At 68.0% G+C, this 53,937-nt stretch carries 56 protein-coding genes, 1 tRNA gene and 1 pseudogene; 34 read left to right on the top strand and 24 right to left on the bottom strand.

Translation table 11 applies throughout. From position 1 onward, the window contains the following. The 6 genes and pseudogenes from ACE3N6_RS08840 to fliN form a co-directional block, all read left to right on the top strand. Positions 1-433 (top strand): annotated as a pseudogene (locus tag ACE3N6_RS08840) (flagellum-specific ATP synthase FliI); the annotation flags it as partial. 93 nt (positions 434-526) lie between these two features. Beyond that, entirely contained in the window at positions 527-976 is a 450-nt protein-coding gene (fliJ, locus tag ACE3N6_RS08835; RefSeq protein ID WP_374244864.1) for a flagellar export protein FliJ, read from the top strand. Positions 977-1,049: 73 nt separating this feature from the next. Further along, on the top strand, positions 1,050-2,165 hold the full coding sequence (locus ACE3N6_RS08830; protein ID WP_374244862.1) for a flagellar hook-length control protein FliK: 1,116 nt from the start codon (positions 1,050-1,052) through the stop codon (positions 2,163-2,165). Between the two features lie 94 nt (positions 2,166-2,259). Beyond that, a complete protein-coding gene (gene fliL / locus ACE3N6_RS08825; protein ID WP_374244860.1) occupies positions 2,260-2,829 on the top strand; it encodes a flagellar basal body-associated protein FliL in 570 nt (189 codons plus the stop codon). A 15-nt stretch (positions 2,830-2,844) separates the two neighbouring features. Beyond that, positions 2,845-3,843 carry a flagellar motor switch protein FliM gene (gene fliM / locus ACE3N6_RS08820; RefSeq protein WP_374244858.1) on the top strand — a complete coding sequence of 333 codons (999 nt, stop codon included), beginning with the start codon at positions 2,845-2,847 and terminating at the stop codon, positions 3,841-3,843. 3 nt (positions 3,844-3,846) lie between these two features. Beyond that, entirely contained in the window at positions 3,847-4,305 is a 459-nt protein-coding gene (gene fliN / locus ACE3N6_RS08815) for a flagellar motor switch protein FliN (protein WP_374244856.1), read from the top strand. Positions 4,306-4,372: 67 nt separating this feature from the next. On the opposite strand, the gene ACE3N6_RS08810 is transcribed toward fliN, so the two are convergent. Continuing rightward, on the bottom strand, positions 4,373-4,576 hold the full coding sequence (locus ACE3N6_RS08810; RefSeq protein WP_374244854.1) for a hypothetical protein: 204 nt from the start codon (positions 4,574-4,576) through the stop codon (positions 4,373-4,375). A gap of 228 nt (positions 4,577-4,804) precedes the next feature. On the opposite strand from ACE3N6_RS08810, the gene fliO reads away from it, so the two are divergent. The 7 genes from fliO to ACE3N6_RS08775 are packed head-to-tail and all read left to right on the top strand — an operon-like array spanning position 4,805 to position 13,351. After that, on the top strand, positions 4,805-5,218 hold the full coding sequence (gene fliO / locus ACE3N6_RS08805) for a flagellar biosynthetic protein FliO (RefSeq protein WP_374244852.1): 414 nt from the start codon (positions 4,805-4,807) through the stop codon (positions 5,216-5,218). Beyond that, the gene (gene fliP, locus ACE3N6_RS08800; RefSeq protein ID WP_374244850.1) at positions 5,215-5,958 is read left to right on the top strand and encodes a flagellar type III secretion system pore protein FliP; all 744 of its coding nucleotides are present in this window, start codon (positions 5,215-5,217) and stop codon (positions 5,956-5,958) included. Before fliO ends, fliP begins: the two co-directional genes overlap by 4 nt. Positions 5,959-5,977: 19 nt before the next feature. After that, positions 5,978-6,247: a flagellar biosynthesis protein FliQ gene (gene fliQ, locus ACE3N6_RS08795; protein WP_153162450.1), complete on the top strand. Its 270-nt coding sequence runs from the start codon at positions 5,978-5,980 to the stop codon at positions 6,245-6,247. Between the two features lie 5 nt (positions 6,248-6,252). Next, positions 6,253-7,035, top strand: coding sequence for a flagellar biosynthetic protein FliR (gene fliR / locus ACE3N6_RS08790; RefSeq protein WP_374244847.1), 783 nt, complete (start codon positions 6,253-6,255; stop codon positions 7,033-7,035). 6 nt (positions 7,036-7,041) lie between these two features. After that, the gene (locus ACE3N6_RS08785; protein ID WP_374244845.1) at positions 7,042-9,138 is read left to right on the top strand and encodes a PAS domain S-box protein; all 2,097 of its coding nucleotides are present in this window, start codon (positions 7,042-7,044) and stop codon (positions 9,136-9,138) included. A gap of 38 nt (positions 9,139-9,176) precedes the next feature. Beyond that, positions 9,177-10,217: an HD domain-containing phosphohydrolase gene (locus ACE3N6_RS08780; RefSeq protein WP_374244843.1), complete on the top strand. Its 1,041-nt coding sequence runs from the start codon at positions 9,177-9,179 to the stop codon at positions 10,215-10,217. Beyond that, positions 10,214-13,351, top strand: a complete 3,138-nt coding sequence (locus tag ACE3N6_RS08775; protein WP_374244841.1) for a response regulator — start codon at positions 10,214-10,216, stop codon at positions 13,349-13,351. The genes ACE3N6_RS08780 and ACE3N6_RS08775 overlap by 4 nt, the downstream gene beginning before the upstream one ends. A gap of 31 nt (positions 13,352-13,382) precedes the next feature. Here ACE3N6_RS08775 and gloA read toward each other — a convergent pair whose 3' ends face one another. The 6 genes from gloA to glyQ are packed head-to-tail and all read right to left on the bottom strand — an operon-like array spanning position 13,383 to position 18,818. Further along, the gene (gene gloA / locus ACE3N6_RS08770) at positions 13,383-13,769 is read right to left on the bottom strand and encodes a lactoylglutathione lyase (RefSeq protein ID WP_374244839.1); all 387 of its coding nucleotides are present in this window, start codon (positions 13,767-13,769) and stop codon (positions 13,383-13,385) included. A gap of 16 nt (positions 13,770-13,785) precedes the next feature. Next, on the bottom strand, positions 13,786-14,508 hold the full coding sequence (locus tag ACE3N6_RS08765) for a M48 family metallopeptidase (RefSeq protein WP_374244837.1): 723 nt from the start codon (positions 14,506-14,508) through the stop codon (positions 13,786-13,788). Next, positions 14,505-15,257, bottom strand: coding sequence for a lysophospholipid acyltransferase family protein (locus ACE3N6_RS08760; protein WP_374244835.1), 753 nt, complete (start codon positions 15,255-15,257; stop codon positions 14,505-14,507). The genes ACE3N6_RS08765 and ACE3N6_RS08760 overlap by 4 nt, the downstream gene beginning before the upstream one ends. Positions 15,258-15,271: 14 nt before the next feature. Then, positions 15,272-15,805, bottom strand: a complete 534-nt coding sequence (gene gmhB, locus ACE3N6_RS08755) for a D-glycero-beta-D-manno-heptose 1,7-bisphosphate 7-phosphatase (protein ID WP_374244833.1) — start codon at positions 15,803-15,805, stop codon at positions 15,272-15,274. Between the two features lie 20 nt (positions 15,806-15,825). Further along, the gene (gene glyS / locus ACE3N6_RS08750; RefSeq protein ID WP_374244831.1) at positions 15,826-17,910 is read right to left on the bottom strand and encodes a glycine--tRNA ligase subunit beta; all 2,085 of its coding nucleotides are present in this window, start codon (positions 17,908-17,910) and stop codon (positions 15,826-15,828) included. Next, positions 17,910-18,818 carry a glycine--tRNA ligase subunit alpha gene (glyQ, locus tag ACE3N6_RS08745; protein WP_374244829.1) on the bottom strand — a complete coding sequence of 303 codons (909 nt, stop codon included), beginning with the start codon at positions 18,816-18,818 and terminating at the stop codon, positions 17,910-17,912. Before glyQ ends, glyS begins: the two co-directional genes overlap by 1 nt. Before the next feature lie 388 nt (positions 18,819-19,206). Between glyQ and ACE3N6_RS08740 the strand changes: the two genes are divergently transcribed. Then, positions 19,207-20,718 carry a methyl-accepting chemotaxis protein gene (locus ACE3N6_RS08740; protein ID WP_374244827.1) on the top strand — a complete coding sequence of 504 codons (1,512 nt, stop codon included), beginning with the start codon at positions 19,207-19,209 and terminating at the stop codon, positions 20,716-20,718. Positions 20,719-20,734: 16 nt separating this feature from the next. Here ACE3N6_RS08740 and ACE3N6_RS08735 read toward each other — a convergent pair whose 3' ends face one another. The 8 genes from ACE3N6_RS08735 to miaB form a co-directional block, all read right to left on the bottom strand. After that, positions 20,735-23,416 (bottom strand): HAD-IC family P-type ATPase, encoded by a 2,682-nt coding sequence (locus ACE3N6_RS08735; protein ID WP_374244825.1) that lies wholly within the window; start codon positions 23,414-23,416, stop codon positions 20,735-20,737. A gap of 91 nt (positions 23,417-23,507) precedes the next feature. After that, on the bottom strand, positions 23,508-24,878 hold the full coding sequence (locus ACE3N6_RS08730; RefSeq protein ID WP_374244823.1) for a TrpB-like pyridoxal phosphate-dependent enzyme: 1,371 nt from the start codon (positions 24,876-24,878) through the stop codon (positions 23,508-23,510). A 55-nt stretch (positions 24,879-24,933) separates the two neighbouring features. Then, positions 24,934-25,332 carry a hypothetical protein gene (locus ACE3N6_RS08725; RefSeq protein WP_374244821.1) on the bottom strand — a complete coding sequence of 133 codons (399 nt, stop codon included), beginning with the start codon at positions 25,330-25,332 and terminating at the stop codon, positions 24,934-24,936. 77 nt (positions 25,333-25,409) lie between these two features. Next, positions 25,410-26,912, bottom strand: coding sequence for an apolipoprotein N-acyltransferase (lnt, locus tag ACE3N6_RS08720; protein ID WP_374244819.1), 1,503 nt, complete (start codon positions 26,910-26,912; stop codon positions 25,410-25,412). Next, positions 26,912-27,754 (bottom strand): HlyC/CorC family transporter, encoded by an 843-nt coding sequence (locus ACE3N6_RS08715; RefSeq protein ID WP_374244817.1) that lies wholly within the window; start codon positions 27,752-27,754, stop codon positions 26,912-26,914. Before ACE3N6_RS08715 ends, lnt begins: the two co-directional genes overlap by 1 nt. An 84-nt stretch (positions 27,755-27,838) precedes the next feature. Beyond that, the gene (gene ybeY, locus ACE3N6_RS08710; RefSeq protein ID WP_374244815.1) at positions 27,839-28,321 is read right to left on the bottom strand and encodes an rRNA maturation RNase YbeY; all 483 of its coding nucleotides are present in this window, start codon (positions 28,319-28,321) and stop codon (positions 27,839-27,841) included. Then, the gene (locus ACE3N6_RS08705; RefSeq protein WP_374244813.1) at positions 28,318-29,280 is read right to left on the bottom strand and encodes a PhoH family protein; all 963 of its coding nucleotides are present in this window, start codon (positions 29,278-29,280) and stop codon (positions 28,318-28,320) included. Before ACE3N6_RS08705 ends, ybeY begins: the two co-directional genes overlap by 4 nt. Before the next feature lie 69 nt (positions 29,281-29,349). Then, entirely contained in the window at positions 29,350-30,684 is a 1,335-nt protein-coding gene (gene miaB / locus ACE3N6_RS08700; RefSeq protein WP_374244811.1) for a tRNA (N6-isopentenyl adenosine(37)-C2)-methylthiotransferase MiaB, read from the bottom strand. A 49-nt stretch (positions 30,685-30,733) separates the two neighbouring features. Between miaB and ACE3N6_RS08695 the strand changes: the two genes are divergently transcribed. Then, positions 30,734-30,810: transfer RNA gene (locus tag ACE3N6_RS08695), tRNA-Met, on the top strand. 222 nt (positions 30,811-31,032) lie between these two features. Next, entirely contained in the window at positions 31,033-32,448 is a 1,416-nt protein-coding gene (locus ACE3N6_RS08690) for a TonB-dependent receptor (RefSeq protein ID WP_374244809.1), read from the top strand. 11 nt (positions 32,449-32,459) lie between these two features. On the opposite strand, the gene ACE3N6_RS08685 is transcribed toward ACE3N6_RS08690, so the two are convergent. Continuing rightward, the gene (locus tag ACE3N6_RS08685; protein ID WP_374244807.1) at positions 32,460-33,032 is read right to left on the bottom strand and encodes a hypothetical protein; all 573 of its coding nucleotides are present in this window, start codon (positions 33,030-33,032) and stop codon (positions 32,460-32,462) included. An 83-nt stretch (positions 33,033-33,115) separates the two neighbouring features. Beyond that, positions 33,116-34,456, bottom strand: a complete 1,341-nt coding sequence (locus ACE3N6_RS08680) for a (Fe-S)-binding protein (RefSeq protein ID WP_374244805.1) — start codon at positions 34,454-34,456, stop codon at positions 33,116-33,118. Between the two features lie 203 nt (positions 34,457-34,659). Between ACE3N6_RS08680 and nifB the strand changes: the two genes are divergently transcribed. From nifB to draG, 8 genes are all read left to right on the top strand, one after another. Next, positions 34,660-36,150, top strand: a complete 1,491-nt coding sequence (gene nifB, locus ACE3N6_RS08675) for a nitrogenase cofactor biosynthesis protein NifB (protein ID WP_374244803.1) — start codon at positions 34,660-34,662, stop codon at positions 36,148-36,150. 71 nt (positions 36,151-36,221) lie between these two features. Beyond that, entirely contained in the window at positions 36,222-36,500 is a 279-nt protein-coding gene (locus ACE3N6_RS08670) for a 4Fe-4S dicluster domain-containing protein (protein ID WP_284187027.1), read from the top strand. Further along, positions 36,500-36,973, top strand: a complete 474-nt coding sequence (locus ACE3N6_RS08665; protein WP_374244800.1) for an ArsC/Spx/MgsR family protein — start codon at positions 36,500-36,502, stop codon at positions 36,971-36,973. The genes ACE3N6_RS08670 and ACE3N6_RS08665 overlap by 1 nt, the downstream gene beginning before the upstream one ends. Then, on the top strand, positions 36,951-38,234 hold the full coding sequence (locus ACE3N6_RS08660) for an FprA family A-type flavoprotein (RefSeq protein WP_374244798.1): 1,284 nt from the start codon (positions 36,951-36,953) through the stop codon (positions 38,232-38,234). The genes ACE3N6_RS08665 and ACE3N6_RS08660 overlap by 23 nt, the downstream gene beginning before the upstream one ends. A gap of 30 nt (positions 38,235-38,264) precedes the next feature. Continuing rightward, the gene (locus tag ACE3N6_RS08655) at positions 38,265-38,552 is read left to right on the top strand and encodes a 2Fe-2S iron-sulfur cluster-binding protein (RefSeq protein ID WP_153163562.1); all 288 of its coding nucleotides are present in this window, start codon (positions 38,265-38,267) and stop codon (positions 38,550-38,552) included. Positions 38,553-38,616: 64 nt separating this feature from the next. Next, positions 38,617-38,979: a 2Fe-2S iron-sulfur cluster-binding protein gene (locus ACE3N6_RS08650; protein WP_374244796.1), complete on the top strand. Its 363-nt coding sequence runs from the start codon at positions 38,617-38,619 to the stop codon at positions 38,977-38,979. Between the two features lie 23 nt (positions 38,980-39,002). After that, positions 39,003-39,575: a nitrogen fixation protein NifQ gene (locus ACE3N6_RS08645; RefSeq protein ID WP_374244794.1), complete on the top strand. Its 573-nt coding sequence runs from the start codon at positions 39,003-39,005 to the stop codon at positions 39,573-39,575. Continuing rightward, a complete protein-coding gene (gene draG / locus ACE3N6_RS08640; RefSeq protein WP_374244792.1) occupies positions 39,554-40,468 on the top strand; it encodes an ADP-ribosyl-[dinitrogen reductase] hydrolase in 915 nt (304 codons plus the stop codon). The genes ACE3N6_RS08645 and draG overlap by 22 nt, the downstream gene beginning before the upstream one ends. Positions 40,469-40,941: 473 nt before the next feature. On the opposite strand, the gene ACE3N6_RS08635 is transcribed toward draG, so the two are convergent. Genes ACE3N6_RS08635 through ACE3N6_RS08625 form a run of 3 tightly spaced genes read right to left on the bottom strand, consistent with a single transcriptional unit; the run spans position 40,942 to position 42,752 of the window. Beyond that, positions 40,942-41,322 carry a bacteriohemerythrin gene (locus tag ACE3N6_RS08635; RefSeq protein WP_374244790.1) on the bottom strand — a complete coding sequence of 127 codons (381 nt, stop codon included), beginning with the start codon at positions 41,320-41,322 and terminating at the stop codon, positions 40,942-40,944. Then, the gene (locus tag ACE3N6_RS08630; protein ID WP_374244788.1) at positions 41,322-41,879 is read right to left on the bottom strand and encodes a hypothetical protein; all 558 of its coding nucleotides are present in this window, start codon (positions 41,877-41,879) and stop codon (positions 41,322-41,324) included. The genes ACE3N6_RS08635 and ACE3N6_RS08630 overlap by 1 nt, the downstream gene beginning before the upstream one ends. A 36-nt stretch (positions 41,880-41,915) precedes the next feature. Further along, the gene (locus ACE3N6_RS08625) at positions 41,916-42,752 is read right to left on the bottom strand and encodes an SIR2 family protein (protein WP_374244786.1); all 837 of its coding nucleotides are present in this window, start codon (positions 42,750-42,752) and stop codon (positions 41,916-41,918) included. 236 nt (positions 42,753-42,988) lie between these two features. On the opposite strand from ACE3N6_RS08625, the gene ACE3N6_RS08620 reads away from it, so the two are divergent. Further along, positions 42,989-43,333: a hypothetical protein gene (locus ACE3N6_RS08620; RefSeq protein ID WP_374244784.1), complete on the top strand. Its 345-nt coding sequence runs from the start codon at positions 42,989-42,991 to the stop codon at positions 43,331-43,333. Here the strand turns inward: ACE3N6_RS08620 and ACE3N6_RS08615 are convergent. Then, on the bottom strand, positions 43,330-44,181 hold the full coding sequence (locus tag ACE3N6_RS08615) for an NAD(+)--dinitrogen-reductase ADP-D-ribosyltransferase (protein WP_374244782.1): 852 nt from the start codon (positions 44,179-44,181) through the stop codon (positions 43,330-43,332). The genes ACE3N6_RS08620 and ACE3N6_RS08615 overlap by 4 nt on opposite strands. Positions 44,182-44,330: 149 nt before the next feature. Between ACE3N6_RS08615 and nifH the strand changes: the two genes are divergently transcribed. The 9 genes from nifH (at position 44,331) to ACE3N6_RS08570 (ending at position 51,807) form a co-directional block, all read left to right on the top strand. Next, on the top strand, positions 44,331-45,224 hold the full coding sequence (gene nifH, locus ACE3N6_RS08610; protein WP_374244780.1) for a nitrogenase iron protein: 894 nt from the start codon (positions 44,331-44,333) through the stop codon (positions 45,222-45,224). An 87-nt stretch (positions 45,225-45,311) separates the two neighbouring features. Continuing rightward, the gene (nifD, locus tag ACE3N6_RS08605) at positions 45,312-46,784 is read left to right on the top strand and encodes a nitrogenase molybdenum-iron protein alpha chain (protein ID WP_374244778.1); all 1,473 of its coding nucleotides are present in this window, start codon (positions 45,312-45,314) and stop codon (positions 46,782-46,784) included. Positions 46,785-46,926: 142 nt separating this feature from the next. Continuing rightward, a complete protein-coding gene (gene nifK / locus ACE3N6_RS08600) occupies positions 46,927-48,495 on the top strand; it encodes a nitrogenase molybdenum-iron protein subunit beta (protein ID WP_374244776.1) in 1,569 nt (522 codons plus the stop codon). A 55-nt stretch (positions 48,496-48,550) separates the two neighbouring features. Next, positions 48,551-48,778: a putative nitrogen fixation protein NifT gene (gene nifT / locus ACE3N6_RS08595; RefSeq protein WP_374244774.1), complete on the top strand. Its 228-nt coding sequence runs from the start codon at positions 48,551-48,553 to the stop codon at positions 48,776-48,778. Between the two features lie 12 nt (positions 48,779-48,790). Continuing rightward, positions 48,791-48,982, top strand: coding sequence for a 4Fe-4S binding protein (locus ACE3N6_RS08590; RefSeq protein ID WP_153163574.1), 192 nt, complete (start codon positions 48,791-48,793; stop codon positions 48,980-48,982). 100 nt (positions 48,983-49,082) lie between these two features. Beyond that, the gene (locus tag ACE3N6_RS08585; RefSeq protein WP_374244772.1) at positions 49,083-49,814 is read left to right on the top strand and encodes a dinitrogenase iron-molybdenum cofactor N-terminal domain-containing protein; all 732 of its coding nucleotides are present in this window, start codon (positions 49,083-49,085) and stop codon (positions 49,812-49,814) included. Then, complete coding sequence (locus tag ACE3N6_RS08580) at positions 49,811-50,074, top strand: DUF6129 family protein (RefSeq protein WP_374244771.1); 264 nt, start codon at positions 49,811-49,813, stop codon at positions 50,072-50,074. The genes ACE3N6_RS08585 and ACE3N6_RS08580 overlap by 4 nt, the downstream gene beginning before the upstream one ends. Next, a complete protein-coding gene (locus ACE3N6_RS08575; RefSeq protein ID WP_374244770.1) occupies positions 50,067-50,822 on the top strand; it encodes a 4Fe4S-binding leucine-rich repeat protein in 756 nt (251 codons plus the stop codon). Before ACE3N6_RS08580 ends, ACE3N6_RS08575 begins: the two co-directional genes overlap by 8 nt. Positions 50,823-50,838: 16 nt before the next feature. After that, the gene (locus ACE3N6_RS08570) at positions 50,839-51,807 is read left to right on the top strand and encodes a hypothetical protein (protein WP_374244769.1); all 969 of its coding nucleotides are present in this window, start codon (positions 50,839-50,841) and stop codon (positions 51,805-51,807) included. A gap of 21 nt (positions 51,808-51,828) precedes the next feature. Here the strand turns inward: ACE3N6_RS08570 and ACE3N6_RS08565 are convergent, their stop codons facing one another. From ACE3N6_RS08565 to ACE3N6_RS08555, 3 genes are read right to left on the bottom strand one after another with little or no spacing between them, the layout of a single operon-like run. After that, a complete protein-coding gene (locus ACE3N6_RS08565; RefSeq protein WP_374244768.1) occupies positions 51,829-52,878 on the bottom strand; it encodes a type I glyceraldehyde-3-phosphate dehydrogenase in 1,050 nt (349 codons plus the stop codon). Further along, the gene (locus ACE3N6_RS08560; protein ID WP_374244767.1) at positions 52,875-53,315 is read right to left on the bottom strand and encodes a DUF6691 family protein; all 441 of its coding nucleotides are present in this window, start codon (positions 53,313-53,315) and stop codon (positions 52,875-52,877) included. The genes ACE3N6_RS08565 and ACE3N6_RS08560 overlap by 4 nt, the downstream gene beginning before the upstream one ends. Further along, complete coding sequence (locus tag ACE3N6_RS08555; protein WP_374244766.1) at positions 53,312-53,752, bottom strand: YeeE/YedE family protein; 441 nt, start codon at positions 53,750-53,752, stop codon at positions 53,312-53,314. The genes ACE3N6_RS08560 and ACE3N6_RS08555 overlap by 4 nt, the downstream gene beginning before the upstream one ends. Between the last annotated feature and the right edge of the window lie 185 nt (positions 53,753-53,937).

Raw genomic sequence — 53,937 nt, 5'->3', positions numbered from 1 at the left:
CGGGCCGGACGGCGGCGGCTCGATCACCGCCTTCTACACCGTGCTGGCCGAAGGCGACGACCAGCAAGACCCGGTGGCCGACTCCGCCCGGGCGATCCTCGACGGCCACATCGTGCTGTCGCGCAACCTCGCCGATCAGGGCCACTACCCCGCCATCGACATCGAACAGTCGATCTCCCGCGCCATGCACAACCTGGTCAAGAGCCAGCACTTCGACATGGTGCGGCGCTTCAAGCAGCTGTTCTCCCGCTACCAGCGCTCCCGCGACCTGATCGCCGTGGGCGCCTACCACGCCGGCTCCGACCCGGTGCTCGACCAGGCGGTGGCCATGTACCCGCGGCTCGAAGCCTACCTGCAGCAGCGCATCGACGAGAGCGAGCCCTACGAATCCGCCGTCGAGAAGCTCCACGCCCTGTTCGGAGCCACGCCATGACCCACCCAGCCCCCCGCCGGCGCCCACAAGGCGATCTCACCCCGCCCCTAAAGATTCCCGTCCCCCGCCCGATAACGCCGGAGGAACGTGAAGATGACTGAGCGCTTCCCGCTGCAACCTCTGCTGGATCTGGCGAACAGCCGCATGGACGACGCCGCGCGCAAGCTGGGCGAACTCATCGCGAGCGAACACGCCGTGGAGGAGAAGCTCGCCCTGCTGGTGGACTATCGCAAGGAATACCAGGCCCGCTTCGTGGAAGCGGCCCGCAACGGCATCGGCCCCGACGCCTGGCGCAACTTCAGCGCCTTCCTCGGCAAGCTCGATGACGCGATCGCCCAGCAGCAGCGCCTCGTCTCCGACTCCCGGCAGCGCACCGAGCAAGGCCAGCAAGCCTGGGTGGACCAGCGCAACAAGGTGAAGGCCTTCGACACCCTGTCGCACCGCCACCACAGCGAGCAGGCCCGCAAGGAAGCCAAGCAGGAGCAGCGGCTCACCGACGAACACGCCGCCAAGCAATTCCGGGATCGCACCGACGAGGAGTGATCCGCCCGGGCGCCGCCCTGGCACGTGGCTTGCTGGATGACGTGGGTCTGCATCCTCACCAGGACTCAACATCATGCCCGGACCGGCCCTGAACCCGATCGCCACCTCCGCCCCTGTCGCCGCCGCCAAGAACGCCGGCAGCCCGCGCCCCGACGCCGCCGCCGAAGCCGGCGCGCCGGATGCGCCCGAGCAGGGCTTCGCCACCGAACTGAAACGTCAGATGCAGGGCGAGCGCACCCCCGACGAGGCCGCGAACGCCGACGCCCGGGCCACCGCCGCCAGCGACGAGGCGGCCCAGCCAGGCGACGACAGCCAGCCGGCCCAGCCCCCCGTGCCGCCCGATCTGGCAGCCCTGCTGGCTGCCACCGCCGCGGGTGCCGCACAGCCGGCCGGGCCCGCACGCGAGCCCCAGGCGCCCGAGCCGGCATCCGGCAGCGCTGCCATCGCGCCGTCGGCAAACCTGGGCATGGGCGACGCCAGCGGCAACATCACCCGCGGCCCGACCGATCCGGCCGCCGATGCGGCAAATCTTGCCGGCCGCCCTGCCGCCCAGGCCGGCGTCGACACCGAATCCGCCGGCAGCGGCAAGCCGCCGCTCCCCGAGCCCGGCGTCGGCGACGCCATCGGCGCCCGACCGGGCCGCGACACCGGCGCCGACGCGCTGGCCGCCGCCCCCACCAACAACTTCGCGGCGATCCACGCGGCGGCCCTGGCCAACCTGCGCGGCGAGAGCCCTCAGCCGGCCTCCAGCCCGGTGCCCCTGCACGTCGCCACCCCCGCCGGCACCCCCGGCTGGCCGGACGAGGTGGGCAACCGGGTGACGTGGATGGTCGGCCAGTCGGAGAGCCACGCCGAACTCACCCTCACCCCGCCCCAACTGGGCAAGGTGGAGGTGTCGATCACCGTCAGCGGCGAGCAGACCAGCGCCCAGATCGTCGCCGCCACGCCGGCCGCCCGCGAGCTGATCGAGCAAAGCCTGCCCCGCCTGCGGGAGGTGCTGGCGCAAAGCGGCATCAACCTGGGCCAGACCGACGTGGGCACCTCGGGCCAGCCCGGCGGCTCCGGCGAAGGGCGCCGGGGCGATCATCGCTTCAACCCCTCCCGCGGGGGTGGCGAAGCGGTCGTGGGCGGCAGCGCCAGCGGCCCCTGGCAGCGCCGCGCGGAAGGATTGGTGGATACGTTCGCCTGACAGGCCACAAATTGACGGGCGCTTCTGCCCCTTTTTCTGGCTTGGCCGGCGGACACGTTGGATAACAATGCACTGAGATAAGGAGAAATCCAGCATGTCGAAAGCACCGGCCAAGGCGGAAGCCGCCGAAGGGGAAGCCCCCGCCAAGGGAGGCAAGAAGAAGCTCATCATCATCATCGTTGCCGTCCTGATCCTGGCGATCGCGGGCGGCGCAGCCTTCATGCTGCTGGGCAAGAAGAAGCACGCCGAAGGCGAAGAGGAGGAAGAGCCGGCCCACCACGAGCCGCCCAAGGTCAAGGTCGACCCCTCCAAGCCGCCGGTCTTCGTGCAGCTCGAACAGTTCACCGTCAACCTCGCGCCGGAAGAGGGCGAGCACTTCCTGCAGGCCACGATGGTGCTGCGGGTGGCAGACCCCAAGGTCGGCGACTCCCTCAAGCTCTACATGCCCGAACTCAAGCACCGGGTCATCATGCTGCTCTCGTCCAAGAAGCCGTCCGACCTGGCCACCACCGAAGGCCGCGAGGAACTCGCCGACGAGATCAAGGAGGAGGCCAACGACGTGCTCGGCTACGCCCCCAACCCCAAGAAGAAGAACAAGCGCAGCCGCCCCGAGGACGACGGCCCGGTGCTGGCCGTGCTGTTCAACCAGTTCATCGTGCAGTAAGCGGGACACACCACCATGGCTCAGGACTTTCTCTCCCAGGAAGAGGTCGACGCCCTGCTCAAGGGCGTCACCGGGGAGTCCGACGAGCAGGTCGGGGGCGAGGAGAGCGGCGACGGCATCCGGCCGTACAACCTCGCCACCCAGGAACGTATCGTCCGTGGGCGCATGCCCACGATGGAACTCATCAACGAGCGCTTCGCCCGCTACCTGCGGATCGGGCTGTTCAACTACATGCACCGCAACGTGGAGGTCTCGGTCGGCCCGATCAAGGTGCAGAAGTTCAGCGAGTTCGTCCGCAACCTGGTGGTGCCCACCAACCTCAACCTGTTCACCGCCAAGCCCCTGCGCGGCACCGCGCTGATCGTGCTCGACCCCAACCTGGTGTTCCTGGTGGTGGACAACCTGTTCGGCGGCGACGGGCGCTTCCATACCCGCGTCGAGGGCCGCGACTTCACCCTCACCGAGCAGCGCATCATCCAGGGCCTGCTCAAGGTCACCTTCGACGAATACGCCAAGGCCTGGGCGCCGGTGCAGAAGCTGGAGTTCGAGTACGTCCGCTCGGAGATGAACCCCCAGTTCGCCAACATCGCCACCCCCGCCGAAGTGGTGGTGGCCTCGTCGTTCACGCTGGAGTTCGGCGGCTCCCAGGCAGAGATGCACTTCTGCTTCCCCTACTCGATGCTCGAGCCGATCCGCGAGACGCTCTACTCGACGATGCAGAGCGACCACATCACCCAGGACAACCGCTGGGTGAGCATGATGGGCAAGCAGCTGCAGAGCGCCGAAGTCACCCTGGTGGCCCGCCTGGGCACCGCCAAGGTCACCCTCGGCGACATCGTCAACATGAAGCCGGGCGACGTGATCCCCCTCAACATCCCCGAGACCGTGCAGGCCGAGGTGGACGGCATCCCCTTCGTGGAATGCCGCTACGGCGTGCAGCGCGGCCAGTACGCGCTCAAGATCGAACGCTTCCTCGCCCAGGAAGACGAAACCCCGGCCAGCGGCCAGGAGTAAGCCATGTCAGAAACCGATACCCCCGACGACAACCAGATCAGCGACGACGACTGGGCCGCCGCCATGCAGGAGCAGGCCGCCGCGGAGGGCCTCACCGACCCCGCGGAGCCCGCCCTCGGCGAGGAATCCCCCTTCCAGGCCAAGCCCGCCAGCCAGCTCTTCCCCGACTTCGGCCAGGCCGGCGCCAAGAGCGGCTCGATCAACGACTACGACATGATCCTGGACATCCCGGTGCAGCTCACCGTGGAGCTGGGACGCACCAAGATCGCCATCCGCAACCTGCTGCAGCTCGCCCACGGCTCGGTGGTCGAACTGGACGGCCTCGCCGGCGAGCCGATGGACGTGCTGGTCAACGGCACCCTGATCGCCCAGGGCGAGGTGGTGGTGGTGAACGACAAGTTCGGCATCCGCCTCACCGACATCATCACGCCCGCCGAACGCATTCGCAAACTGCGGGCCTGAGCGGCGCCGCAATACGATACAGCCCCGCGGCAAAATACCGCGGGGCTGTATCGCTTCAAGAGCTGGATCAGAGCACGCCGCTGCGCCCCCGGCCCAGCACCGAACTGGCCGGCCGGCGATCCGGCGCGTTGGCCCGGTGGAGCAGCCAGCGCTCCCCGAGAATCTTCAGCGCCCGCTGGCGCTTCTCCTCATAGCCGGACATGGCCGCGCCCAGCGCCCCCCCGTCTGCCACGCCAGCCGCGAGCTGGCTGTCACGATGCCACAGCAACATGATCGCACCTCCACTCTGTTGGGTCTGCCGTCTTCCCGAGCCACCCGGCCGCAACCGGGCGCTCCGTGCGTTTTGAGTATAGGCGCCCGAGGCAGTTCAGCAGGCAAAAGCCGAAAGCATGAAAAAGTGCCGTTTTGCCCGCCTTATCGCCCCATGGCCTGCCGTCGCCCGGCGCTATGCTCCCCCGCAGGCTCCCCCCGGAATGCCTCCGGATTCTCCCCCACCGCCATGCGACCTGTTCTGCCCACCGCCATGCTGCTGCTCTCCAGCCCCGCCCTGCCCGCCGACGGCAGCCCGGAGGTGGCGGGCAGCGTCGTGCAGATGCTGCTGGGGCTCGCCCTCATCGTCGGCCTCCTGATCGGCAGCCTGCACCTGCTCAAGCGCCTGGGCGCCGGCCAGGCCGGCAAGGCCGGGCTGGTGAAGGTGCGCGGCGCGGCGGCGGTCGGCCCGCGGGAGCGGGTGGTGCTGGTGGAGGTGGCCGACAAGGTGCTGGTGCTGGGCGTCGCCCCCGGCCGGGTCACCCCGCTCTGCACCCTCGACGCCCTCGACCTGCCCACCGCCGGCGACGCCCCGGCATCGGCCGCCGGCGGCGCCGACTTCCAGGCCTGGCTCAAACAGACGCTGGAGCGCCGCCCCCGATGAAAACCGCCTCCCCCCTCCGGCGTCTGGCGCCGCTGCTGCTGATGCTGCCCCTGCCGGTGCTGGCCCAGGCCATGCCGGCCCTCACCACGTCGCCCGCGGGCGGCGGCGGCACCCAGTACAGCCTGTCGATCCAGACCCTGCTGCTGCTCACCTCCCTGAGCTTCCTGCCGGCCGTCGTGCTGATGATGACCAGCTTCACCCGGATCATCATCGTGATGTCGCTGCTGCGCCACGCGATGGGCACCCAGACCTCGCCCCCCAACCAGGTGATCGTCGGGCTCTCGCTGTTCCTCACCTTCTTCATCATGGCGCCGGTGGCCGACAAGGTTTACACCGACGCCTGGCAGCCCCTGTCGGAAAACCGCATCACCTTCAACGAAGCCCTCGACCGCGCCACCGTGCCGGTCAAGGCCTTCATGCTCAAGCAGATCCGCGAACCCGACCTCAACCTCTTCTCCAAGCTCGCCAAGACGCCGCGCGTCGAAAAAGCCGAAGCGCTGCCGATGCGCGTGGTGATCCCCGCCTTCGTCACCTCCGAACTCAAGACCGCCTTCCAGATCGGCTTCATCGTCTTCATCCCCTTCCTCATCATCGACATGGTGGTCGCCTCGGTGCTGATGTCGATGGGGATGATGATGATGAGCCCGGCCATCGTCGCCCTGCCGTTCAAGATCATGCTCTTCGTGCTGGTGGATGGCTGGAACCTGCTGATCGGCTCGCTGGTGCAGAGCTTCGGATAGCCCCCGGAAGGAACCCGCCATGACGCCCACCACCGTCATCGACCTTGGCCGTCAGGCCCTCGAACTCACCCTGCTGGTGTCGGCGCCGCTGTTCATCGCCGCGCTGGTCACCGGCCTGGTCGTCTCCATCTTCCAGGCCGCCACCCAGATCAACGAGCAGACCCTGTCCTTCGTGCCCAAGCTCATCGCCACCTTCATCACCCTGGTGGTGGCCGGGCCGTGGATGATCACCATGATGACCGACTTCATCCGCCGCCTGTTCGAGAACATCCCCGCGATGATCGGGTAGCGCCCATGCTGTCGGTCACCAGCGCCCAGCTCGACGCCTGGCTCGCCCTGCTCGCCTTCCCGCTGGCCCGCATCCTCGGGCTGGTCGGCATGGCCCCGGTGTTCTCCAACAACGGCATCCCGCGGCGGATCAAGCTGGTGGTGGGGCTGGCGATCGCCATCGGCATCGCCCCGGCCCTGCCGCCCGCGCCGCCCATCTCGCTGGGCTCCTGGCAAGGGCTGCTCACCCTGGCCCTCGAAACCCTGATCGGCGTGGCGATGGGCCTCGTGCTGCGGGTGGTGTTCGCGGCCCTCGACGTGATGGGCGAGATCGTCAGCCTGCAGATGGGCCTGTCCTTCGCCACCTTCTTCGACCCCATCGCCGGCGGCCAGACGGGCGTGGTCGGCGAGTTCCTGATCCTCATGGCCACCCTCATCTTCCTGGCCCTCAACGGCCACCTGCTGATGGTCGACGCCCTCGCCCACAGCTTCGAATGGCTGCCCATCTCCGCCACCCCGCCCCACAAGGGCGGCTGGCTGCTGCTGGCGCGCTTTGGCGCCAGCGTGTTCTCCACCGGCCTGCTGATGGCGCTGCCCATCGTCACCGCGCTGCTCATCACCAACATCGCGCTCGGCATCCTCACCCGCGCCGCCCCCCAGCTCAACCTGTTCGCCATCGGCTTCCCGATCACCTTGACGGTCGGCTTCGGGGTGCTCATCCTTGCCCTCAATCACCTGGCCCCGCTGCTCCAGCACTTCTACGACGTCGGCTTCGGAACCATGGCCGACCTGGTCCGCGCCCTGCGCTGAAACGTCATGCCACCGCCTGCCACACCGCCCCTCGACCCCGCCCACGCCGGCTTCACCGCCCTCTTCCGCTTCCTGCCTGAAATGGTGGCCCTGTCCACCCTGGACGACGACCTGCTCGTCGACGTCAACGACAACTGGAGCGCCGCCCTCGGCTACAGCCGCGAGCAGAGCGTCGGCCACAGCTGCACCGATCTGGGCATCTGGCACAGCCCGGCCGACCGCGCCGCGATCCGCGCCGAACTGCTGGCCGGACGCGACGTGGTGGACCGCCCCGTGATGCTCGTCACCCAGGCCGGCGCGCCCCTCGAAACCCTGCTGCGCGCCCGCACCCTGCGCATCGACGGGCAAGCCTGCATGCTCACCGTGTGCCAGGACATCACCCCCCAGCGCCGCCTCGAGAAAGCCCGCCAGGACGCCGCCGAAGCCCAGCGCATCTCGGAGGTCATGTTCTCCACCGCCTTCCACTCCAGCCCCGAGGCGATCACCCTCAGCCGCCTCGCCGACGGCAAGGTGCTGGCGGTCAACCCGGCCTTCGTCGGCCTCACCGGCTGGCAGCCCGACGCCGCCCTCGGCCGCACCGCCCACGAGCTGGGCCTGTGGCCCTACCCCGAAGAGCGCGTCGCCATCGTCGAACTGCTGGGCGAGCACGCCGTGCTGCGCGACTTCCAGTGCACCCTGGGCACCGCCGGCGGCAGCCACCGGGACTGCCTGGTCAACGCCTCCACCGTGGACATCGCCGGCCAGACCTGCCTGATCTGCATCATCCGCGACGTGACCGACCAGAAGGCCGCCGTCGCCAGCCTGCACGACAGCCAGAACAAGTTCACCACCATCTTCACCTCCGCCCCCATCGCGCTGGCCCTCACCCGCATCCGCGACCGCAGCTACCTCGACGCCAACCCGGCCTGGGAGCGCCTCTTCGGCTGCAGCCGCGAGACCATCCTGTCCCGCACCAGCGGTGAGTTCGGCTGCTGGATCGACCCCCGGGACTACGACGCCCTCTACGCCACCTTCGCCAGCAGCGACGTGGTCGAGCAGCACGAAGTCCGGCTGCGCCCGCTCGACCGCCCGGGCGTCGCCAGCTGCCTGATCTCCGCCCGCCGCCTGCGGGTGGGCGACGAAGACTGCGCGCTGTGGTCGATGGTGGACATCTCCGAGCTGCGCCGCATCCAGGCCCACATCGAAGACCTCAACCAGGGCCTCGAACGGCGCGTCGCCAACCGCACCGCCGAACTCACCAAGGCCCTCGGCATCCTCCACCAGACCCAGGAAGAGCTGATCCGCAGCGAGAAGATGGCGGCGCTGGGCTCCCTCGTCGCCGGCATCGCCCACGAACTGAACACCCCCATCGGCAACAGCGTCACCGTGGCCACCACCCTCGCCGCCCGCACCGACGACCTCATTGCCGCCTACAGCGGCGGCAAGCTGCGCCGCGCCGAATTCGACCGCTTCACCCACGGCGCCCGCCAGGCCGTCGACCTGCTGATGCGCAGCCTGCTGCGGGCCGAAGAGCTGGTGCGCAGCTTCAAGCAGGTGGCGGTGGACCAAACCAGCGAACAACGCCGGCGCTTCGAACTGAACGAAGTGCTGCGGGAGATGGCGATCACCCTCAGCCCGATGTTCAAGAACGGCAACGTCACCCTCCAGGTCAATGAAGCCGGCCCCTTCACCCTGGACAGCTTCCCCGGCCCCCTCGGGCAGATCTTCACCAACCTCATCGCCAACGCCCTCCTGCACGCCTTCGACGGACGCCCCCGGGGCAGCATCGTCGTCACCCCGCGCATCCTCGACGGCGCCACCCTCCAGATCGAATTCGCCGACGACGGTCGCGGCATCCCCCTGGCCGATCAGCGGCGCATCTTCGACCCCTTCTTCACGACGCGCCTCGGGCGCGGCGGCACCGGTCTCGGATTGCATATCGTTTACAATCTCGTCACCCAGGTGCTGGGCGGGCGCATTACCGTGCACAGCTCGCCCGGCGCCGGAACGCGCTTCATCCTCACCCTGCCGCAGACCGCCCCCGCCCGAAGCGAGGACCGGATCGACACCGCCCCGGGCCCCATCCCGGCGCTCAATTTCGAGGACTTCGGGCCGATAATCTGAGGCCGGTCGCGGCTTGCGCCGGCCTTCCGGGAGTTTCCATGGCCATTGCCATCGTCGACGACACACCCCTCAACCTCACCCTGATTCAGGCCCTCGTCCGCAAGCTCACGCCGCCGGACACCGAGATCGTCACCTTCAGCTCGCCGCTCGAAGGCCTGCAGTGGTGCAGCGGCAACGAGCCCGACCTGGTCATCGTCGACTACATGATGCCGGACCTCAACGGCGTCGAATTCATCCAGACCGTCCGCAAGCTCTACCCCGCCGACACCGTCCCGATCCTGATGGTCACCGCGGCCCACGAGAAGGAAGTGCGCTACGAGAGCCTCACCGCCGGCGCCAACGACTTCCTCACCAAGCCCATCGACCGCCACGAGTTCGACCCCCGCGTGCGCACCATGCTCGCCCTGCGCGCCAGCCACCAGCGCCTGCGCACCTGGAACGACGACCTGCGCAGCGCGGTCGTCCTCAAGACCGCCGAGATCGTCGCCCGCGAACAGGAGACCATCACCCGGCTGGCCCGGGCCGCCGAGTTCCGCGACCCCGAAACTGGCGCCCACATCCTGCGGATGGCCCACTACTCCCGGCTCATCGCCCGGGCCCTGGGGCTCGACACCGAAACCTGCGAGCGCATCCTCACCGCCGCGCCGATGCACGACATCGGCAAGGTCGGCACCCCCGACAACATCCTGCTCAAACCCGGCCGGCTCACCCCCGACGAGCTGACGATCATGCGCCAGCACCCCCGCATCGGCCACGACATCCTCAAGGGCTCCTCGTCGCCGATGATCCAGATGGCCGCCGAGATCGCCCTCACCCACCACGAGAAGTTCGACGGCAGCGGCTACCCCGACGGCAAGGCCGGCGAGGCCATTCCCCTGGTCGGGCGGATCGTCGCCGTCGCCGACGTCTTCGACGCCCTCACCTCGCCCCGCCCCTACAAGCCCGCCTGGACCCTCGACGCCGCCTTCGAGTTCATCCGCGAAGGCCGGGGCAATCACTTCGACCCCGTCTGCGTCGACGCCTTCCTGGGCCTGATCCCCGAGATCCTCGACATCCGCGAGCGGTTCAAAGACGAATGAAAGACAGCCTCCACCGCCTGGCGCAGCGCGCCGGCCTCGGCACCCTCCGGCAACAGCTCACCGCCCTGTTCGCCGCGCTGCTCACCCTCTCCCTCGGGGTGTACACCGTGTATGTGGGCGACGAGCAGGTGGAGTTCATCGAGCGCCTGGAGCGCCAGCACGCCGACGAGCTGACCCACGCCCTCGCCGCCGCCCTCGAACCCGACCTCGCCAGCGGCAACACCGCCAGCGCCACCCGCCACCTCCTCAAGCTCGACGACAACCCCCACATCCGCCGCGCCACCGTCACCGACCGCCAGGGCGTGCCCCTCGCCAGCGTCGCCCGGCGCGGCGAGCGTGCGCAGATCGCCGTCGAGCCCCCCGGCGACACCCCCATCCCGCTCCCCGACAGCGCCCGCCGCGCCGCCCAGGGCGCCACCGGCAACGGCTCCACCCACTTCGTGGCCTGGGCCGGCATCGGCGGCGACGCCCCGCTGGGCTGGCTGCGCATCGAGGTAGCCCCGGTGGCCGGCGACAACCTGCACCACATCATCGTCGACAGCCTGATCGCCGCCATCGTCACCCTGATCGCCGGCACCCTCGTCATCCGCCACGTCCTGCGCCCGCCCCTGCGCAGCCTGGCCCGCGCCACCGGCTTTGCCGAAACCCTCGAGACCGCCCACGGCCAGACCCTCGACGAAGACAGCCCGGTGGCCGAAGTGCGCCAGCTGGTCGACGCCCTCAACCGCACCTCGGTGCGCCTGCACGAAGGCCAGTCGGCCCTGGCCGCCAGCGAATCGCGCAACCGGGCGATCGCCCAGGCCTCCCTCGACAGCATCGTCACCATCGACGAGCACCGGGCCATCATCGAATTCAACCCCGCCGCCGAACGCACCTTCGGCATCCCCGCCCGGGACGCCATCGGCCGGCGCGCCGTCACCCTGCTCTTCCCCGAGCGCATCCGCGACGCCCAGACCCAGGCCCTCCTCGACCTGCTGGCCAACACCCGCGACGGCACCCTCGCCCAGCGCACCGAAGCCATCGCCGTGCGCCGCACCGAGCACGGCAGCGTCGAATTCCCCGCCGAAGTGGCCCTGGTGGCCGTCACCAGCGGCGGCCGCCAGCTCATCACCGCCTACGTACGCGACATCGGCGAACGCAAGGCCGCCGAAGCCGCCATGCGCCAGGCCCGCGACGTCGCCGAAGCCACCAGCCGCTCCAAGAGCGACTTCCTCGCCAACATGAGCCACGAGATCCGCACGCCGATGAACGCCATCATCGGCATGACCGACCTCACCCTCGACACCCGCCTGGACGACGAACAGCGGGAATACCTGAACCTCGTCAAGACCTCCGCCAACTCGCTCCTGGGCATCATCAACGACATCCTCGACTTCTCGAAGATCGAAGCCGGCAAGCTCGATTTCGAGCACATCGACTTCAGCCTGCGCGACTGCGTCGGCCTCGCCGTGCGCACCCTCCAGCAGCGCGCCGACGAAAAGGCCCTGCGCCTCACCGCCCAGGTCGCCCCCAGCGTGCCCGACAACCTGGTGGGCGACCCCCACCGGCTGCGCCAGGTGCTCATCAACCTCATCGCCAACGGCATCAAATTCACCGACCGCGGCGAAGTGCGCGTCCTCGTCGAACCCGGCGCCGACGCGGCCAACGGCAATCCGCGCCAGATCGAACTCGCCTTCAGCGTGGTCGACACCGGCGTCGGCATCCCCGCCGAAAAGCAGAGCCTGATCTTCGAAGCCTTCTCCCAGGCCGACACCTCCACCACCCGCCGCTACGGCGGCACCGGGCTCGGGCTCACCATCAGCGCCCAGCTCGTCCAGGCGATGGGCGGGCGCATCGGCGTCGCCAGCACCCCGGGCGAAGGCAGCACCTTCCGCTTCACCGCCCGTTTCGACGCCGGCCACGCCACCCCGGTGCTCGACGAGCAGGCCCACCTCGAAGGCCTGCCGGTGCTGGTCGCGGTGGATCACCCCGGCGAACGGGCGATGCTCGACGAACTCCTCGGCCAGTGGCGCATGAAGCCGGTCACCGTCTCCGACGCCGGCAGCGCCCTGCGCGAGCAAAGCCGGGCCAGCGCCGACGGCAAGCCCTTCAAGGTGGTGGTCATCAGCACCCAGCTCCCCGACATCGAAGGCTTCGACCTCGCCGAAGCCATCCTCTCCGCCGCCACCCCGCCGCCCTGCATCGTCATGCTGGCCGGCGAAGGTCGCCGCGGCGACGGCGCCCGCTGCCGCGAGATGGGCATCTCGGCCTACCTGCCGATGCCCATCATGGCATCCGACCTGCTCAACGCCATCCTCCTGTCGGTCGTCCCCATCGAAGACGCCGGCACCGCCAGCGACCGCTCGCCCCTCATCACCCGCCACAGCCTGCGCGAGCAGAAACGCCAGCTGCGCATCCTGCTGGCCGAAGACAACGTGGTGAACCAGACCCTCGCCCTGCGCCTGCTGGGCAAGCTCGGCCATCAGGCCGACGTGGCCGGCAACGGCCAGGAGGCCCTGGACCTGCATGCCCGCAACCGCTACGACCTGGTGCTGATGGACGTCCAGATGCCCATTCTGGGCGGCTTTGAAGCCACCGCCCGGATCCGCGAACGGGAAGCCAGCGGCGTTCCCCGCACCCCCATCGTGGCCATGACCGCCCACGCCATGAAAGGCGACCGGGAGCGCTGCCTCGCCGCCGGGATGGACGGCTACCTCTCCAAGCCCGTGCACGCCCCCGACCTGGTGGACGTGCTCATCCAGCACACCGGCCGGGGCGACCCGGCCCCGCCGCCCCCGAGCGAGCCCACCACCATCAGCGGCCCGGTGTTCGAGCGCCAGAAGGTGCTGTTCAACCTGGGCGGCGACGAGCAGCTCCTGGAGCAGCTCATCGGGATGTACATCGAAGACGAACCCCGGCTGTTTGCCGAGATCGAGGCCGCGGTAATCGAAGGCGACGCAGAGGCCCTGCACAACGCCGCCCACGCCCTGAAGGGCGCGGTGTCCAACTTCTACGCCGGCCGCGCCCAGGCCAGCGCCCTGCAGCTCGAACGCATCGGCCGCGAGAAGCGGATGACCGACGCGCCAGACGCCCTCGAAACCCTCCGCACCGAACTGGCCGCCCTGCGGCACACCTTCACCGGATCGGCCGCCTGAGCCCCGGCCGCAGCGGGGCCGGCGCGGTCGCTCAGGCCTTCGCCTGGATCAGCTCCACCTTGTAGCCGTCCGGGTCTTCGACGAAGGCGATCACCGTGGTGCCGTGCTTCATCGGGCCCGCCTCGCGCACCACCCTCCCGCCGCGAGCCTTGATCGCCTCACAGGCCGCGTAGGCGTCGGGCACCTCCAGCGCGATGTGGCCGTAGGCCGTGCCCAACTCGTAGGACTCGACGCCCCAGTTGTGGGTAAGCTCCAGCACCGCCCCCTCGGATTCGTCCTGATAGCCCACGAAGGCCAGGGTGAACTTGCCCTCCGGGTAATCCCTGCGCCGCAAGAGGCGCATCCCGAGCACGTCGGTATAGAAGGCGATGGACCGCTCGAGGTCCACGACGCGGAGCATGGTGTGCAGCAGACGCATGGTATTTTCCTGGAAATCAGAGATGGGGAAGATCCGCCGCCGCCCGGCGTAAAGCCTTGCGGGCCGCGACGTGATCGGGATAGAGCGACTCAACCACCGACCAGAAGCGCGGCGAGTGGTTCATTTCCACCAGATGCGCCACCTCGTGGGCCACCACGTAGTCGATGATCGGCAGCGGCAGATGCACCAGCCGCCAGTGCAGGCGGATGCCGCTGCGGCTGCTGCAGCTGCCCCAGCGGGTGCGGGCGTTCGAGAGCGCCACCGGCGGCACCGGCCGTCCCAGGCGCAGGCAGAACTCCTCGACCCGGTTCCTGAACAGATCGAGCCCCCGTTGCTGCAGCTCCCGCAGCAACAGCCGGCGGGCATCGCCGCCGCTGCGCAGCGCAAGCTCCAGCACCCGCTCCGGGCCGATCTCGCGCCACAGCACCCGGTTGTTGCCGCGCCCGACGGAGAGCCGCCAGACTTCGCCCAGAAAAGGCACCGCCGCCCCATCCACGGCCTCGAAGGCCGCACGGGCCTCGGGCACCGGGCGCTGCTGGAGTTTTTCGACGACCCACGCGGCGTGACTGCGGATGAAGGCTTCGGCCTCCCGCAGCCCCACCCTGAGCGGCACGCCCACCGTAAGCCCCCGGTGATCGATGCGCAGCCCCAATGTCTTGCGGACGCTGCGCCGCAGGGTGTAGGCAACCCGCAGCCCGTCGAGGAGGATCTCGCGGGATTCGACAGCCGGCGCGGTCACGCCCTGGCCGGCTCCTGACCCTTGCCGCCGCGCGGGTAATGGGACGGGAACAGCCGGCGCATCTCGGCCTCGATCCAGGCCTCGGCTTTGGCGTTGATCTCGTCCACGGTGAGCCCGTGGGTGTCGATCACCGGGCCGACGCTCACCACCACCTCGCCGGGGCGCTTGAAGAAGGCGTTGCGCGGCCAGAACTCGCCGGCGTTGTGCGCCACGGGCACCACCGGCGTGCCGGTGGCCCGGGCGAGCCAGGCGCCGCCCGGCTTGTAGCGCTTGGTGGTGCCGGGCGCCACCCGGGTGCCTTCGGGGAAGACGGTGACCCAGAAGCCCTGCTTCAGACGGTCGCTCCCCTGTTCGACCACCTGGTTGAGGGCGTCCTTGCCGGCGGCCCGGTCGATGGCGATCATCGGCATCTGGGAGATGCCCCAGCCGAAAAAGGGCACCTTGTGGAGCTCGCGCTTCATCACGAAGACCATCGGCGGAAAGACATCCTGCAGCATGATGGTCTCCCACGCGGACATGTGCTTGGAGAGCACGATGGCCGGCCCTTCGGGAATGTTGGCCGCGCCTTCGAGCCGGTACGGGATGCCCAGCACGTGCTTGATGACCCAGATCATGATCCGCGCCCAGCCCCGGATGAGCTTGTGGCGCACCTGGGGCGGGAAGGGGAAGGTGCACATGCCGATGAGGGCGTAGAGCGGGGTGAAGATGCCCAGGGCGAGCATGAACAACAGGTTGCGGATCAGGACCACGGAGGGGTTTCCAGTCAGACGGTGAGCTGCGCGGCCACGGCCGCCAGGTCGGGGAAGATCTGGGTGCCGGGCGGCAGGGCCGGGTCGGCCTGGGTCTTGACACCCTTGCCGGTGAGCACCAGAAACGGCGTGCAGCCCACCGCGACGCCGGCCTGCAGGTCGCGCAGGCTGTCGCCCACTACCGGCACGCCGCGCATGTCCACGTTGAAGCGCTCGGCGATCTGCTGGAACATGCCCGGCTTGGGCTTGCGGCAGTCGCAGGTGGAATCCGCGGCGTGGGGGCAGAAAAAGATGGCGTCCAGCCGCCCGCCCGCCTGGGCGAGCGACTTGGTCATCTTTTCGTTGATGGCATTGAGGGTGTCCATGTCGAACAGCCCGCGCCCGACCCCCGACTGGTTGGAGGCGACCACCACCCGCCAGCCGGATTCGTTGAGCCGCGCGATGGCCTCGAGCGAGCCGGGGATCGGCCGCCACTCGTCCGGCGACTTGATGAACTGGTCGGAGTCGAAGTTGATGACGCCGTCCCGGTCAAGCACGATGAGCTTCATGGACTGCCCCCTTGCCCGGCTCACGCGGAGAGCCGCGAGATGTCGGCCACCTGGTTCATCAGGCCGGCGAGCTGTGCCAGCAGGGCCAGTCGGTTCTGGCGCACCAGCGGCTCCTCGGCCATCACCATCACCTCGTCGAAGAAGCGGTCCACCGCCGCGCGCAGCCCGGCGAGCACGCGCAGGGCTTCGGTGTAGGCCTCGTTCTGGAAATGCGAACGGGCCAGCGGGGCGACTTCGACGATGGCATGGAACAGGGCCTTCTCGGCGTCTTCGACGAGCAGCGCCACGTCGGGTTCGCCGACCGGGCCCTCGGCCTTCTTGAGGATGTTGACGATGCGCTTGTTGGCGGCGGCCAGCGCGGCGGCTTCCGGCAGTTGCTGGAAGGCGGCCACGGCGTCGAGCTTGGGCACCACCAGATCGATGCGGGTGGGCTTCTGGGCCAGCACGGCGTCCACCGCGTCCGGGGCGTGGCCGGCGTCGCGCAGCAGGTTGCGCAGGCGCTCGAGCATGAAGTCGAACAGCGGGCCGGGCAGCTCGGCGCTGAGCACGCCCGGGGCAAAGGCGCCGGCGGATTCGTCGATGAGGGTGACCAGATCGAGGGGCAGCGGCCCTTCCATCAGCATCCGCAGCACGCCCAGGGCGGCCCGGCGCAGGCCGAAGGGGTCCTTGTCGCCGGTGGGGATCTGGCCGATGCCGAAGAAGCCGGTGAGGGCGTCGAGCTTGTCGGCCAGGGCCAGGGCGCGGCCGATGTTGGAGTCGGGCAGCGCGTCGCCGGCAAAGCGCGGGCGGTAGTGCTGCTCGATGGCTTCGGCCACCACCGGCTGGGCGCCTTCGGCCAGGGCGTAGTAGCGACCCATGATGCCCTGCAGTTCGGGGAACTCGCCGACCATGTCGGTCAGCAGGTCGGCCTTGGAGAGCAGCGCGGCGCGGTTGGCGAGGTTCTCGTCGGCGCCCAGCAGGCCGGCGATCTTGCGGGCCACGGTGGACAGGCGCTCGACCCGGTCGCCCAGGGAACCGAGCTTGTTGTGATAGACCACCGAGCCAAGCTTGACCACGCGCGGCGTGAGGCCGGCCTTGATGTCCTGCTCGAAGAAGAAGCGGGCGTCGGACAGGCGCGGGCGCACCACGCGCTGGTTGCCGGCGACGATGTTGGAGGGGTCGGCCAGCTCCATGTTCGAGACGATCAGGAAGCGGCTGGTGAGCTTGCCGGCGCCGTCGAACAGCGGGAAGTACTTCTGGTTGGCGCGCATCGTGAGGATCAGGCATTCCTGCGGCACGGCCAGAAACTCGGCCTCGAACTCGCCCACGTAGACGGTGGGGTGTTCGACCAGCGCGGTGACTTCGTCGAGGAGGTCGGCGTATTCGCCCAGGGTGGCCCCCTGGCGGCCGGCCTCGGTGACGAGCTGCTTCTCGATGTTGGCGCGGCGCTCGGCGAAGTCGGGGATCACCTTGCCTTCGGCCAGTAGGGTGGGCTCGTAGGCGTCGGCGGAGGCGATCTCGATCTCGCCGCGGCTCATGAAGCGGTGGCCGCAGGTGGTGCGACCGGACGGGATGTCGAGCACGCGGCCCGGCACCACGTCGGCGCCGTGGAGCAGGGTGAGCTTGTGGGCGGGACGCACGAAGGTGGCGTCGCCGTCGCCCCAGCGCATCACCTTGGGAATCGGCAGCGCCTTGAGGGCGTCCTGGACGATGCCGGCGAGCACGTCGGCGAGCTTCGCGCCGGCCACGGTGCTGGTGTAGAACAGGGCCTCGGCCTTGCCGTCCATGCGGCGCTCGAAGCTGGCTACGGCCGACAAGGGAATGCCCTTGCCTTCGAGCTTCTTGGTGAGGGCCGGGGTGGGCTGTCCGTCAGCCGTGAGCGCCACCGAGACCGGCATGATCTTCTCGGTCACATCCTTGGCAGCGGCTTCGGGCAGCACGCCGGCGACAGTGACGGCCAGCCGGCGCGGGGTGGCGAACCAGCGGAAGGCGCCGTCGGCGGCGGCCAGGCCGCGGGTGCGCAGGCCGGCCACGATGGCATTGGAGAAGGCCTGGCCCAGCTTGGGCAGGGCCTTGGGCGGCAGTTCTTCGGTGAGCAGTTCTACGAGCAGGGTCGCGCCGGTCATCACGCGGCCTCCTTCTTCAGCATCGGGAAGCCGAGGGCTTCGCGGGAGTTGTAATAGGCCTGGGCCACTTCGCGGGCCAGCGCACGCACGCGGCCGATGTAGGCGGCGCGTTCGGTGACGGAGATGGCGCCACGGGCGTCGAGCAGGTTGAAGGTGTGGGAGCACTTCATGACCATCTCGAAGGCCGGCAGCACCAGCGGCACGGCCATCAGGCGCTTGGCTTCGCCTTCGTATTCGCCGAACAGGCGGAACAGCCACTCGACGTTGGAGTGCTCGAAGTTGTAGGTGGATTGTTCCACCTCGTTCTGGTGGTAGACGTTGCCGTAGGTGACCGGCGTGCCATCCGGGCCGATCGACCAGACCAGGTCATAGACGTTCTCGACGCCCTGCAGGTACATGGCCAGACGCTCCAGGCCGTAGGTGATCTCGCCCAGCACGGGTTTGCACGAGAGGGAGCCGACTTCCTGGAAGTAGGTGAACTGGGTGACTTCCATCCCGTCCAGCCAGACCTCCCAGCCCAGGCCCCAGGCGCCCAGGGTGGGCGATTCCCAGTCGTCCTCGACGAAGCGGATGTCGTGGGCGCCCGGGTCGATGCCCAGCGCGCGCAGGCTGTCGATGTAGAGCTCCTGGATGTTGGCCGGCGAGGGCTTGAGCACCACCTGGTACTGGTAGTAGTGCTGCAGGCGGTTGGGGTTCTCGCCGTAGCGGCCGTCCTTGGGGCGGCGGGACGGCTGGACGTAGGCGGCGTTCCAGTGCTCCGGGCCGATGGCGCGCAGGAAGGTGGCGGTGTGGAAGGTGCCGGCGCCGACTTCGATGTCGTAGGGCTGGAGCAGCGTGCAGCCGTGCTCGGCCCAGAAGTTCGAGAGGCGCAGGATGATCTGCTGGAAAGTCGGTTTTTGGACGGACATGGATGCTCCGCGGCGAGGGCCGCGCGGTTTTGGGCAAAGTATCGATTTTACTGTGTTTGGGCGGGCAGGTGACGCCCCGCCGCACGGGCAGCCCGGGAAAGCGCCGCCCCCCGCGTCCGGCGCCCCTTTTCAAGAAGTAAACACCCACGGCCGTAAAGACAGGGGTAACACCTGCTGTCATCTAGAAAAAACCCAGCGCCCGCCCTTTCAGGTGCGCTCACCGGGGTGCCCTCGATCGGGCAAGACGCTGCGGAACATCGAGGAGATTCCTGACCATGAAATTAGCCAACCTGGCCGTCGCCGCACGTATGCGCCTGCTCATCGGGATGATGATGCTCGGCCTGATCGCCCTGTGTGCCGTCAGCCTGGGCAGCCTGCGCACGTCCTGATGGACGACCGCAAGGTGCAGACCAAGCATCTGGTCGAAAGCGGCGCGAGCGTCCTCAAGCACTTCCACGCGCTGGCCCAGGCCGGGACGCTCTCCGAGGCCGACGCCAAGAAGGCCGCTACCGAAACCCTGCGCGCGGTGCGCTACGACGGCAACAACTACCTCTTCGTCGTCACCGCCGCCAATCACTACGTGCTGTTCCCCACCAAGCCCGAGATGGAGGGCCGCGACGCCAGCGGCCTGAAGGACACCAACGGCAAGTTCATCTTCCAGGACATCGTGAAAGCGGCCAACGCCGGCGGCGGCTTTGTCGACTACTGGTTCCCCAAGCCGGGCGCCCAGGAATCCAGCCCGAAGGTGTCCTACGCCACCGGCTTCGCCCCGTGGGGCTGGATCATCGGCACCGGCATCTATGTGGACGACGTGGACCGGGAGTTCCGCGCCATCGCCACAATCCTGGGCGGCATCTCGCTGCTGCTGCTGGCCGTGCTGGGGGTGTTCGGCTGGCGCATCAGCGAAAGCGTGACCCGCCAGCTTGGCGGCGAGCCCCAGAGCGCCACCTCGGTGATGCAGCAGGCGGCCGACGGCAATCTCACCACCGACCTGGGCGAGACCCGGGAAGGCAGCATGCTGCACGCCCTGTCGGGCATGATGCGGGCGCTGCGCCGGATGGTGGGCGAGATCAACGACGGGGCCAACCAGCTGGTGAGCAACGCCGACCACATCTCCCGGGTGTCCACCCAGGTGGCCGACGCCGCCGAACGGCAGTCCGACGCAACCGCCGCGATGGCCGCCGCGATGGAGGAACTCACCGTCAGCTCCAGCCACATCTCGGCCAGCGCCCGCGAGACCGAGCTGAACGCCCAGCAGTCGATGCGCCTGGCCGCCGAAGGCAGCACCCGGGTGGAGGAAGCCGTCAGCGCGATCCGCAAGATGTCGGAGACCGTCATCGGCGCCTCGGACCGCATCCGGGCCCTGGAGGAGCGCATCGGCGAGGTGTCGTCGATCGCCAACGTGATCAAGGAGATCGCTGGCCAGACCAACCTGCTGGCGCTCAACGCCGCCATCGAAGCGGCCCGCGCCGGCGAGCAGGGCCGCGGCTTCGCGGTGGTCGCGGACGAAGTGCGCAAGCTGGCCGAACGCACCTCGTCGGCCACCACCGAGATCGAGCAGATGATTACCGGCATCCAGGGCGACACCGGCGAGGCCGTCCGCGCGATGAACGCTGCGCTGCCCGAAGTGGATCACGGCATCGCGCTGGCCAGCGCCGCCTCCGGCGCCCTCACGGCCATCGAGGCCGGCGCCCAGGAGGCCCTGGCCCGGGCCCACGAGATTGCCGACGCCACCCACGAACAGAGCGCCGCCAGCACCTCCATCGCCCAGCAGGTGGAGGAGATCTCGCACATGGTGGAGAACACCTCCGCCAACATCCGCGGCGCCGCCGAAGCGGCGGTGAATCTCGAGCGCATCGCCGGCGGCCTCAAGGACCAGATCGCCCGCTTCCGGGTGTGACCCGCCGCCGCCCCAGCTAAACGCCTCGGCCTGCCCGGCCGAGGCGTTTTTCCATCCCCACCGCCAGTGCGACGAGCACCGCCGCGGCCGCGATCTCGAGCCAGGCGGCCAGCCCGATGGGCGCCGACGCGAACACCCGGTTCATCGCCGGCAGGTAGGTGAACAGCGCCTGCAGCGCCACCATCGCCCCGATCCCGCCCCAGAACCACGGGTTCGACCACCACCCGCAGCACCAGAACGGCCCACGCAGGTTGCGACAGTTGAAGAGGTAGGCGATCTCGCCCGCCACGAAAACATTCACCGCCACGGTGCGCGCCTCCTCCAGCGACGCACCCAGGCCACGCCAGCGCAGGAACAGCCCGAAGGCGGCCACCAGCAGCAGCACGCCCACCAGCACGATGCGCCGCACCAGCACCGCGTCGAGGATGGCCGCGCCGGGCGCACGGGGTGGCCGGCTCATCACGTCCCGCTGGATGGGCTCGAAGGCTAGCGCCATCCCCAGCAGCACCGCGGTGGTCATGTTGATCCACAGGATCTGCAGCGGCGTGATCGGCAGGGTGACCCCGGCCAGCACCGCGAAGAGGATCACCAGCCCCTCGCCGAAGTTGGTGGGCAGCGTCCAGATGATGAACTTGACGAGGTTGTCGTACACGCCCCGACCTTCCTCGATGGCGGCCTCGATGGTGGCGAAGTTGTCGTCGGTGAGCACCATCGCGGCGGCGTCCTTGGCCACCTCGGTGCCGCCGGCGCCCATCGCCACGCCGATGTCGGCGGCCTTGAGGGCCGGCGCGTCGTTCACCCCGTCGCCGGTCATCGCCACCACCTCGCCCCGCGCCTGCAGGGCCTGAACGAGCCGCAGCTTCTGCTCGGGCTCGACCCGGGCAAAGACGCTCACCTCGCCCACCGCCGCCTGCAGCGCGGCGTCGTCCATGGCGGCCAGCTCGCGCCCGGCGATGGCCCGCGCATCCGGCCCGGCCAGCCCCAGCTTGCGGGCGATGGCGAGGGCGGTCTCGGCGTGGTCGCCGGTAATCATCTTCACCGCCACCCCGGCCCCCATGCAGGCCTGGATCGCCCGCAGCGCGGCCTGACGCGGCGGGTCGAGCATGGCCTGCAGGCCGACGAGGCACAGGCCGCCGGCCACGGCGGCTTCGTCCAGCCGCTCGCCGGCAAGCTCGCCCCGCGCGAAGGCCAGCACCCGCAGGCCGTCGGCGGCCAGGGCGCGGGCCTGGGCGTCGATGGCGTCCATGTCGAGGGGCACGGGCTCGCCGTCGGGGCCCAGCGCGGTGGCGCAGCGGGGCAGGATCGCCTCCAGCGCGCCCTTCACCAGCACCACCGGCTGGCCGTCGAGTCGGTTGAGGCTGGCCATGTACTGGCGGGCGGAGTCGAAGGCGATCTCGTCCAGCCGCGGCGAATCCGCGCGCAGTTGCCGCTCGTCCAGCCCGGCCTTGCGGGCGGCCACCAGCAGCGCGGCCTCGGTGGGGTCGCCGGTGATCGTCCAGGCGCCGTCGGCCTGGGCCAGGCCGGCGTCGTTGCACAGCACGCCCACGACAAGCAGCTCGCGCAGCGGCCCCTCGGCCGCGGCCGGGCGACCGTCCAGGGTGAGCGCACCGTCGGGGGCGTAGCCGTCGCCGCTCACCGCAAACTGCTGGCCGCCAGCCACCAGGGCGCGCACGGTCATCTGATTTTCGGTGAGGGTGCCGGTCTTGTCGGAACAGATCACGGTGGTGCTGCCCAGGGTCTCCACCGCAGGCAGCCGGCGGATGATGGCCCGGCGCCGGGCCATGCGCGCCACGCCGATGGCCAGAGTGACGGTGATCGCCGCCGGCAGGCCCTCGGGGATCGCGCCGACGGCCAGCGCCACCGCGGCCATCAGCATGTCGAGGAGCGGCTCGCCACGCAGGCTGCCCACCGCGAACCCCAGCACCGCGAGGGCCAGGATGACCACCAGCAGGAAGTTGGAGAAGCGCGCCATGGCCCGGGTGAGCGGCGTGGCGAGGGTGTCGGTGGCGTCGAGCAGATCGGCGATGCGGCCGGTCTCGGTGGCGCGGCCGGTGGCCACCACCAGCCCGCCGGCCTGCCCGGCGACGACCAGGGTGCCGGCGTAGGCCATGTTGGCGCGGTCGGCGAGCACGCTGTCGGCCGGCAGCGGGGCCACGTGCTTGCCGACGGCGGTGGATTCGCCGGTGAGGGAGGCTTCGGTGACCTGCAGCGCGCGGGCGTCGAAGAGGCGCAGGTCGGCCGGCACCTTGTCGCCGGCAGCCAGCCACACCACGTCGCCGGGCACCAGTTCGGCGGCATCCAGCCGGCGGCGGGTGGCGTCGCGCAGCACCGTCACGTCGCTGGCCACGCTGCGCGCCAGGGCGGCCAGGGCGTCTTCGGCGCGACCTTCCTGGATGAAGCCGATCAGGGCATTGACCAGCACCACGCCGAATATCACCCCGGCGTCGGCCCATTCGCCCAGGAACGCGGCAATCGCCCCGCTGGCGATGAGGATGTAGATGAGGGGCTGGTGGAACTGCAGCGCCAGACGCAGGAGCGGGCCGCGACCGGCCTTGGCGTCGATGCGGTTGGCGCCGTGGCGGGCCAGCCGGGCGGCGGCTTCGGACTCGGTGAGGCCGACGTCGGCACGGGAATCGAGGGCGGCAAAGGCTTCGTCGGCGCGACGGGCATGCCAGTCGGAGGGCGCGGAGGCGGTCATGGCACAGGGGCAGGCTGGAGCGGTTTGCCCGATCGGACCGCAGCCCGACCGGGCAAGTTCAACGGGGCTGCCGGGGCCGCCTCGCCGGGCGTCAGGCGTCGACCTTGGGCAGCATCGACAGGGCCATCGCCAGCTCCTTCTCGTCGTAGGTCTGATCCACCAGCTTGCCGGAGAGGTAGTTGGTGTAGGAGGTCATGTCGAAGTGGCCGTGGCCCGAGAGGCAGAACAGGATGGTCTCGCGCTTGCCCTCGGCCTTGCAGCGCAGGGCTTCCTCGATGGCGCCGCGGATGGCGTGGGTGGATTCCGGCGCCGGCACGATGCCTTCGCTGCGGGCGAACATCACGCCGGCCTCGAAACAGGCGGTCTGGGCGTAGGCCTGGGCTTCGATCAGGCCCAGCTCCATCACGTGGCTGACCAGCGGCGCCATGCCGTGGTAGCGCAGGCCGCCGGCGTGCAGGCCCGGCGGGGTGAAGTCGCTGCCCAGCGTGTGCATCTTGACCAGCGGCGTGAGGTGGGCGGTGTCGCCGAAGTCGTAGGCGTACTTGCCGCGGCTGAGCGACGGGCAGGCCGAAGGCTCGACCGCCACGATGCGGCGCTTCTTGGTGGTCTCGCCGCGCAGCTGCTGGCCCAGGAAGGGGAAGGCGATGCCGGCGAAGTTGGAGCCGCCGCCCACGCAGCTGATGACCACGTCCGGGTCGTCGCCCGCCATCTCCATCTGCAGGATGGCCTCCTCGCCGACGATGGTCTGGTGCAGCAGCACGTGGTTGAGCACCGAACCGAGGGCGTACTTGGTGTCGTCGTTCTTGGCGGCCACCTCGACGGCTTCGGAGATGGCGATGCCCAGCGAGCCGATGTGGTCGGGATGCTCGGCCAGCACCGCGCGGCCGTAATCGGTCTCGGGCGACGGGGACGGGATGCAGCGGGCACCCCAGGTTTCCATCAGAGCGCGGCGGTAGGGCTTCTGGTCATACGAGACGCGCACCTGGAAGACGGTCACGTCCAGCCCGAACAGGCTGCCCGCGTAAGCCAGGGACGAACCCCACTGGCCGGCGCCGGTTTCGGTGGCGAGGCGCTTCACGCCTTCCTGGGCGTTGTACCAGGCCTGGGGCACGGCGGAGTTGGGCTTGTGGCTGCCGGCGGGCGACACGCCCTCGTACTTGAAGTAAATCTTCGCCGGCGTGCCGAGCAGCTTCTCGAGACGGCGGGCGCGGAACAGCGGGCTGGGGCGCCACTGACACAGCACGTCGCGCACCGGCTCGGGAATGTCGATGTAGCGCTCGGTGGACATCTCCTGGGCGATGATGGCGTTGGGGAAGATCGGCGCCAGGTCGGACGGCCCGAGGGGCTGCAGGGTGCCGGGGTGGAGCGGCGGCGGCAGCGGCACCGGCAGGTCGGCGGCGATGTTGTACCAGGCCTTGGGCATGCGGGATTCGTCGAGCAGATACTTGATCTGGTCGCTCATGGTTTTCCTCCTGATCGGTCTTGGTTTTGTCGTGTTTGAAAGGGGCGGCCTGCGCTCAGGCGGCCAGGTCTTCCAGGGCGAGGCCCCAGTGCTTCATCAGGTAGCGCAGCAGGGTCTGCTCGCCTTCACTGACGGTCCCGTCGGCCTTGGCGATGATGAGCATCGCCGACAGGGCGACCTTCTGCAGGGCCGGATCGACGATGTCGTCGGCCAACCGGGCCAGCCGGCGCTCTTCGAGGAGAAACACGCGCTCCTGCTCGGCCTCGGTGATGACGTCGCGACAGCAGTCGAGCAGCGCCTGAACGAGCACGTCCTGCTCGATGCCCACCAGGGCGACGGTGTCGTGGTGCTTGAGCCAGTCGATTTCCCGGTTGTCCAGCCGGCCATCGGCGAGAATCGCCATGGCGATCAGGCGCGCGAGCGCCTCGGGGCTGTTGGTCGGATAAGCGCGCATGGTTCGATGATCCTGTTCGATAAAGGGCGAACCGCGATCATACGCTCATACGCGCCCGCGCTCCCGCCACCGGCGGCTCAGGCCCGTCGGCGGCGCCCTGCGAGCACCGTCGCACCCAGCACCAGCAGCGCACCGCCAACCGCCGGGCCGTTGCCCCAGCGGGCGTAGGGCGTCAGGCCCTGATAGCCGCGCACCGACACATGCAGCGCGCCGGCCTCGAAGGGCGGCAGCACCGCCTCGACGTGGCCGTCGGGCATCACCAGGGCGGTCATCCCGGTGTTGGTGCTGCGCAGCATCGGCCGGCCGGTTTCCAGCGCACGCAGACGGGCGATCTGGAGGTGCTGGGGCTGGGCGAAGGAGTCACCGTACCAGGCCAGGTTGGAGAGGTTGAGCATCAGCGTGGCCTCGGGCAGGCTACGGATGAGTTCCTCGCCAAACACGTCCTCGTAGCAGATGTTGATCGCCACCTTCTGGCCGGCCAGGGCCAGCGGCGGCTGACGCTCGGGGCCGCGGGTCTGGTCGGCCATCGGGATGTTGGCCAGGTCGTAGAACCAGCGGAACAGCGGCGGCGAGTACTCGCCGAAGGGCACCAGATGCTGCTTGGCGTAGTGGCCCGAGGGCGACACCCCAAGGCTGATCGCGGCGTTGAAGATGTGGCCTTCCGCGTCGCGGGTGAAGGTGCCGAGAATGGCGTCGCCGCCGTGGCTGGCCGCGCTACGGCCGACGGCCTCCAGGTAGCCAGGCGGCAGGTAATCGATGAGCAGCGGGATGGTGGTTTCGGGCAGCACGACGAGCTGCGCCGGGTTTTCCCGCACCATCGCCAGGTTGCGGTCGAGCCATTGCTGGAGCATCTCGGGCCGCCACTTGAGGCGCTGCTCGATGTTGGTCTGCAGCAGCGCCACCTTCACCGGCTCGCCGACGGGCGCCGTCCAGGCAATCTGGCGCAGCCCGGCCCCGGCGCCGATCACCAGCGCCACGCCCAGCAGCGGCTGCCAGCGGCGCTCGGTCAGCGCGGCCACCGCCAGCGCCGACACCAGCGCCACCAGCCCGCCGAGGCCGAACACGCCCAGCACCGGCGCGAAGCCGGCCAGCGGGCTGGGGGGCGTCTGGCTGTAGCCCACCGCCAGCCACGGGAAGCCGGTGAACATCCAGCCCCGGGTCCACTCGAAGATCAGCCAGCAGGCGGCAAACAGCGCCGCATCCGGCACCGCCCTGCCCCGCCGCAGGCCGCCAAAGGCTGCGCCGGCCAGGCCGGCGAACAGGCCCACCAGCGCGCAGAACAGCAGGATCGCCAGCGCCGCCAGCGGCATCGGCATGCCACCGAAGCGGTGGAGCGCCACATACAGCCACGAGACGCCACCGAGCATCGCCCCGAGCCCCCAGGCAAGGCCGGTGACGAATCCGGCGCGGGCGCGGCGGCCCGGCGGTGCGTCGCGCAGCGCGGCGGGCGCCCCCGGCCCAAGCAGCCAGAACAGCACGCCCAGCGCGACGAACACCACCGGGAACCCGCCGACCGGCGCATAGGCCAGCACCGAAGCCCCCCCGGCCAGGAGGGCCCCGACAAGCCGCCGCCAGCCCATCAGCCGCCGACCGCGTCGGCGTCCGGCAGGCGCTCGACCAACAGGGAATGGATGCGCCGGCTGTCGGCGCGCAGCACCTGGAAGCGCAGCCCTTCCAGCTCGATGACCTCGTTGCGCTTGGGCAGGCGGCCCAGCTTGCGGATCAGCAGGCCGCCGACGGTGTCGTATTCGTGATCGCTGAAAGCGCTGCCGAAGGCTTCGTTGAAATCCTCGATCTCGGTGCCGGCCTTGACCCGGTAGCGGCCGGCCTGATCGATGCGGATGTTGTCGGCGGTCTCGTCGAAGTCGTATTCGTCCTCGATGTCGCCGACGATCTGCTCGAGCACGTCCTCGATGGTGACGAGCCCGGCCACGCCGCCGTACTCGTCCACCACGATGGCCATGTGGTTGCGGCTGACGCGGAAATCCCGCAACAGCACGTTGAGCCGTTTGGATTCGGGGACGAACACCGCCGGGCGGAGCATCTCCCGGAGGTTGAAGGATTCGCCGGCGAAGACCCGCAGCAGATCCTTGGCGAGCAGGATGCCGACCACGTCGTCCTTGCCGTCGCCGACAACGGGAAAGCGGGAGTGGGCGGCGCCGATGGCAAAGCGGGTGATGTCCTCGACGGAGTCGGCAAGATTGACGACGTCCATCTGCGCGCGAGGAATCATCACATCGCGCACCTGCATCTCGGAGACCTGCAGCGCGCCCTCGATGATCGCCAGGGCGTCCGCGTCGAACAGGTTGCGTTCGTGGGCGGCGTGCAGCAGGTGCAGCAGTTCTTCACGGTCTTCCGGCTCTCGGGTGAGGAGCGCAGAGAGCCGTTCGAGCAAGGACGGTTTACTACTGGAAGGTTCCATAAAAGGGGTTGATGAGAAATGGGCGATGGGCGATGAATCGGGGTTCCGACCCATCGCCCATGGCGCATTGCTCACCCCACCGGATCATCGTTCGCCCGCGTAGGGATCGGGATAGCCCAAGCCGGCGAGGACCTCGCGCTCCCGGGCTTCCATCTCCTCGGCGTCGGCGTCGTCCTCGTGGTCGAAGCCCTGCAAATGCAGCATACCATGCACGGATAAGTGGGCGTAATGCGCGTCCAGGGCCTTGCCCTGCTCGGCGGCTTCGCGCTCCACCACCTGCCGACACAGCACCAGATCGCCCATCAGGGGCAGCCCGTCGGGCAGCGGCATGTCCTCGCCCTCGTCGTAGGCAAAGGTGAGCACGTTGGTGGCGTAATCCTTGCCGCGGTAGTCGCGGTTGAGTTCGCGGCCTTCGTCTTCATCCACGATGCGCACGGTGATGCGCGCGGCACCCGGCTCGGCGGCCCGCAGCCAGCGGCGGAAATCGACCCGCGAGGGTACGCCCTCCCGGTTACAGGCGTATTGCACGGAGAGATCGAGGCGGCGGGGCAGCTGGGCTTGGGTCATTGCTGGATCTGCTGTTGCTGGTTGCGCTGGGAATGCTTTTCGTAGGCATCGACGATGCGGGCGACCAGCGGGTGACGCACCACGTCTTCCTTCAGGAAGTGGGTGAAGGCCACGCCGCGCACGTCGGCGAGCACCTGCACCGCTTCGCCCAAGCCGCTCTTCTGGCCCCGTGGCAGGTCGACCTGGGTGAGGTCGCCGGTGATGACGGCGCGGGAGCCGATGCCGATGCGGGTGAGGAACATTTTCATCTGCTCGGGCGAGGTGTTCTGGGCTTCATCCAGAATGATGAAGGCCCGCGACAGGGTGCGCCCGCGCATGAAGGCCAGGGGCGCGATCTCGATGCAGCCCCGCTCGAAGAGCTTGGTGACGCGATCGAAGCCCATCAGGTCGTAGAGGGCGTCGTAGAGCGGGCGCAGGTAGGGGTCCACCTTCTGAGCCAGATCGCCGGGCAGGAAGCCCAGCCGCTCGCCGGCCTCGACCGCCGGCCGGGTGAGGACGATGCGCTCCACGTGCTCGCGCTCGAAGGCATCCACCGCACTCGCAACGGCAAGGTAGGTCTTGCCGGTGCCGGCCGGGCCGACGCCGAAGGTGATGTCGTGCTCCTGGATCTGGCGGATGTACTCCACCTGGCGCGGCGTGCGGCCGTGCAGCTCGCTCTTGCGGGTGAGCAGCGCCGGCGCCGGCGGGCTGGCCTGGGACAGGTTGGCCAACTCGATGAGGCCGAGCTGGATGTCGTCCACCGACAGGGGCGCGTCGGAGCGGTCGTAGAAATGCCGCAGGGCCCGCGCGGCGATGTGGGTCTGGGGTGGCTCGCCGTGCAGGGTGAAGCGCTCGCCACGCCGGGCGATGGTCACGTCGTAGGCGGTTTCGATCTGGCGGATGTTCTCGTCGAGCGCCCCGCACAGGTTGGCGAGGCGCAGGTTGTCCAGAGGGTGCAGCGCGATTTCGGTTGGCTTCATCGGGGACATGCTGCCAGACCGGGGCCTGGCAGGAAAGTGGCAGTCACGACCGGATCGTGATCCGGCGATTCAATCCTTCACGACGATCTCGCCGCGCAGGGAGTGAGGCAGAGCCGCGGTGATCGTCACCTCGACGAAACTGCCCACCAGACGCGGGTTGCCGGCGAAGTTGACCACCCGGTTGTTGTCGGTCCGGCCGGCCAGTTCGTTCGGGTCCTTCTTCGAGGGGCCTTCGACGAGAATGCGCTGGACGCTGCCGACCATGCCGGCGCTGATCTCGGCGGCGTGCGCCTCGATGCGCTTCTGGAGCCGCGCCAGCCGGGCGAGCTTGACGTCGGCCGGGGTGTCGTCGGGCAGATCGGAGGCCGGGGTGCCCGGGCGGGCGCTGTAGACGAAGCTGAACGACGTATCGAACCCGAGTTCCTCGATGAGCTTCATCGTCGCCTCGAAATCCGCCTCGGTCTCGCCCGGGAAGCCCACGATGAAGTCGGACGACAGGGAGATGTCGGGCCGCGCGGCGCGCAAGCGGCGCACCAGCGACTTGTACTCCAGCACGGTGTAGCCCCGCTTCATCGCCGCCAGCACCCGGTCGGAGCCGGCCTGAACCGGCAGGTGCAGGTGCGACACCAGCTTGGGCAGGCGGGTGTAGGCATCGACGACGCGCTGGGTCATCTCGCGCGGATGGGAGGTGGTGTAGCGCAGGCGCTCGATACCCGGGATGTCGTGCACGCATTCGAGCAGGAAGGCGAAATCGGCCATCTCGCCCCCCTCGCCGTCGATGGGCGCGCGCCAGGCGTTCACGTTCTGGCCAAGGAGCGTCACCTCCTTCACGCCCTGGGCGGCCAGCCCGGCCACCTCGGCCAGCACGTCGGCCAGCGGACGATAAACCTCGTCGCCCCGGGTGTAGGGCACGATGCAGAAGGTGCAGTACTTGGAGCAGCCCTCCATGATCGACACGAAGGCGCTGGCCCCCTCCACCCGCGCCGGCGGCAGGTTGTCGAACTTCTCGATCTCGGGGAACGAGATATCCACCTGCGAGCGGCCGGACGACTTGCGTTCGGCGATCAGCTTGGGCAGGCGGTGCAGGGTCTGCGGCCCGAACACCAGATCCACGTAGGGCGCGCGCTGGACGATCGCCTCGCCCTCCTGGCTCGCCACGCAACCGCCGACGCCGATGATGAGGTTGGGGTTCTTCTGCTTGAGGTGCTTGACCCGGCCCAGATCGTGGAACACCTTCTCCTGCGCCTTCTCGCGCACCGAGCAGGTGTTGAAGAGGATCACGTCCGCCTCTTCCGGGTTGTCGGTCTTCTCCAGACCGTCAGCCGCCCCAAGCACATCCGCCATCTTGTCCGAGTCGTACTCGTTCATCTGGCAACCGAAGGTACGGATATAAAGCTTCTTCATTGCGTGTTGACCAAGAGCCTTCAAAACTCTATTATAGCGGGCTCCGGTTGGTGATGTAGCTCAGACGGTTAGAGCGACGGATTCATAACCCGTAGGTCGGCAGTTCGATTCTGCCCATCACCACCACAGAACACTGAGCAACACCAAGCCGCTGAATCGCAAGGTTCAGCGGCTTTTTTGCGTTCCGAGCCCCACCGTGGGCTGCCCGTCACCGAAAATCCCCTCGAGAATGGATCGACTCGCCGCCGGAAGCGGTGGGAAGATATGCCCATCGCGGCCCCGCCGCGCACAAGAAGATCCAACATCATTTCACGGGCCGGACCGGGGCCCGGCACCAGGGGGAAGACCATGCACAAGCGCGACACCACGCTCACCACCGATCAAAAGGCGCTCGAGATCAACCTCGACAAGTTCAAGTACGGCTCCATCGTCGAGATCGGCGCGGGGCAGGAGGTGGCGCGGCGCTTCTTCTCGGTGGGTGCCGCGGCGGGCACCGTGGCCAAGACCATGTCGGCCTACGACATGGCAGTGAGCGACGACATCTACGGCCATGCGGACCGCTACGTGAGCCGGGCGCGCCTGCTGCAGATGCTGGACAAGGAGTTCTCGCTGGTGGTGCAGCGGCTCGCCCACGTGCGGCCCAAGAACACCACCTTCTTCGCCTACGCGGCCACCGTCACCGCGCGCAGCTTCAAGCAGAAGAACGAATGCCACGGCTGGGTGGGCATCCGCCTGCAGCTGCATCCGGGCGCCGCGCCCTCCGACGTGATCCTGCACGTGCGCATGCTCGACAACGACAACGCCCAGCAGTCCGAAGCGCTGGGCATCCTCGGGGTCAATCTGATCCACGGCGCCTTCCACCACTTCCATCACCCGGCCTGGGTGGTCGAGAGCCTGGCGGACGGCCTGGGCTCGGAGCGCATCGAGGTGGACCTGATCCATTTCTCCGGCCCCTACTTCGAGGAAGTGGAGAACCGCCTGATGAACCTGCACCTCATCCGCAGCTGGCTGACCCGCGCGGTGGTGTTCGCCCCCTCCGGCGAGGTGGTGGTGCCGGGCGAGCTGTTCTACCGCAAACCGGTGATGGTGATGCGCGGCAGCTTCAAGCCGGTGACGCTGGTGAACGAGGACATGATGTGCGCCGGCCTCAAGCAGTTCAGCCAGCTGGCGGCGGTGGAGGAAGGCGAGATCCTGTCGCTCGCCGAGATCACCATGAACTCGCTCATCAGCGGCGACAACGTGGATGGCGCCGATTTCCTCGCCCGCATCGACCTGCTGGCCTCCCTGGGCTACACGGTGATGATCTCGGACTACGTGCGCTACTTCCGCCTGCGCGCCTACCTGCGCCGCTACACCCAGAAGCCCATCGGCATCGTGCTCTCGGTGCGCGACTTCAACTACCTGTTCGACGAGAAGTACTACGAGGGCCTGGAGGGCGGCATCCTGGAGGCCTTCGGCAAGCTCTTCCCGGACAACACCCACGTCTACGTCTACCCCACCCGCCTGCAGCGGGGCGGCGAGACGACGCTGGTGACCCTCGACAACGTGGACGTGCCGGCCAACCTGCACCACCTGCTGGCCTTCCTGAAAGAGAACCAGAAGCTCCTGGCCGTCGAGCCCCACGACGACAGCCACCTGCACATCGACGTGGCCGAAGTGCTCACCGGCCTGCGCCGCGGCCGGGGCGCGTGGATGGACGACGTGCCGGCCAGCGTCGCCGAACGCATCGTCGCAGGCCGCCTGCTGGGTTTCGATACGGAGTAACCGCTGGCTTCTCAGGCCCGCTCCGGAACCTTCTCAGCCGTATCGGCCAGCTTGAAGAGCGCCGTCATCAGGTTGTTTCCCGCGACGAACAACGGCTCGGTGGCGCCCTTGCCAGCCAACAGGGCACTCACCGAGTCGCTGACGCGGTAAAGCGAATTGGCGGTTCGGATGTAGAAATACACCGACGCCGAATCGGGCTCGGGATGGGCATCGACCTTCTCGGCCTTGGCAATCCATCTGGCAGCCTCGGCCACGAACGCCCGGGCCAGCTCAGCGGCCCCGTATCCGCCAGCAATGGCGGAGCCCTGCCTCTTCATGTAGATGCTTCCGGTTCCGTCCGCGCAGGCGATCACCGTCGCCTGCGTATCCTCGATGGGCCAGTCCATGGCAACACCAATCACGGCACCGGGCTGGCGGGGCGCGCTGCCGAGCATGTCCTCGGGCGCGGCGGTGTAAAAGATTTCGCGCAAGCTCTGATACAGGGCGAGGTTGGCCTTCTCCCGACGCTTACGCCACGCAGAAAAACCAAGCGCCGCGCAACCCATGAGCACGTACAGCGCCAGCTGCAGAGTAACGGCATCCATGACCATCTCCTCATCGACACAATGTCAGATTCATTGTATTGCTGGCGAGGAAACGTCAATTCGATCTGGGTCAAACGCTGCCGCTACCCCAGCGCCTTCGCCAGCAGCACCGCCACGTGCATCGCCTCGCGGCCGGCGCCGTCCTTGATCTGGTGTCGGCACGAGAAGCCGTCGGCGATGATTGGGGCGTCGTCGGCGGCGGCCCGCACGGCCGGCAGCAGCGCCAGCTCACCCATCGCCTGCGACGCCTCGTAGTGCTCGGCCTCCAGCCCGAAGCTGCCGGACATGCCGCAGCAGCTGGCATCCACGATGTCGAACTCGAAACCGGGAATCCAGCCCAGCACCTTCTTCACCGACTTCATCGCCCCGAAGGCTTTCTGGTGGCAATGGCCATGCACCACCGCCCGGCCGCCGGGGACGGGCTTGAGATCGAGCTTCAGCCCCTTGTTGCCCTCGCGCATCAGAAACTCCTCGAAGAGGAAAGCCTGCTTGGAGAGCTGCCCCACCGCCGGGCCCAGGGACAGGCTGTAGAACTCGTCCCGCAGCGCCAGCAGGCACGAGGGCTCCAGCCCGACGATGGGCGTGCCCTCGGCCAGCGCCGGGGCCAGCGCGGCCATCACCCGCCGGGCCTCGACCTTCGCCTCATCCACCAGCCCTTGCGATAGATAGGTGCGCCCGCAGCACAAGGGCCGCGTCGGCTCGGCGTTGGTGGCGACCGGCTGCAGCACTTCCACCGCATAGCCGCCGGCGCGCAGCACCTTGAGCGCCGCCTCGGCCACCTCGGGGGTGTAGTAGTGGGTGAAGGTATCCACGAAGAGCAGCACCTTGCCCCGCGTGCCGGTGGCTTCGAATGCCGGCGCGGCAAAGCCGCCTGCCACGATCTCGGGGATCGGCCGCCGGGCCGCGATGCCCAGCCAGCGCTCCGCCACGCCCGCCAGCCACGGCGAGGCGTTGCGCAGGCGCACCAGAAGCTTGAGCAGCGGCCGCCACGCGTGCAGCCAGCGCGGCAGCCCGGCAAACAGCCGCACCCGCCGCGACGCCCCGAGCCGGGCATTGCGCTGGGCCAGGTATTCGGTCTTGATGAGGGTCATGTCCACCGCGCTGGGGCACTCCTTCTTGCAGCCCTTGCACGACACGCACAGGTCCATCGCCGCGGCAAGGTCGGGGTGGGCGAAGGGCTCGTCGCCCAGCTCGCCATTGAGCGCCGCCTTGAAGGCCTTGACCCGCGCGCCGGTGGAGTGCGCCGGGTCGTGGGTGATCCGGTAGCTCGGGCACATCACCCCCTTGCCGTCGCGCTGGCACTGGTGATTGTTCATGCACACCGCCACCGCCTTGGCGTAGTTGCCCCCGGTGGCGGGGATGCCCGCGTAGGCGTCGCCCACGCCGTAGGTGTCGTAGGCCGACCAGTCGAGATAGGTTTTCATGCCTGTCGCCACGCAAGACCGGTGCCAAATGCGAAAGCTTCTCAAATCAGACATTTAGGCCCCCGCGGGGCTGTCGCGTTTGCGACAAAGGGCTGACAAGCCGCCTTGCGCCAGAAGATTAAACCCATGTTTTTCCGGCAATTTCACGGCTGGCACAGCGATTGCTGGTTAGCGGGCGTAACCCCGATTCAGAGGAGCCCAACGTGGAACTGCCCGTCATCAGCAATGCCGCACACGAAGAATCCGGCGGCGGATGTTCTTCCAGTGGCTGCGGCACGGCGCCCGACGCCCTGTCGCATCTGCCCGATCACATCCGTGCCAAGGTCCAGGATCACCCCTGTTACTCGGAAGAGGCCCACCACTACTTTGCGCGCATGCACGTGGCCGTCGCCCCGGCCTGCAACATCCAGTGCAACTACTGCAACCGCAAGTACGACTGCTCCAACGAATCCCGCCCGGGCGTCGTCTCCGAGCTGCTGACGCCCGATCAGGCGATCAAGAAGGTGCTGGCGGTGGCCGCCGAAATTCCCCAGATGACGGTGCTCGGCATCGCCGGCCCGGGGGACCCCCTCGCCAACCCGGCCCGCACCTTCGAGACCTTCGAGCAGCTCTCGGAGAAGGCGCCGGACATCAAGCTGTGCGTGTCCACCAACGGCCTCTCGCTCCCGCAGTACGTGGACGAGATCGCCAAGCACAACATCGACCATGTGACGATCACCATCAACTGTGTCGATCCCGAAGTGGGCGCCAAGATCTATCCGTGGATCTATTGGAACAACAAGCGCATCTTCGGCATCGAGGGCGCCAGGATCCTCATCGAGCAGCAGCAGAAGGGCCTGGAGATGCTCACCTCGCGAGGCATCCTCGTGAAGGTGAACTCGGTGCTCATCCCCGGCGTGAACGACGAGCACCTCAAGGAGGTCTCGAAGATCGTCAAGGCCAAGGGCGCCTTCCTGCACAACGTGATGCCGCTGATCGCCGAGCCCGAGCACGGCACCTACTACGGGATCATGGAGCAGCCGGAGCCCACCCCCGAGCAGCTGCAGGACCTGCAGGACGCCTGTGCCGGCGACATGGCGATGATGCGCCACTGCCGCCAGTGCCGCGCCGACGCGGTGGGCCTGCTGGGCGAGGATCGTGGCGACGAGTTCACGATGGACAAGATCGACGTGATGGACGTGGATTACGAGGCCGCGATGGTGCGCCGCAAGGAAGTCCACGACTCGATCATCGAGAAGCTCGAAGCCCAGCGCGGCCACGCCAAGCCCAAGCCCCAGGGGATTCCCGAAGGCTCGCGCCCGGTGCTGATGGCGGTGGCCGGCAAGAACGGCCTCGTCGCCGAGCACTTCGGCCACGCCAAGGAGTTCCTGATCTACGAGGCCTCGCCCGACGGCGTGCGCTTCATCAGCCACCGCAAGACCGAGCTGTACTGCGGCGGGATGGACAGCTGTGGCGAAGGCGACGAGGAACCGGATTCCCTCCTCGACCGCAACATCAAGGTGCTCGAAGGCTGCGAAGTGGTGCTGTGCTCCAAGATCGGTTTTGAACCGTGGGGCAAGCTCGAAGCGGCCGGCATCGCCCCCAACGGCGAGCACGCGATGGAGCCGATCGAAGAGGCGGTGATGGCGGTGTACAAGGAGATCGCCGCCACCGGCCGGCTGCTCCCGAGCGCCGACAGCCTCAAGGTCGCCTGAGCGCATCAACCCTCAACCCCTTCGTCGCGCCCGCCGGGGAAGCCTCCGGCGGGCCTTTCGGGAGCCCTGACATGGCACTTCAGATCACTCAATCCTGCGTCAATTGCTGGGCCTGCGTGGACGTCTGCCCCAACGACGCCATCTACGCCGACAAGCCCCACTTCCTCATCGACGACATGAAGTGCACCGAGTGCCTCGGCGATCACGCCACGCCCCAGTGCGCCGCCATCTGCCCCATCGAGATGGCCATCGTCGACGAACTGGGCGAGTTCCTCAACCCGCCCGGCTCGCTCACCGGCATCCCCATCGAGAAGCTCAAGGAGTACGGGCTGTACCGGGAGGTGGCCTGATGGCCCAGGTCATCTTCTTCGAGAAGCCCGGCTGCCAGGGCAACCAGCGCCAGAAGGCCCTGCTCGCCGCGGCCGGCCACACCGTGCACGCCCGCAGCCTGAAGGCCGAGGCGTGGACGGCGGAAGGGCTGATCGCCTTTCTGGGCCGGCTGCCGGTGCCGGAGTGGTTCAACCGCAGCGCCCCGGCCATCAAGCTGGGGCAGATCGACCCGGACGCGCTGGACGTGCGCCAGGCCCTGTCGCTGCTGCTGGAGAACCCGCTGCTGATCCGCCGCCCGCTGATGCAGGTGGGCGACGAGCGCATGGTGGGCTTCGACACCGCTGCCGTGGACGCCTGGATCGGCCTGCGGGGCGTCGAGTTGCCCCAGGGCAACATCGAAGCCTGCGTTCACGGCAGCCACCCTTCCTCCGCCTCGTGTGGCGCAACCGCCACGGAAAACGGAGCAGACCATGCGCGCGTCGGGACTCACTGAGAAAGCGGTCGAACTCGCACCGGGCGTTCACTGGGTGGGCGCCCTCGACCCGCATCTGCGCAACTTCGACATCATCCTGCGCACCGCCAACGGCACCACCTACAACGCCTACGTGGTGTGCGGCGACACCGGCGTGGCGGTGATCGACACCGTGAAGGAGAGCTTTGCCGACGATTTCTTCCGGCGGCTCGAATCCGTCGCCCGTTACGACGAGATCACCACCATCGTCCTCAACCACCTGGAGCCGGACCACAGCGGCGCCCTGCCGGAGCTGCTCAAGCGCGCCCCCCAGGCCAGGGTATACCTCTCCCGCCGCGCCCAGATGATGCTGAAGGCGCTGCTCAAGCCCAGCGGCGAAGCCCCGCCCGAGTACATCCCGGTCACCACCGGCGACACCATCGACCTGGGCGGGCGCACCCTCACCTTCCTGCACACGCCCTACCTCCACTGGCCCGACACCCAATGCACCTACCTCGTCGAGGAAGGCATGCTGTTCTCGGGCGACGTGTTCGGCTGCCACTTCTGCGACGCCCGGCTCTACAACGACGCGGTGGGCGATTTCCGCTTCTCCTTCGAGTACTACTACGCCCACATCATGCGGCCGTTCCGCGAGAACGTGCTCGACGCGCTGGCCCTCATCGAGCCCCTCAACCTGCGCCTGATCGCCCCCGCCCACGGCCCCATCCTGCGCCACCTGCCGCGGGACTACGTGCAGCGCTACCGCGAGCTGGCCATGCCGCGCCTGTTCAACGAGGCCCGCAGCGAGAAGACCCTGGTGGTCTTCTACATCTCGGCCTACGGCAACACCCGGCGGATGGCCGAAGCCCTGGCCGCGGGCGCCGAATCCATCGGCGGCGTGCGGGTGTCGCTGTACGACCTGGAGGGCGGCGAGTCCGGCATCTTCACCGACCTCATCGAGGAAGCCGACGGCCTCGCCTTCGGCAGCCCCACCATCAACGCCGACGCGGTCAAGCCCATCTGGGACGTGCTCTCGTCCCTCACCACCGTCAACGTCAAGGGCAAGCTCGGCGCCGCCTTCGGCAGCTACGGCTGGAGCGGCGAGGCGGTGCGCCTGATCGAGGACCGCCTACGCGGCCTGAAGCTGCGCGTGCCGGTGGAAGGGCTGCGCATCAAGCTCGTGCCCGACGCCGGCGAGCTGGCGCAGTGCCACGCCCTGGGCGAAACCCTCGCCCGCCACCTCACCGGTCAGGTCGAGCACCGGGAGATCGAGTTCAGCGCGCTGCAGGCGAGCCCCGCCTAAACCCATTCAGGACAACCAGGAAAACCCACCATGCCCAAAGCCAAAGTCACCTTCGAAGACATCGGCGTCTCCGTCACCGTCCCGGCCGGCACCCGGCTCATCGAGGTGTCCGAAAAGGTCGGCGCCGGCATCACCTACGGCTGCCGGGAAGGCGAGTGCTGCACCTGCCTCACCAAGATCGTCTCGGGCGCCGACAACCTCGCCCCGCCCAGCATGCTCGAGGACCAGGTGCTCAAGGACAACCTCGCCCCCCGGGGCCATCGCCTGGCCTGCCAGGCCCAGATCATTGGCGGCGAGATCGTCGTCAAGCCCGCATAAGACTAAAAGCACGTCCCGCAACCACAGAGAATTCCGTGAAACCCGTCATCCAGGAGAACGCCAAATGGCCCTGATTACCTTCAGCAGCCCCATGCACAAGGACAAGACCGTCTACGCCGTGGCCGGTAGCCACACCCAGACCATCCTCGCCCTTGCCAAGGAGCACCACATCCCCATCGACTTCGGCTGCCAGGAAGGCAACTGCGGCACCTGTCTCGTCAAGGTGTCGTCCGTCGATGGCAAGCGCCGCGCCATGGGCGGCCCGCTCAACGTGCGCGAAGTCGCCGCCCTCACCGAGCTGGGCCACATCACCAAGGCCCAGGTCGAGCAGATGTACGTGGACGACATCCCGCCCACCCAGTGGCGGCTGGCCTGCCAGATGATCGTCCGCGACGAGGACATCCTGGTCGAGTACCCGAGCAAGTAAGTCCCACCTCGAGGGAGGCCGCCATGAACGTTCTGGATCGCACCGCCCATCGCGCCCTGGCCGTCGCCGGCCTGCTGGCCCTGCCCTGCCGCGAAGCCGCGCGGGTCGACCCGAACCGCCCGCTGCTGGCCAGCCTGCTGGCCGGCCAGTGCCTGGGCGAAGGCTGCCTCCCCCCCGACCTGGGCCTCGGCGCCCCCACCTGCCGCCAGCTGATCGACGACTACTTCACCGGCTTTGCCCTCCCCCCCTGCCCGCGCCACACCGAGCGGGTGCCCGAATGGAGCGACCTGCAGAAGCTGCTGCTCGACCACCGGGGCGGGCAGCGCACCTCGGAGCGGTGGGTGGCCGACATCCTCGCCACCGCCTGCACCGGCGCCGACCACCTGTGGCAGGACCTCGGCCTCGCCAGCCGGGACGAACTCAGCCGCCTGATGAGGGTGAACTTCCCCAGCCTCGCCGCCGCCAACACCGGCGACATGAAGTGGAAGAAGTTCCTCTACCGCCAGTTCTGCGCCGCCGAAGGCATTTACGTCTGCCCCGCCCCCTCGTGCGGCGTGTGCAAGGACTACGCCAAGTGCTTTGGACCCGAGCAGTAAGCCCGCCGCCGGTCGCCCCCGCCACGCCTGAAGGCCGCGCCGCTGCGGCCTATCTGGGGCTCGCCGTCGGCGACGCCCTGGGCGCCACCGTCGAGTTCCTAACCCCCCGCGAGATCCAGCACCAGCACGGCACCCACCGGGACATCGTGGGCGGCGGCTGGCTGCACCTCAAGCCCGGACAGGTCACCGACGACACCACCATGTCCCTCGCCCTGGGCAAGGCCATCCTCGCCGCCGGCCACGTGGACGCCCGTGCCGCCGCCGACGCCTTCGACGCCTGGATGCGCGCCAAGCCGGTAGATATTGGCAACACCGTACGGCGCAACCTCATCGCCTACCGCAAGACCGGCCACCCCGAGGCGCCGCTGTCGGAGCACGACGCCGGCAACGGCGCCGCCATGCGCGTGCTGCCGGTGGCGCTGGCCACCTTCGGCCAGCCGCCGGATGTGGTCGCCGCCGCCTGCCGGGCCCAGGGCCACGTCACCCACCACAACCTGCTGTCCGACGCCGCCAGCGACACCCTGGCGGCAATGGTCCACGACCTCCTCGCCGGGCAGGGCCTCGACACCGCCCGCCGCCACGCCGACGCGCTGGCAGCCGCCCACCCGCTGTTCGCCTGGCAGGGCAAACGCCGCGACAACCCGAGCGGCTACGTGGTCGAAACCCTCCAGGCGGTGTTCCAGGCACTGTTCTCCACCCACAGCTTCGAGGCCTGCCTGGTGGACGTGGTCAACCGCGGCGGCGACGCCGACACCACCGGCGCCATCGCCGGCATGCTGGCCGGCGCCTGCTACGGCCCGGACGCGATCCCCACCCGCTGGCGCAAGGCGGTCGACACCGAAGTCCGCCAGCGCGTCGAGTGGCAGGCCGTGGCGCTGCTGAAACGGGGCTGACCGGCGAATCGGGCAGACCGTGTCGGCCTGCGGGGCGCGAACACCCCGCGCTGCGGCCGGGTGATGCGCTGCGAAGGCGCGGTGGGTGTGGCGCGTCGGATGCTGCTGCGCCAACCGGATCGACGCGTTTTTCCCCGAAAAAAGTCTGTTCCGGCCCCGCCAAACTCAATTCAGAGCCCGCCAAACATCGTTTGCCGCCGCCAAACTCAATTCAGAGCCCGCCAAACGTCGTTTGCCGCCGCCAAACTCAATCCAGGGCCCGCCAAACATCGTTTGCCGCCGCCAAACTCAATCCAGAGCCCGCCAAACATCGTTTGCCGCCGCCAAACTCAATCCGGGGCCCGCCAAACATCGTTTGCCGCCGCCAAACTCAATCCAGAGCCCGCCAAACGATGTTCGGCGGCGGCAAACGCGTAGGTCGGGTTAGCGCAGCGTAACCCGACACCCGGCCCCCCAACCCCGGCAAGACCGCATCAACCCCGACCGCGCTTGATGCACCCCGCGAGCGCGGCGTCCATGGTGGCCAGATGGGTGTCGAACCACGCGGGCAGGCCCTGCACGTAGCGCCGCGCCAGCCCCAGCCGACCGGCGGCCACCCCGCGGGCGAAGTGGGCAAGCTCGCCCAGCACCCGCAGGTGTTCGCTGTTGTGCTCGCCGATGGCGGGGAAGCGGCTGGCCTTCATCAGCCGCTCCTCGTTCTCGAAATGCTGCCGGGTGTGCACCTGCAGGCGGGCGAAGAGGACGGGAAAATCGGCGTCCGACGCCCCCTGCAGGGCGTCGGCCAGATCGAGGAATTCCCGGTGGGTGGCGTCCATTTCGGCCACCCCCAGTTCATGCCGCTCGGACCAGGGCATCACACCGCCCCGTGGGTCTCGCGCTTGGCGTTGTTGGTGGTCTTGAGGGCCTCGTCGACGCTCATCTCGGGGTATTTGAACTTGAAACCCTTGAAGGCGTTGAACACCGTGAGCACCTTGTCGGCCGCCCCCTGCCCCTTGAAGTCGCCCTTTTCGAGGGCCACCAGGTCGATCAGCTCGTTCCAGCACAGGCCTTCGGTGAGGGGGATGAAGGCCACCGTCGCGCCGTTGACAACCGAGACAAAGGGCTTGGGAATATTGACGGTGAACATCACCGCCACGGTGCTGGGGTTCAGGCCGCCGCCGAACTTCTCCATCAGGAACGGCCAGTGCTGCAGTTCTTCCAGCGAGCCGGAGAGCAGCTTCAGCTCGTCGCCCTGACCCAGCACGATGGCCTGCTTGAACAGCGCGACCGGCGGCTTGCGACGCCCCTGGTCGTCGGCCACTTCGCCTTCGACCACGACGAGTTCGCCCCGATAGGCCTCCCAGCCGGCATCGCTGGCCGCTTCGCGGAAATTGGAGTTGAAAAAGTAGGGTTCGTAACGATCGAGCAGCATGGTGGTTTTCTCCGGGTGGATGCAAAAAAGACGGGGTCAGGCGGGCTGGGCCGCGCCGATGAAGTCGAAGACGTCGGCCTCGAGGATCTCGAGCCCGATGCGGGCGCAGAAGCGGCGCTCCTTGGCGGTGGGTTCGGCGATGAACACCCAGCCCGCCGGCTTGCCCGCCGAGAAGATCATGTCGGCCATCACCATGCGCTCGGTGTCGCGGTTCAGGCGCATGCCCATCAGCAGGTATTGCTTGCCCTGGCGCAGCTGCTTGATCTCGGGCGGGATCGAGAAGCCGCCCATCAGCTCGGTGATGAAATCCACGTAGTCGGCGTCGGAGGCGATGTACACCGGCTCGGGGCGCGGCGTGCCCATGGGCTTGAAGAGCACCGGCAGCCGGGTGTCGATGGCTTCGGTGCGGCTGTAGGCCTGGCCGTCCCAGCGGTAGAGCTTGTAGCGGTAGTCGGTGCCACCGATGCGGGCGATGCCGACGATCAGGGTGTGGGGCGCGTCGGCGTAGGAATCCTGCAGCTGGGTGTCGCGGTTGATGTCGATGACGTAGGGCGGGGCGATGTCCTTCAGCCAGTCGTGGAAGGCGCCGCGGGTCCAGGCGGTCTCGCCGTAGGTGCGGGTGAGGAACTTGGTGACGGCCGTGCGGCCGCGCTTGAGTTCCACGTTCATGGCCGCGCGGGGAAACTCGTACATGAGCTTGGGCGCCATGGGCTTGCCGTCGTTCATGGCGTAGATGAGGGAATCGCTGTCGGCGGGGATAGGGGCGCCGGTGGCGGCGTTCTTTACGTCGGCCAGCACGCCGGGGCCGAGGTAGGGAACGATGCTGCCGTCGGCGATGCCGGCGATCAGCTTTTCGCGGAGTTCGGGTGTCATGGTTGGGCTCGCAAATGGGGGCTGAGGGGGTACGGAGCCCGTACAGCAATTTTCACGCCCGCTCGCGCAGCCAGCATTCACGGGGGCGGCCCTGCGGCGAAAGACGCCATTGTCGACTTTGCGACAGGCGGCTTTGTCGCCCGCCTCGCTGCTTTCGGGCGGCCCCGGCCGGGGGCTTTGACAGCCGCTGGCTGCGCGCGGATCATCGGCGGCGTCGCCCCGCCAGCCTGCCCGCCATGCCCTTCGCCCCCAACGTCCACGCCTTCCAGCTCGCCATCGCCCTCGCCTTGTTCGTGGGCTGCGTGGCCGAACCGATCCGGGTGGTGCAGGCGCTACGGGGTTCGCTGGGCAAGCGGCTGGGGGTGGCGGAGGCCGGCCGGCGCAGGGCGGCCCGCTTCTTCTACTGGGCCTTCCCGTTCTGGCTGGCCCTGCTGTGGGCCTTGCTCAACGTGAAGGTGCTGGGCAGCTGCAGCGGCGACACCTGCATCGGCGTGTCGCTGCCGGCGTTTCCGTTTCCCTTCCTGTACGGCATCGGCGAACTGGTGCTGCTCGCCGGGCGAGCGCCCGTCGCGCCGCGCTAGAAGGTGGACAGCACCACCGACGATACGCCGCCGATCACCAGGAACTCGTCCTCCCCCTGGAGCGCCCCCGGCAGCAGGCCGCAGTAGAAGAACACCTTGGTGAGCGGCACCGTGACCGACAGGATGTAGTCGCCGAACTCGCAGGCGCGCTCGCGACTGCAGGTGAAGGAGTTGAGGTTGTTGAGGAGCACGACGTGCTCGCCGTCGGCGCCCTTCTCCAGCACCTCGTGGTCGGTGAGGCGGTTGACGCCCCGGTACAGGGTGACGTGGCGGCTGGTGCCGTGGCGCCGCGCCAGCTCGAACTGGCAGTAGGTGTAGAGCAGGTCGAGCTGGGCCTCGAGGGCGTTGGTGCCATACAAGCCCTGGGCCCGCTGCTCCAGATAGCGCCGGTAGGCGTCGCCGGCCGGATCGCGCAGGGCTTCCCGGTGGTAACGCGGCATGAGCCCGAAACGGGATTCCACCCAGCCCTTCAGCACCGCCCCCTCGGCACTGTCCGAATCGAAGCTCCAGCCCCGGATCGCCTTGATGTAGTTGGCCTTGGCCCGCGCCCGGTTGCGCCGGGTGAGCCCCACCTCCTCCAGCCACTCCAGGCGGAAGCGCACGGTCATGTAGTCGCGGAAGACGTCGGGCCGCGTCGCATCGCTTGCCGCTTCGAGCCGCCGGAAGAGATCCGGGTGCAGCTCGGCAATGCCGTCGAGGAGCAGGGGCGCCGGGTGGCGCTGGTAGGCGAGGCTGCCCAGGATGACCGCCGGGAGATTGCAGCGGTTGATCGGGAGGCGGGCGTCGCGGGGGAGTGTCGCCTTGTCATCACCCCTACAAGGCGTGGGGGTTTTGTCGCATCCGTACATTCCGACCAAACCCGGGCTGTTTTGGCTTTTTCTTGATGGATCAAACACTTGAGTTCTGTCAGCCGACCTGGCACGCAACATGCTGAAGTGGAGGTGCGACTCTCACTGCTTCATTTTCAAATCGACTGACAGATCAAGGAGATTACACCATGGCAAAACTGCGTCAATGCGCCATCTACGGCAAGGGCGGTATCGGCAAGTCCACCACCACCCAGAACCTCGTCGCCGCGCTGGCCGAATCCGGCAAGAAGGTGATGATCGTCGGCTGCGACCCGAAGGCTGACTCCACCCGTCTGATCCTGCACAGCAAGGCCCAGACCACCGTGATGCACCTGGCCGCCGAAGCCGGTTCGGTCGAGGATCTCGAACTCGAAGACGTCTTGTCCGTCGGCTTCGGTGGCGTCAAGTGCGTCGAATCCGGTGGCCCGGAACCCGGCGTCGGCTGCGCTGGCCGCGGCGTGATCACCGCCATCAACTTCCTTGAAGAAGAAGGCGCCTACGACGAAGACCTCGACTTCGTGTTCTACGACGTGCTGGGCGACGTGGTCTGCGGTGGCTTCGCCATGCCGATCCGTGAGAACAAGGCGCAGGAAATCTACATCGTCTGCTCCGGCGAGATGATGGCCATGTACGCGGCCAACAACATCTCCAAGGGCATCGTGAAGTACGCCAACTCCGGTGGCGTGCGTCTGGCCGGCCTGATCTGCAACAGCCGCAACACCGACCGCGAAGACGAACTCATCATGGCCCTGGCCGCCCGCCTCGGCACCACCATGATCCACTTCGTGCCCCGTGACAACGCCGTGCAGCACGCCGAAATCCGTCGTATGACCGTCATCGAATACGACCCGAAGCACAAGCAGGCCGACGAATACCGTCAGCTGGCGATGAAGATCAACAACAACACCAACTTCGTCATCCCGACCCCGATCGAGATGGAAGAGCTGGAAGACCTGCTGATGGAGTTCGGCATCATGGAAGCGGAAGACGAGTCCATCGTCGGCAAGACCGCCGCCGAGCTGGCCGCCGAAGCCGCCGCCTAAGCATCGCAAGACCGGCGGGGGCTCCGGCGCCCGCCTACTTCAACCAGTACGTTGGCTACAGATTGGTGGCGACGTCAGGAGGAACAAATGACGACTCTGTCTCGCGAAGAAACCGATGCCCTCATCGCCGAGGTGCTCGAGGTTTATCCGGAAAAAGCCCAGAAGGACCGCAAGAAGCATCTGGCGGTCAATGACCAGACCATCGAACAGTCCAAGAAGTGCATCACTTCCAACCGCAAGTCGCTGCCTGGCGTGATGACCATCCGCGGCTGCGCCTACGCCGGCTCCAAGGGCGTGGTGTGGGGCCCGATCAAGGACATGATCCACATCTCCCACGGCCCCGTCGGCTGCGGCCAGTACTCCCGCGCCGGTCGCCGCAACTACTACGTGGGCACCACCGGGGTTAACTCCTTCGGCACGATGAACTTCACCTCCGACTTCCAGGAGAAAGACATCGTCTTCGGCGGCGACAAGAAGCTCGCCAAGCTGATCGAGGAGATCGAACAGCTCTTCCCGCTGCACCGCGGCATCTCGGTGCAGTCCGAGTGCCCGATCGGCCTGATCGGCGACGACATCGAATCCGTCTCGAAGAAGGCCGCTGCCGCCATCGAGAAGCCGGTGGTGCCGGTGCGTTGCGAAGGTTTCCGCGGCGTCTCGCAATCCCTCGGCCACCACATCGCCAACGACGCGATCCGTGACTGGGTGCTCGACAAGCGCGACGGCGTTGCCTACGAAGGCACCCCCTACGACGTGGCCATCATCGGCGACTACAACATCGGCGGCGACGCCTGGGCGACCCGCATCCTGCTGGAAGAAATGGGCCTGCGCGTCGTGGCCCAGTGGTCTGGCGACGGCACCCTGGCGGAGATGATGAACACTCCGAAGGTCAAGCTGAACCTGCTGCACTGCTACCGCTCGATGAACTACATCAGCCGGCACATGGAAGAGAAGTACGGCATTCCCTACCTGGAATACAACTTCTTCGGCCCGACCAAGATCATCGAATCCCTGCGCAAGATTGCGGCCTTCTTCGACGACTCCATCAAGGAAAAGACCGAAGCCGTCATCGCCCGCTACCAGCCGATGATGGACGAGATCATCGCCAAGTACAAACCGCGCCTGCAGGGCAAGAAGGTGATGCTCTACGTCGGCGGCCTGCGTCCGCGCCACGTGATCGGCGCCTACGAAGACCTCGGCATGGAAGTCATCGGCACCGGCTACGAGTTCGCCCACAACGACGACTACGACCGCACGATCAAGGAGATGGGCGACGCCACCCTGCTCTACGACGACGTGACCGGCTTCGAACTGGAAGAGTTCGTCAAGCGCCTGAAGCCCGACATGGTCGGCTCCGGCATCAAGGAAAAGTACATCTTCCAGAAGATGGGCATCCCGCTGCGCCAGATGCACTCCTGGGACTACTCCGGCCCCTACCACGGCTACGACGGTTTCGCGATCTTCGCCCGCGACATGGACATCGCCCTGTCCAACCCGACCTTCAAGAACCTGACGCCCCCGTGGAAGAAGGTCGTCGAGGACGAAGCCAAGAAGGCCGCCTGAGTTTCAGGAACCCGGGAAAGGCCGCCTGGCGGCGGGTGATTGCGGACGCAGAATCCTTCGCCCGACCCCGGCCGGCCGGCCCCACCCCTCTCAAGCTTGCGCCATGACCCGCGGATGTGCGGGCCAGGCAAGGAGAATGCAAATGCAAACCGCAGACAACATCAAGCCCTGCTACCCCCTGTTCCGGGACGACGACTACAAGAAGAACCTCGCCGAGAAGCGCGACAAGTTCGAGGAAGGTCACGCCCCCGACAAGGTGTTCGAAACCTTCATGTGGACGACCACCAAGGAGTACCAGGATCTCAACTTCAAGCGCGAAGCGCTGACCGTCGATCCGGCCAAGGCCTGCCAGCCCCTGGGCGCCGTGCTGTGCGCCTCCGGCTTCCACAAGACCCTGCCCTACGTGCATGGCTCGCAAGGCTGCGTCGCCTACTTCCGCACCTACTTCAACCGTCACTTCAAGGAGCCGTGCTCCTGCGTGTCCGACTCGATGACCGAAGACGCCGCGGTGTTCGGCGGCCAGAAGAACATGTTCGACGGCCTGGAGAACGCCAAGGCCATCTACAAGCCGGACATGATCGCCGTCTCCACCACCTGCATGGCCGAAGTCATCGGCGACGACCTGAACGCCTTCATCAACAACTCGAAGAAGGCCGGTCACATTCCCCAGGACTACCCGGTTCCCTTCGCCCACACCCCGTCCTTCGTCGGCTCCCACACCACCGGCTGGGACAACATGGAAGAAGGCATCCTGCGCTACTTCACGCTCAACAGCATGGAAGGCAAGGTCGTCGGCTCCAACAAGAAGGTGAACATCGTTCCGGGCTTCGAGACCTACCTGGGCAACTACCGCGTCGTGAAGCGCATGCTCACCGAGATGGGCGTCGGCTACACGATGCTGTCCGACCCGACCGACGTCTTCGACACCCCCGCCGACGGTGAATTCCGCATGTACGCCGGCGGCACCACGATGGACGAGGTCAAGGACGCCCCGAACGCCATCACCACCCTGCTGCTCCAGCCTGCCCAGCTCGAGAAGACCAAGAAGTTCGTCGAGAACACCTGGAAGCACGACATCCCGAAGCTCAACATCCCGATGGGTGTCGAGTGGACCGACGAGTTCCTGATGAAGGTCTCCGAAGTCACCGGCCAGCCGATCCCGGCCTCCCTGGAACTCGAACGCGGCCGCTGCATGGACCTGATCTCCGACAGCCACGCCTGGCTGCACGGCAAGAAGTTCGCCCTCTACGGCGACCCGGACTTCGTGCTGGGCATGGTCAAGATCCTGCTGGAAGTGGGCGCCGAACCCACCCACATCCTGTCCCACAACGCCAACAAGCGCTGGGGCAAGCAGGTGGAGAAGCTCCTCGCCTCCAGCCCCTTCGGCGTGAATGGCAAGGTGTACGTCGGCAACGACCTGTGGCACATGCGCAGCCTGTGCTTCACCGACAAGCCGGATTTCCTGATCGGCAACTCCTACGGCAAGTACATCCAGCGCGACACCCGCTACAAGGGTGAAGAGTTCGAAGTGCCGCTGATCCGTATCGGCTTCCCGATCTTCGACCGTCACCACATGCACCGCGCCACCACCCTGGGCTACGAAGGGATGATGTCCGTGGTCACCCAACTGACGAACGCGGTCCTTGAGCAACTCGACAAGGAAACCATCGGCATGGGCACCACCGACTACAACTTCGACCTGGTGCGCTGATCCGGACTACCGGCGGGGGCAGATCACCGCGCCCGCCGGTCCGCAGGAGAGTTACATGGCCAACATCATGATCCGGCAGGCCGAAAACGGTGGCTTGACCTTCTACCTCCCGAAGCGCGACCTGGAAGCCTCCATCGAGTCCATCGAGTTCGACACCCCCGAAAAATGGGGCGGCGAACTGAAGCTGGACAACGGCGGCTCGTACTACATCGACCCGATCGCCAAGCCCCCCCGCCTGCCCATTTCCCTGCGCGCCAAGCGCCTTGGCGCGGCCGAAGACTGAAGGAGAATCATCATGGCAATGAAGATCGACCCCGACATGTGCACCGCCTGCGGCGACTGCAAGCCGGTGTGCCCCACCAAATCGATCAGTTCCGGCAAGGTCTTCTACAAGATCGACGCCGCCACCTGCACCGAATGCGACGGTCACAACGACTCGCCCCTGTGCGTGGACGTCTGCCCGTCCGGCTGCATCAGCCCGGCCTGAGGCACGCCGCCCGAGCGACGAGCCTTGAGCCGAGCGCCGGTCGCCCCCGCGGGATGCCCGGCGCTCCACTGAAGACCCGTCCTGGATCCTGGAGCCCATCATGTCCGCCTCGCCCATCGCTTCCCGGGAAGCCGCCCTGCGCATCGCGCTGGCTGCCCGCGCCCTCGACGGCCTCGACGTCAAGGCCCTCGTCGGCGCCCTGCTGGAAAAGCTCGAGCCCCCGCTCACTGAAGCCAAGCTCGCCAAGCTCACCGTCGAGGATCTGCGCGCCATCCTGGCCGGCGACTTTGCCGAACAGGGCTGCCACGTGGGCGTGGATAACGAGACGCTCAAGAACGCCGTCCGGCTGCTGTGGGGCCAGGGCATCGAGCACGCCGACTTCCCCGCGGTCGATGCCTACACCGACGGCGACATGCCCGGCTCGATCCGCGTCGCCGTGGCCGCCAACCGGGGCGAGAACCTGGACGGCCACTTCGGATCGTGCGACCGCTTCCTGATCTACCAGGTCGGCCAGCAGGCGATCCGCCTGATCGACGTGCGCAGCACCGCCGAAGCCGACGGCGCGGAGGACAAGAACGCCTCCCGCTCGGCCCTCATCGGCGACTGCCAGCTGGTGTACGTCCAGTCCATCGGCGGCCCCGCCGCCGCCAAGGTGGTGCGCGCCGGCGTGCATCCGGTCAAGAAACCCACCGGCGGCCCGGCCCGCGAGGCGCTGCTCGAACTCCAGAGCCGGCTCGCCAGCCCGCCGCCCTGGCTCGCCCAGATCATGGGGGTTCCCGCCACCTCCCTCGCCCGCTTCGAGGAAGGCATCGAGACCGGGGAGGCGCTATGATCTCCGCCGACCAGCTCGCCCGCATCGGCGAGGCCGTGAGCACCGCCGGCACCGCCGACGCCCTGCGCAAAGCCTTTCCCGGCCTGCACTTCACCGAATGCAGCGCCGACGACGTCTCGCCCCGCTACAAGGTGGCGCTCAGCGTTCCCGGCTACGACCTCTACCTGGTGAGCGGCGCCACCGGCCACTGCCTCGAATTCACCGGCGACCTCGACAGCGCCACCGGCATCGTGATCGCCGCACAGGTGGACGATGAGTGACAAGACCAAGGCCGATGCCGGCTTCGGCAAGCTGGGCCTGTGCTCGGGCTGCGGGTACTTCCCCGACTACCTGAACAGCCACCGCTGCACCCCCGGCGACGCCTGCATCCGCGCCCACAGCGGCCGGCAGATCGACCGCTTCCTGCGCACCAACCCCGAAGAGGCCAGCCTCTACCTGGCCGACATCTTCTGGGAGCGCCGGGCCATCGCCGCCCGCTACGCGCCCGAAGCGCTCATCGCGCCCCTGCAGCACGACAGCGACGAGGTCGTCCGGCGGGTGGTCGCCTCCCGGGTGCCCCTCGACCGGCTCACCGCCATGAGCCGCGACCCCGACCGCGAAGTGCGCCTCTCGGTGGCCTCGCGCCTGCCCGAATCCCAGCTCGCCAGCCTCATCGCCGACCCGGATTACATGATCCGCGCCACGGTCGCCCGTCGCCTGCCCCACGGCCAGCTCGCCCGCCTCGCCAAAGACCCCGAGCGCGAGGTGCGCAAGGTCGTCGCCTCGCGGCTGCCACCGTTTGCCCTGCACATGCTCGCCAACGATCCCGAGCCGGAAGTCCGCGCCGTCGTCGCCGAACGCGCCCTGCCGGGGCTCGCCGCCGCCCTGCTCCAGGATCCGGAATGGTGGGTACGCCTGGCCGCCGTGAGCAACGCCCCGCTGGAATTCCTGGCGCCTCTCCTCTCCGACCCGGAAGCGGAAATCCGTGAAGCGGCCAAGGCCAGACTGGCCGAAGCCAACGCAGCATGATCCCAAGGACACAACCATGAAAGAGAACCAGGCCTGGTCGGAATACTGCAAGTCCCTCTCCCCTGCCATCGTCGAGGCCTCTGCCACGGTGCCCGTCAGCAGCGGCCCCAACGCCCTCATCAAGGCCCTGGGGCTGGCCCTGCCCGACTGGAAGTTCCGCCACGCCATGAGTCGCGGCGGCTGGTATCGCCTGGGCGGCATCGTGGCGGCCGACGGCGCGCGGATCAGCGACAACCTGGAACGCTGGGTCGAAGCCAGCCTGGACGAACGGGATGGCGACATCGCTCAGCTGATCGACGATTTCGCCGACCAGACGCTCTACGCCACCCGCCTGGTCGGCCAGACCCACTATCTGGTATCCCACGCCGGCGACGGGCACGCCGACTTCCTTCAACTCGAGATCGAGGACTTGCAGGAGATCCGCGCCCACCGGCTCTTCGCCAACGACCCCGCCACCGTCGAAGACCTGGTCGCCCCCCGCACCGGCGACGAGCACTGCCTGCCGGTGAGCCTGCCCCACTACGCCTTCCGGCGCATCCAGCACATCGGCAGCTTCCTCCAGCGCATGCGCGCCCAGCGCCCCGAGCCCGCGCCCATCCACCGCATGATCGACGACTGGAGCGCCAGCAGCGCCGGCGCCAGCAGCACCTTCTCGAACCAGTGGGTCGTGGCCACCCGGGAGCACCTCGACCGCTACCACCAGCCCGTCTTCCGCGCCCAGCCCATCGCCACCCTGGCCGGCACGCCGCCCGAGTTCGACGCCGCGCCCGGCACCAGCGGGCTCGCCCTCAACGAGGCGCTCAGCCACTTCGACCGCGAGATCGGCTACCCCATGGCCTGGTACTTCCACATGCTCGGCACCAAAGCCGTGCCCCACTGGGTTGCCCAGGTGGTCATCGAAGACACCATGGCCGGCTTCGCCTACCTTCCCCAGCGGGACGTGGACGTCGTCCGCAACTGGCTGCACCGGCCCTACGCCCTGTAAGAGCCGGGCATCCGCCGCCGCTCAGCGGGTGCGCGCCGCCCCGGCGACGGCAGTGCGGTCTGCCCAGCAGGCCGCCACATCCAGCATCCTGTTGGCAAAGCCCCACTCGTTGTCGAACCACACCAGCAGGTTAAGCAGGTGCGCACCGCTCATCTGCGTCTGCCCGCCATCGACGATTGCCGAATGGGGGCTGTGATTGAAATCGATCGACGCATGGGGCGCCGCCGTGTAGGCCATCCGGCCCGACCCCTGGCCCTCCGCCGCGGTACGCAGCAGGGCGTTCACCGCCTCCACCGTCGTCGGCCGCTGCAGGGTGGCCACCAGATCGATCGCCGAGACATTGACCACCGGCACCCGAATCGCCTTCGTCTCGACCCGCCCGGCCAGCTCCGGCAGCAGGCGCTCCACCCCCCGGGCGAGCCCGGTCGCCACCGGAATCATCGACTGCATCGCCGAACGCGTGCGATGCAAGTCGGCGTGGTGATAGCCGTCGATCAGCGGCTGATCGTTCATCACCGAGTGCAGCGTGGTCATCAGAGTGTGGTCGATGCCATAAGCCGCATCCAGCAGCGCCAGCACCGGCACGATGGCGTTGGTGGTGCACGACGCCGCCGACACGATCCGCTCATCGCCAGTAATCAGGCCCTCGTTGTGACCGAACACCACCGTCTTGTCCACGTCCGCCGCGCTGTGGCCCGGATGCGACAGCAGCAGGCGCCGGCAACCGGCCCGCAGGAAGCGCTCCAGCTCGTCGCGTCTGGCGTAACGCCCCGACGCCTCGATCAGCAGATCCACGTCCAGCGCCCGCCAGTCCACCCCATCCGGCGCGCTGGCATGAAAAACCGGGATCTCCGCGCCGTTGATGCGCAGCCCCCCGTCGCCCACCTCCACACTGCCCGGAAAACAGCCGTGGGTGGAATCGAAGCGGGTGAGATACGCCATGCTCTCCAGCTCCGACGGCTCGTTGATCGCCACCACCGAGAAGCGCTCGCGCAGCGGCGAACCCATCAGCGCCCGCAAAAAGCACCGCCCGATGCGCCCGTAGCCATTGATCGCAATCCGCACAGTCATGTCCGCTCCTGCCTGTTCTGCCCGCCCGGCCCGATCGGGCCGATGAAGCGGTTGCCGGCCAGCATCCCCACGCCCATCGCAACGACGTAGAGCAAGGCCTCGCCGGCACCGCTGCCGGCCATCACCAGCGCCGGCCCCGGGCAATAGCCCGACAAACCCCAACCGACACCGAAGAGCAGGCTGCCGATCACCAGCTGGCGATCTATCGGCCGGCTCACCCGCGGGTCGGCCGCATCCCGTCGCATCGACCACTGGAAGAAAGGCAAGGCAACCGCAATGGCGCCAGCCATCACCAAAGCCAGCGAAGGATCCCACAGCCCGCCCACATCGAGAAAGCCCTGCACCTTGGCGGGCTGGGTCATCCCCGAGAGCATCAGGCCAAGCCCGAACAGCAGCCCGGACAGCAACGGCGCCGCCGAAACAAGAATCCGCTTCACGCTGCGCTTCCTCCCAAGACCCGCAGCAGCGTCACCACCACCATCCCGGCGCCCATGAACGAGACAACCGCAACCAACGAGCGCACCGAAAGTCGGGACAGGCCGCACACCCCATGTCCGCTCGTGCAGCCTCTCGCCATGCGCGTTCCCAAACCCGTCAAAAACCCGGCCAACACCAGAAGAAGCGGCGAAACAGCCCCTCGGGAATCCAGCCCCTGCGCCCCCGCAGCCAACCAGGGCGCGAGCAGCATCCCCACCAGAAAGCGCAGACGCCACGCGCCTTCATCCAGGCCATGCCCGTTCAAGGTCTCGGCAAAGATACCGCTCACACCCGCAGTACGCCGAATGGACAGCCACAGCATCGCCGCAGCTGCGCCGATCAGGACACCCCCTCCGACAGCGCTCCACGGTGTGAAATTACCCCAGTCAATCGCCATTGCTATCCGCCATCACTTTTTTGAATCGGAATCCGGGCCCAAATGAACCTACAAACGAAACACCCCCTGAGGCGTGAGCCTGAGGGGGTGTTGAATGGTTAGTCTGACGATGACCTACTTTCACGCACGGATGTGCACTATCATTGGCGCGGTCTTGTTTCACGGTCCTGTTCGGGATGGGAAGG

This window comes from Zoogloea sp., assembly GCF_041904905.1.
In the GTDB taxonomy this organism is placed as follows: Bacteria; Pseudomonadota; Gammaproteobacteria; order Burkholderiales; family Rhodocyclaceae; genus Zoogloea.
The sequence above is the reverse complement of the archived record's forward strand: the minus strand, read 5'-3'. Positions and strand labels throughout refer to the sequence as shown.

What these genes read in the sequence shown, in the direction of transcription:
- fliJ (WP_374244864.1), top strand. Translation starts at nt 527, where the DNA reads ATGACTGAGCGCTTCCCGCTGCAACCTCTGCTGGATCTGGCGAACAGC.
- ACE3N6_RS08830 (WP_374244862.1), top strand. Translation starts at nt 1,050, where the DNA reads ATGCCCGGACCGGCCCTGAACCCGATCGCCACCTCCGCCCCTGTCGCC.
- fliL (WP_374244860.1), top strand. Translation starts at nt 2,260, where the DNA reads ATGTCGAAAGCACCGGCCAAGGCGGAAGCCGCCGAAGGGGAAGCCCCC.
- fliM (WP_374244858.1), top strand. Translation starts at nt 2,845, where the DNA reads ATGGCTCAGGACTTTCTCTCCCAGGAAGAGGTCGACGCCCTGCTCAAG.
- fliN (WP_374244856.1), top strand. Translation starts at nt 3,847, where the DNA reads ATGTCAGAAACCGATACCCCCGACGACAACCAGATCAGCGACGACGAC.
- ACE3N6_RS08810 (WP_374244854.1), bottom strand. Translation starts at nt 4,576, where the DNA reads ATGTTGCTGTGGCATCGTGACAGCCAGCTCGCGGCTGGCGTGGCAGAC.
- fliO (WP_374244852.1), top strand. Translation starts at nt 4,805, where the DNA reads ATGCGACCTGTTCTGCCCACCGCCATGCTGCTGCTCTCCAGCCCCGCC.
- fliP (WP_374244850.1), top strand. Translation starts at nt 5,215, where the DNA reads ATGAAAACCGCCTCCCCCCTCCGGCGTCTGGCGCCGCTGCTGCTGATG.
- fliQ (WP_153162450.1), top strand. Translation starts at nt 5,978, where the DNA reads ATGACGCCCACCACCGTCATCGACCTTGGCCGTCAGGCCCTCGAACTC.
- fliR (WP_374244847.1), top strand. Translation starts at nt 6,253, where the DNA reads ATGCTGTCGGTCACCAGCGCCCAGCTCGACGCCTGGCTCGCCCTGCTC.
- ACE3N6_RS08785 (WP_374244845.1), top strand. Translation starts at nt 7,042, where the DNA reads ATGCCACCGCCTGCCACACCGCCCCTCGACCCCGCCCACGCCGGCTTC.
- ACE3N6_RS08780 (WP_374244843.1), top strand. Translation starts at nt 9,177, where the DNA reads ATGGCCATTGCCATCGTCGACGACACACCCCTCAACCTCACCCTGATT.
- ACE3N6_RS08775 (WP_374244841.1), top strand. Translation starts at nt 10,214, where the DNA reads ATGAAAGACAGCCTCCACCGCCTGGCGCAGCGCGCCGGCCTCGGCACC.
- gloA (WP_374244839.1), bottom strand. Translation starts at nt 13,769, where the DNA reads ATGCGTCTGCTGCACACCATGCTCCGCGTCGTGGACCTCGAGCGGTCC.
- gmhB (WP_374244833.1), bottom strand. Translation starts at nt 15,805, where the DNA reads ATGAAGCTCATCGTGCTTGACCGGGACGGCGTCATCAACTTCGACTCC.
- glyS (WP_374244831.1), bottom strand. Translation starts at nt 17,910, where the DNA reads ATGACCGGCGCGACCCTGCTCGTAGAACTGCTCACCGAAGAACTGCCG.
- glyQ (WP_374244829.1), bottom strand. Translation starts at nt 18,818, where the DNA reads ATGTCCGTCCAAAAACCGACTTTCCAGCAGATCATCCTGCGCCTCTCG.
- ACE3N6_RS08740 (WP_374244827.1), top strand. Translation starts at nt 19,207, where the DNA reads ATGGACGACCGCAAGGTGCAGACCAAGCATCTGGTCGAAAGCGGCGCG.
- ACE3N6_RS08735 (WP_374244825.1), bottom strand. Translation starts at nt 23,416, where the DNA reads ATGACCGCCTCCGCGCCCTCCGACTGGCATGCCCGTCGCGCCGACGAA.
- ACE3N6_RS08730 (WP_374244823.1), bottom strand. Translation starts at nt 24,878, where the DNA reads ATGAGCGACCAGATCAAGTATCTGCTCGACGAATCCCGCATGCCCAAG.
- ACE3N6_RS08725 (WP_374244821.1), bottom strand. Translation starts at nt 25,332, where the DNA reads ATGCGCGCTTATCCGACCAACAGCCCCGAGGCGCTCGCGCGCCTGATC.
- lnt (WP_374244819.1), bottom strand. Translation starts at nt 26,912, where the DNA reads ATGGGCTGGCGGCGGCTTGTCGGGGCCCTCCTGGCCGGGGGGGCTTCG.
- ACE3N6_RS08715 (WP_374244817.1), bottom strand. Translation starts at nt 27,754, where the DNA reads ATGGAACCTTCCAGTAGTAAACCGTCCTTGCTCGAACGGCTCTCTGCG.
- ybeY (WP_374244815.1), bottom strand. Translation starts at nt 28,321, where the DNA reads ATGACCCAAGCCCAGCTGCCCCGCCGCCTCGATCTCTCCGTGCAATAC.
- ACE3N6_RS08705 (WP_374244813.1), bottom strand. Translation starts at nt 29,280, where the DNA reads ATGAAGCCAACCGAAATCGCGCTGCACCCTCTGGACAACCTGCGCCTC.
- miaB (WP_374244811.1), bottom strand. Translation starts at nt 30,684, where the DNA reads ATGAAGAAGCTTTATATCCGTACCTTCGGTTGCCAGATGAACGAGTAC.
- ACE3N6_RS08690 (WP_374244809.1), top strand. Translation starts at nt 31,033, where the DNA reads ATGCACAAGCGCGACACCACGCTCACCACCGATCAAAAGGCGCTCGAG.
- ACE3N6_RS08685 (WP_374244807.1), bottom strand. Translation starts at nt 33,032, where the DNA reads ATGGATGCCGTTACTCTGCAGCTGGCGCTGTACGTGCTCATGGGTTGC.
- ACE3N6_RS08680 (WP_374244805.1), bottom strand. Translation starts at nt 34,456, where the DNA reads ATGAAAACCTATCTCGACTGGTCGGCCTACGACACCTACGGCGTGGGC.
- ACE3N6_RS08670 (WP_284187027.1), top strand. Translation starts at nt 36,222, where the DNA reads ATGGCACTTCAGATCACTCAATCCTGCGTCAATTGCTGGGCCTGCGTG.
- ACE3N6_RS08665 (WP_374244800.1), top strand. Translation starts at nt 36,500, where the DNA reads ATGGCCCAGGTCATCTTCTTCGAGAAGCCCGGCTGCCAGGGCAACCAG.
- ACE3N6_RS08660 (WP_374244798.1), top strand. Translation starts at nt 36,951, where the DNA reads ATGCGCGCGTCGGGACTCACTGAGAAAGCGGTCGAACTCGCACCGGGC.
- ACE3N6_RS08655 (WP_153163562.1), top strand. Translation starts at nt 38,265, where the DNA reads ATGCCCAAAGCCAAAGTCACCTTCGAAGACATCGGCGTCTCCGTCACC.
- ACE3N6_RS08650 (WP_374244796.1), top strand. Translation starts at nt 38,617, where the DNA reads ATGGCCCTGATTACCTTCAGCAGCCCCATGCACAAGGACAAGACCGTC.
- ACE3N6_RS08645 (WP_374244794.1), top strand. Translation starts at nt 39,003, where the DNA reads ATGAACGTTCTGGATCGCACCGCCCATCGCGCCCTGGCCGTCGCCGGC.
- ACE3N6_RS08635 (WP_374244790.1), bottom strand. Translation starts at nt 41,322, where the DNA reads ATGCCCTGGTCCGAGCGGCATGAACTGGGGGTGGCCGAAATGGACGCC.
- ACE3N6_RS08630 (WP_374244788.1), bottom strand. Translation starts at nt 41,879, where the DNA reads ATGCTGCTCGATCGTTACGAACCCTACTTTTTCAACTCCAATTTCCGC.
- ACE3N6_RS08625 (WP_374244786.1), bottom strand. Translation starts at nt 42,752, where the DNA reads ATGACACCCGAACTCCGCGAAAAGCTGATCGCCGGCATCGCCGACGGC.
- ACE3N6_RS08620 (WP_374244784.1), top strand. Translation starts at nt 42,989, where the DNA reads ATGCCCTTCGCCCCCAACGTCCACGCCTTCCAGCTCGCCATCGCCCTC.
- ACE3N6_RS08615 (WP_374244782.1), bottom strand. Translation starts at nt 44,181, where the DNA reads ATGTACGGATGCGACAAAACCCCCACGCCTTGTAGGGGTGATGACAAG.
- nifH (WP_374244780.1), top strand. Translation starts at nt 44,331, where the DNA reads ATGGCAAAACTGCGTCAATGCGCCATCTACGGCAAGGGCGGTATCGGC.
- nifD (WP_374244778.1), top strand. Translation starts at nt 45,312, where the DNA reads ATGACGACTCTGTCTCGCGAAGAAACCGATGCCCTCATCGCCGAGGTG.
- nifK (WP_374244776.1), top strand. Translation starts at nt 46,927, where the DNA reads ATGCAAACCGCAGACAACATCAAGCCCTGCTACCCCCTGTTCCGGGAC.
- nifT (WP_374244774.1), top strand. Translation starts at nt 48,551, where the DNA reads ATGGCCAACATCATGATCCGGCAGGCCGAAAACGGTGGCTTGACCTTC.
- ACE3N6_RS08590 (WP_153163574.1), top strand. Translation starts at nt 48,791, where the DNA reads ATGGCAATGAAGATCGACCCCGACATGTGCACCGCCTGCGGCGACTGC.
- ACE3N6_RS08585 (WP_374244772.1), top strand. Translation starts at nt 49,083, where the DNA reads ATGTCCGCCTCGCCCATCGCTTCCCGGGAAGCCGCCCTGCGCATCGCG.
- ACE3N6_RS08580 (WP_374244771.1), top strand. Translation starts at nt 49,811, where the DNA reads ATGATCTCCGCCGACCAGCTCGCCCGCATCGGCGAGGCCGTGAGCACC.
- ACE3N6_RS08575 (WP_374244770.1), top strand. Translation starts at nt 50,067, where the DNA reads ATGAGTGACAAGACCAAGGCCGATGCCGGCTTCGGCAAGCTGGGCCTG.
- ACE3N6_RS08570 (WP_374244769.1), top strand. Translation starts at nt 50,839, where the DNA reads ATGAAAGAGAACCAGGCCTGGTCGGAATACTGCAAGTCCCTCTCCCCT.
- ACE3N6_RS08565 (WP_374244768.1), bottom strand. Translation starts at nt 52,878, where the DNA reads ATGACTGTGCGGATTGCGATCAATGGCTACGGGCGCATCGGGCGGTGC.
- ACE3N6_RS08555 (WP_374244766.1), bottom strand. Translation starts at nt 53,752, where the DNA reads ATGGCGATTGACTGGGGTAATTTCACACCGTGGAGCGCTGTCGGAGGG.